This is a genomic window from Embleya sp. NPDC008237, assembly GCF_042956465.1.
GTDB lineage: Bacteria > Actinomycetota > Actinomycetes > Streptomycetales > Streptomycetaceae > Embleya.
The window spans coordinates 582422-640092 of record NZ_JBIBGL010000005.1; the positions used below are offsets into that span (position 1 = coordinate 582422).

Sequence of the window (57671 nt, forward strand, 5' to 3'; positions counted from 1 at the left end):
GTGTGGCCGGCATCCAGGACCTGGTGCTGGCCGAGGCCGCGGGCCTGACCGGTTTCACCGGATGCACGCTCACCGCGCTGCTCGCCGAACCCGACGTCCCGCCCGGTTCCGACGAGGCCGCCGCGTGGCTGGTCCAGATCGGCGACTCGCGCGCATATCGGCTGCGGGCCGGGCAGTTGGACCTGCTGACGGTCGATCACACCGAGGCGTGGCTGGGCGCGTTGTACGGCTGGTACCCGGCCGACTCGGCACAGGCCGCCGCCGCGCGCTATCGACTCAGCCGCTACGTCGGACATCCCGGTCGCCCCGAGCCCGATGTGCTGAACGTGAGCCTGCGGCCGGGTGATGTGTACCTGCTGTGCACCGACGGCGTCGCCGAACAGGTCGACTACCGCCCGCTCGGCGCCCTGTTGGCCGCTCCCGAGGCGCCCACCACGATCGTTCCCCGGCTGCTCGCGGCAACCCTGGAGGCGGGCGGCCGGGACAACGCGACCGCGATCGTGTTGTGCGTCGATCGGCGCGCGGATCACCCCGCGGAGAACTCCCCGGCCTGAACGCTCGTCGTCGCCCGCACGTTCGTACCGGGCTCGGCCCGTTCATCGCCACGCGCCCGGTACTCCGCGAGGTGGGCGACCAGGAGTGCGGTCGTTTCGCGCGGTTGCTCGACCGAGGGCAGGTGGCCGGCCCAGGGCAGTTCGACGTGCCGCGCGTTCGGCAGCGCCCCGGACAACTCCGCGGCGATCCGGCGGAAGTCCGCCAGGTCGTGCGCGCCGGAGACGACCAGGCACGGCGCGGTGATCGCGGACGGGTCGACGTCGACGTCGGGCACGCGCGGGGCGGACAGGGAGCCGGCGGCGAGCCGTTGGTCGAAGACGTCGCGCTGCATCACGCCCACCTGATAGCGGGTCAGCGCGTCCGCCGCGGGCCCCAACCGGGTGTCCACCACGAACTCCACCGCACCGGCCACGTCGCCGGCCGCCAGGAGTGCCCGCTCGCGGGCCTCGATCGCGCGCAGCGCGGGGGACGGGGTGTGGCCCGGGCGGCCGGCGCACAGCAGCACGAGCGAGTCGACCCGATCGGGTCGGCGGGCGGCGAGTTCCAGCGCCACGGTGCCGCCGTGGGACGAGCCGATCAGGGTCGCGCGGGCGATCCCGAGCGTGTCGAGCAGGTCGAGCACGTCGTCCGCGTCGCGCCGCGGGTCGGTGGTGGGCGGCGTGCGTCCGAAACCGGACAGGTCCGGCCGCACGACCCGGTACCCGGCGTCGATCAGCACCGACCATTGGGGATCCCACATCCGCCGGTCGCAGACCGACGAGTGCAGCAACACCACGACCGGCCCGGCACCGTCCCCGTCATGCGCAAGCGTCATGCCGCCGACTGTAGTGGCCTGTCCGACCCGGACGACCGGTTCTCGGCCGGCGCGCGGCTCCCTCCCGGCGGATTCCAGGCTTCGCGGTGCTCCGTGCGAGGATTTCCGAACGTGCGGTAGCCCCCACCGAGCGAAGGACGAGCGCGATGCGCGACGAGAAGATCAGCGAATACCTGGACCGCCTCGCCGACCGGGTACCGGCGCCGGGGGGCGGGGCCGCCGCCGCGCTGCACGCGGCACAGGCGGCCGCGCTGCTGGGGATGGTCGCCCGGTACACCACCGGCGACAAGTACGCCGAGCACGCCTCCTCGATCACCGAGGTGATCGCGCTCACCGACGAACTGCGGGCGGTGGCACTGCGGTTGGCCGAAGAGGACGCGGCCGCATTCACCGCGGTGACCGAGGCGTACAAGCTGCCCCGGGACACCGAGGAGGCCAAGGCCGTGCGCTCGGCCACGATCGCCGCCGCACTGGTCGGCGCGGCCAAGCCGCCGGCCGAGGTGCTCGTGGTGGCCGCCGCGTGCATCGAACTGGCCGAAAAGCTGCTGCCGATCGGCAATCCCAACGTGATCACCGACGTGGCCGCGGCGGCCGAGGCGGCGCGGGCGGCGGCGACCACCGCACGGGTGAACATCGAGATCAACCTCGGCGGGATCCGGGACGAGCAGGCCCGCATCGAACTCACCACGCAGGCCACGCGGGTGGACGGCCTCGCCACGCGCGCCGATCGGATCACCGCAGCCGTGCGCAAGGAGATCGTCCGATGACCGCGACCGTGCTCTCCGGCAGGGACCTCGCCGCTGCGATCCGCGCCGAGACGGCCACCCGGGCCGCGCTGCTCGCCGAGGCGGGCTCCCCGGTCACCCTCGCGGTCGTGGTGGCCACGGCCGACGAGTCCAGTGCGTGGTACGTGCGTTCGATCGCCGGAGCCGCCGCGAAGGTCGGCATCACGTGCGACGTGGTCGACCTGGGCGCGGACGCGACCGTGGAGGCGATCCGCGGCACGTTGGAGGCGCTCGGCGCGGACGACGGTGTGCACGGGATCATCCTGCAGACCCCGCTGCCGGCCGGCGCGTCCCTGGAGGACCTGGCCGGCGCGATCGCCTTCGGCAAGGACGTGGACGGCGCCAACCCGCTCTCGCTGGGCCGACTGGCCGCCGGACTGCCCGCGTTCGCTCCGGCCACGGCCGAGGCGGTGGTGGCGATCCTGGATCACCACGGCATCGAACTCGGCGGCCGGCACGTCGCGGTGGTCGGCCGTTCGACGGTGGTCGGCAAGCCCGCCGCGCACCTGCTCCTGGACCGCAACGCCACGGTCACCATCTGCCACTCGCGGACCAAGGACCTGGCCGGCCTGACCTCGACGGCGGACGTGCTGGTCGCCGCGGTCGGCCGGCCCGGGCTGATCACCGCCGCGCACGTCGCGCCCGGCGCGGTCGTGGTCGACGTGGGCACCAACCCCACCGCCGACGGCGGCCTGGTCGGCGACGTGGACACGACGTCCGTGGCAGCGGTGGCCGGCGCGCTCACCCCCGTGCCGGGCGGCGTGGGACCGGTGACGACGGCGCTGCTGCTGAGCCACACGGTGCGCGCGGCGGCATCGCCCTGAGCCGTGGGCGTGGGCCGTGGGCCTGTGGGGTCGTGGAGCTGTGGCCGTCGGTCGGTCGCGGCCTGTGGCCGGTGCCCTCGGACGCCGGACGGGCTGACCGACGCTCGGCTCGCCCGTTGTGCACGAGGCGGCACGGGGCGGCCGGTTCGAGGATCGACACCGGGTGCGTTCGGACGGCACGGTTGCGGTTCGGGTCGGGGTCGGCCCGGGTCGTGGTCGGCCCGGGGCGTCGAAAGGTCACCAGCGGGCGATGCGGCGGCCGTCTCGTTCGTGCCAGCGGCCCGGGAGGTCGATGATCTCGGCGCCGGCGGCGCGCAGGCGTTCGGCCGTGGCCCGGGCCCGTTCCGGATCGAGGGCGAACACCCACGGACCCGGTATCAGCACCGTCCGCACCACACCGGCGATCACGTTGGCCAGCAGGTTCTCCAACTCCGGCTGCTTCTCGCGCGAGGAGACGCCGTTGTCCAGACACACCACCGGCCGGCTCAGCCCCAGGCCCTGCGCGTACGCGGTCAGCGCGTTGCGATGGGCGGCCATCTCCCAGGGGTCACGGGGATAACACCGCAGGTAGGCGACGGGCGCGCCGACGTACGGAGGGGAGACGGTCGTCATGGCGACTGATTCCTTTCCGGCGATCGGCACGGACCCGCGGTCCCGCCTGGGCGCCAGTCAACACCGTTCGACCCGAAAGGTCTATACCAATATTGTCATCTCGGGGTAACTCCCGGGGACCGGCCGGCCGCGCCCTCCGCGCGGGCCCGTTCGCCGGCCCGAAGACGTACCGTGAACAGATGAGCACCAACGATCCGGGCGGCCCCGGTGGAGGGGGTGCCACCCCGTCCGGGCCGGTTCCGTCCCAGCGCCGTCGACGCAAGCGCTACTTCGTGATGATGGGCATCTGCCTGCTGCTGTTCCTGCTCGCCGGCACGGTGGTCTACCGCTGGTCGTTCCCGGCCGCCGCGGGCATGACCATCGTCGCGATGGCGATCCCGCCCTTCGCGGTGATCGTGGCCAACCGTCGCGAGCGCGGCGACCGCTGGTGGGACGAATAGTCCCTGCGGTCACGATGCCGTCCGGTCGTCGGTCGCGGGTCACGGGTCACGGGTCACGGGTCACGGAATCGTCCCGACGCGGTGACAACCGCGCGGACCACGAACCGCGGCAACTGCCCGGCCCGTCCCAGGTATCGACTCGCGATCGCGCGGGCGAGGGGAGGGTGGCCGAGATGCCCATCGATTCGGGTATGCAGGCGGCACGGCAGGCTCGGGCGTTCCGGAACGACGTCGACCGGCGGGCCTTCCGGGAGCGGATGTCCGCCGCCGATCGGCGGCGCCGGCGCAGCGGGCGTTCGGGCGTCGGCGGCGTGCTCCTGCTGCCGGTGGTGATCTGCGCGGTGATTTTCGCCGCGAAATACCCGGACCAGGCAAACGACTTGGTCGACCGGGCCCGGCCGGTGCTGGACCTGGTCCTCGGCCCGCTCGACGACCTGCGCTGACCCGACCGCGACACCGACGCGGAGCCGCGGTCCCGGATCGGCCGACCGGGCAAGGGCGCGCCGTACCGGCCCGGTTCGAGGAAAGCCGGACAACCGGGCAGTAGGGTCGGTGCCCGAGCCGCGGGTGCCGTGCGGCCGTCGAACGCGGAGCCGGACCGTCGGGCCTTCGGGCCGGGAGAGGACGTCGTCATGGGACCAGTCATCGCGGTCACCGGAGCGAGCGGGCAGATCGGCGGCCGGGTCGCCCGCCGGCTCGCCGAGGCCGGCACGGCGCAGCGTCTGGTGGGTCGGGATCCGTCCCGGCTGCCCGAGTTCGACGGCGCGGTGCACGCCCCGCCCGCGTCGTACGGCGACGCGGCGGCGATGCGGCGGGCCCTGGAGGGGGCGGACACGCTGTTCCTGGTCTCGGCCCGCGAGAGCGCCGATCGGGTCCGTGAGCACATCTGCGCCGTGGACGCCGCGGTCGCGGTCGGCGTCCGGCGGATCGTCTACGTGTCGTTCCAGAGCGCGGCGCCGGATGCCACGTTCACGTTCGCGCGCGACCACTGGCACACCGAGCAACACATCCGCGACACCGGGCTGCGGCACACGTTCCTGCGCGACAGTCTGTACCTGGCCGTACTGCCCGCCATGGTCGGCGCCGACGGGACCATTCGCGGCCCCGGCGGGCAGGGGCGGGTCGCGGCGGTGGCGCACGACGACATCGCGGACGCGGCGGCGGCCGTACTGCTCGGCGGCGACGCGCACGACCACCTCACCTACGACCTCACCGGTCCCGAGGCGATCACCCTCGCGGAGGCGGCGGCCGAGCTGACCCGCTTCACCGGGCGACTGATCGAGTACGTCCCGGAGTCCCGGGACCAGGCCTACGCCTCCCGCGCGCAGTACAACGCGCCGGCCTGGGAGATGGCGGGCTGGGTGACCTCGTACGAGGCGATCGCCACCGGCGAGATGGCCAAGGTCTCCACCGCGGTCCCGATGCTGACCGGCCGGCCCGCGCAGAACCTGGCCGGCTACCTGACCACCCATCCGCAGTCCTGGGAGCACCTCAAGGCGTAGGACCCGCCCCGGTGCCACCAGTGCCCGGGCCCGCCTCGGCGACTCCCCCGACCGGCCGTGCCCGGGTGCGGCCGGCTCCCGGGCCGGGTCTGCTGGGGCCATGCATCCCAAACACCCGATCATCGAGCTGACCGAGCTGCTGATGCGCGAGACGGACCTGCCGCAGGATCGTGCGAATGCCCTGGTGCAACGCATCTGGGACGCGGGCGTGGCCGAGGGCACCCGCCGGATGACGGAGGATCTCGCCGCCGCCAACCGGGAAGCCGAGGAACTGCGCCGCGCGCTCGACGACGAGTGACCGGGGCCCGGGAGGGTCCTGCTGCGGTACGCCGAAGACGTGGTGTCCCCGCTCGGGGCCGGATTGGGACACCACGCCGGTGTGCGGCGCGCGCGCCGCGCCCCCGGGACCTGTCCTCCATCCCGCGTCGGGCTCCGCGGCGTCCGGGACCGTGCGTCGGCGTGCCGGGCAACGCGCGCATGGTGCTATTCGGGTGTTCCACCGAGGCGGCGAGGTGAGCGCAGCGAGGAGCCCGAAGGGCGCATGCCGGGTGTCGGCGTCGCGGTGCTCGGCGAGGGTCGAGGACAGCCCCTCAGCGGAGGACAGCCCCTACAGCGGCAGCGTGCCCGCGAGCGGGTTGACCGTGTTCAGGTTGTTCAGACCGTCCGGGTAGACGGCGCTCGGGACGCCGGCGACCCGGCCGGTGTTCGGCGTCGGTTCCTGCGCATGGGCGGCGGAGGCGCCGCAGGACACGGCGAGGGCGGTGCAGGCCAGGGCGGCGGTGGCGAGGCGCTTGATCATGTCCCGCCCAACGAGGCCGCGTGCACTTGGTCACCGCGGCGCCCGCCGAGACGTCCCGGTTCACCTGTTCGGCGTTCGTAGTCCGCCGCGGCACCGGGAACAGGAGCACCGACCCGGAGGAGGGGTGCCGATGGCGGAGCACCGGAACCGGCCGCCCGGCGGCGTGGCCCGATGATCCACGACGGTCGGCTGCCGATGAGCCTGGCGTTCGCGTCGCTGCTGCTCACCTTCCTGGTGACGCGGACGATCACCCGACTGATCCGGGCCGGCCGCGGTCCCTTTCACAACATCGGCAGCGGCGGTGTGCACATCCATCACGTGGTGCCCGGCATCGTGCTCGCCCTGATCGGCGGCTTCCTCGCGGTCGGCAGCGGCGAATACCTGGTCGCCCGGTCGATCGCGGGCGTGCTGCTCGGGATCGGCGCGGGGCTGGTGCTGGACGAGTTCGGGATGATCGTGCACCTGTCCGACGTGTACTGGACCGAGCAGGGCCGGATCTCGATCGAGGCCACCGTGCTGGCCACCGCCGCGGTCGGCCTGGCCGCGAGCGGCTTCGTGCCCTTCGACGCGACGCCGGACGGCCACACCCTCGACGATCTGGTGGCCTGGTCGATCGTGCTGCTGCTCGATGTGGTGATGGCCGCGATCACCTTCGCCAAGGGCAAGGTCGGCACCGGCGTGATCGGCGTGTTCATCCCGATCGTCAACATCGTCGCGGGGATCCGCCTGGCCCGACCCGGCTCGCCGTGGGCCCGGCGGTACTACCACGACAAGCCCCGCAGGCTGCGTCGCGCCACCGCGCGGGCGGCCCGCCGCGATGCCCGTTGGAAGCCGATCCGCCGCCGCTTCGAGGACACCATCGCCGGCCGGCTGGTGGCCGCGCCCGCACCCCTGCCCGTGGCGCCGAACCCCGAGCCCCGGGCGCGACGCGAGGTCGACGGCGCCCGACACACCTGGCGCCGCGTGCGGGCGGGCTCCGGGTGAGTGGGTACGGCACGCGCCGGGCACCGCGCGGACGCACACCTCGCCCGCCGTCCGGGATCTCCGCTCTCCCGCCCGCACGCCGACGAACGATCGACCGCCCGGGGGCGGATCCGGTCGCCCTCGACGCTCCGCGGCCGGACGACCACGCGGATCACCGACCCGGAGTCGCCCCCGCGGCCCCGGGCCCGCCCGCCGGTCGTTGGCGTGCGGCCAGGACCGCGATGTCGTCCTCCGGCTTGTCGGTGACCATGCGCGCGATCAGCGTGTCCACCAGACGCACCAGCGGGGTCTCGGCGCTCAGTCCCACCCGGGTCAGCCGCTGGAGCGATTCGCCGATGTCCTCGCCCCGGCGCTCGATCAGGCCGTCGGTGTACATCACCAGCACCCGCTCGGGTTCGCTGCGCCGGCGCACCGAGGTGTAGCCGCCGAACCCGGTGCCCAACGGCGGTCCCACGGGGACGTCGACGAGTTCGGCCGCGTCGCCCGGGCCGACCAGCAGCGGCGGGAGGTGGCCGGCGCTGGCGAAGGTGACCGTGCCCGCCGCCGGGTCGACCAGGACCAGCAGACAGCTGGCCACCCGTTCGATACCCGCCTTGGTACTGGTGCGGTCCACCGCGGCCAGGATCTCGTGCGGCTCCAAGTCGGAGCGCGCCTGCACCCGCAGTAGCGCCCGGAACTGGCTCATCTCCACCGCGGCCTGCACGCCGTGTCCCATCACGTCGCCGACCGCGAGCAGCGTGCGGCCGCCGCTGAGCGCGACCGCGTCGTACCAGTCGCCGCCGACCTCGACGCTGCTGCCCGCGGGCCGGTAGCGCGAGGCCAGTTCGATGTCCGGGTGCGGCGCGTCCGGGGCGGCCAGCAGCGCGTGCTGGAGGGCGAGTGCGATGTCGTGCTCGTGCGCGTAGCGGCGGGCGTTGTCCACGCTGATCGCCCCGCGCCGGGCCAGGTCCCGGGCCAGCACCACGTCCTCGGTGGAGAACGCCTGCGCCACGCCGTGCCGGGCCAGGGTGACCATGCCGATGGCGCTGCCCCGGGCCACCAGCGGCAGCGCCACGATCGAGTGCAGGCCGACCGAGCGGAAGATGTCGACCCGGTCGGGGCTGGACACCTCGCGGGCCAGTTCCTCGTCGCTGACCCGGTTGACCACCACCGGGCTGCGCTCGCTCAGCGCGCGCGGCACCATCGAGCCCTGCTGGTAGTCCACGTTCTCGCCGGGCCGACGCAGGATCGCGGCCTGCTCGGCCATCCCCGGCCGATGCGACAGCGCGGCACGCCACATCCGCACCATGTCCTGCGGCGCGTGCGGGGTGCCGTTGGCGCCCTCGACCGCGAAGACGTCCACCGCGGCCACGTCGCCGAGCTCGGCGACGAAGAGTTCGGCCAGTTCCTCGCAGGTCTCCACCAGGTCGAGGGTGGTGCCGACCCGGGTCGCGGCCGCGTCCAGGAAGGCCAGCCGGCGGCGGGCCGCGTCCAGTTCCATCTGGGTGCGGCGGGACTCGGAGACTTCGAGGATGACGCCGGCCAGGCCGACCACCTCGCCCTCGTGCTCCAGGCGGTGGTAGGCGCCGTGCCACCAGCGACGGTCGCGCGGGCCCGCGTGGGTGATCCCGGTGGAGGTGGCCTCGCGGGCCACGCCGTCGCGGAGCACCGCGCGCAGGATCTCCTCCTGGGCGTCCACGTCCGGGAGCACCTGGCCGATGGTCCGGCCCAGGTGCTCCTCGGCGGAGATGCCGTTCATCCGGGCCAGGGCCGGGTTGACGTAGAGGTAGCGAAGGCCCGGGCTCATCACCGCGACCGCGGCGCGGGTGCCGTCCAGGAGACCCTGCAGCACCGCGTACGCGCCGGCCTCGCGCGGGTCGCTGCCGTTCGCCCCGACCAGGCGTGCCACCGCACCGGTCACGGCGTCGACCTCCGGCACCGTCATCGGCGGGTCCGCATACTCGTCCAGCGCCACGCCTGTCCTCTCCAGCCCCGGGTCCCGTGAGGCGCCCGGCCCCCGGAAGCCGACCTTCGGGTTCCAGTCTGGGCCACGGCAACCCGAACGCGCGAGCGGCAGGCCGCAGTGCGTTACACCATCGTGGCCAGGATCTCCTCGACCATAGCCATGGTGGTACCCGGATGCAGGAAGGCAAAGCGGGCCACCGTCTCGCCCTCCCAACCGGTGGGCGTGACGAAGCCGACCTGGCCGGCGAGCAGCCGGTGCGACCACTGCAGGTAGTCGTCGGCGCTCCACCCGGTGCGGCGGAACAGCACGGCGGACAGCTCCGGGTCGCGGATCAGTTCCAGGTGCGGGGTGGCGCGGATCAGCTCCGCGGTGTCCCGGGCCAGGGTGAGCGCCACCTCGATCGCCTCGGTGTACGCGTCGGTGCCGTGCACCGCGAGCGAGAACCACAACGGCAGGCCGCGGGCCCGCCGGGTGAGGTGGTAGGCGTAGTCGGTCGGGTTCCACTCCTCGGGCGCGTCGGTGTGCAGGACGTCGAGGTAGGACGCGTCCTGGGTGTGCACGCCGCGGGCCGGGGCCGGGTTGCGGTACACCAGCGCCGCGCAGTCGAACGGCGCGAACAGCCACTTGTGCGGGTCGACCACGAAGGAGTCGGCCAGTTCGATCCCGTCGTAGCGGGCGCGCACGCTGGGCGCGAGCAGGCCCGCGCCGCCGTAGGCACCGTCCACGTGGAACCACAGGTCGCGCTCGCGGGCGACCGCGCCGATCCCGGCCAGGTCGTCGATGATGCCCGCGTTGGTGGTGCCGGCGGTGGCGACCACGCCCACCACGTCGTCCGCGTCCGGATCGGCGGCCAGGGCGGCGCGCAGCGCCTCGCCGGTGAGGCGGTGGTCGGTGGTCTTCACCACGAGCGGTTCCATGCCGATGATGTGCAGCGTGTTGCCGATCGAGGAGTGCGCCTGGTCGCTGACCGCGATCCGCAGACGGTCCCGGGCGGTGGCGCCGGTACGTCGCCGGCCCATGTCCCGGGCGACCACGAGTGCGGACAGGTTGCCCGCCGAGCCGCCGCTGACGAAGCAGCCGCCGGCGCCCGCGGGCAGTCCGGCCAGGTCCGCGATCAGGCGCAGCACCTGGTTCTCGGCGGCCACCGCGCCGGCCGCCTCCAGCCAGGAGATGCCCTGGAGGGACGCGCACGAGACGACCATGTCGAACAGCAGCGCGGCCTTGGTCGGCGCGGCCGGGATGAAGGACAGGAAGCGCGGGCTGTCGCAGGAGATGACCGCGGGCGCGAGTTGGTCGGCGTAGATCGACATCACCTCGCCCGGGTCGTTGCCGTGCGCGCCGATCAGGCCGTCCAGCGCGCGGTCGAGCTTGTCCTTGCGCCCGGGGTGGTCCAGCGGCACCGGGTCCAGGGCGAGCCGCTCCCGCATGTAGTCGAAGACCAGGTCGGCGAGAGCGGGATCGTACCGGTGCATGCGCATGTGGGCTCGGCAATCTCTCGGCGCGTTCGGGCGAGGCACCCGCGCAGGGTTGGGTGCCGCGGGGAGGGCGTTTCCCCCGCGGGTGGCGTTCTCACGAAAGCCGGATGAGGGTGCCGGGTCGGTCTGCACCGGCAGTTCAAACCCTACGTACACGCGTGCGATCGGGCCAAGAGGTCGATCTTGCGCGCCGACGCCGATCTATTGCGTCTCCACTCCCTGCCAGGCTGTTCCGTTGCGCCTGACCAGCCTGGAAAGCACGACACAGCTCTTCGAACGCACCACGAACGGCTCTGCGGCGATCCGCTCCAGGACCCGCTCGAAGTGCTGCACGTCGGCCGCGAGCAGGTGGACCACCGCGTCCGCATCGCCGGTGACGGTGCTGGCCGAGACCACCTCGGGGAACTTCGCCAGCGCCTTGCCGATCTCGCTCGGCGAGGTGCGCCCGACGCAGTACAGCTCGACGAACGCCTCGGTGGTCCAGCCGAGCGCGGCGGGCTCGACCGACGCGGAGAAGCCGGTGATCACGCCGGCGGCGAGCAGCCGATCCACCCGCCGCTTGACCGCGGACGCGGACAGGCCGACCCGCGTGCCGATCTCGGCGTAGGTCGAGCGCGCGTCGTCGATGAGCGCGGTGATGATTCGGCTGTCCAACGGGTCCAGCGCCATCGATCGGGTCTCCTGGGTGCGGGTACGGGTCGGGCGGGTCGGGCGGGGATTCGGGGCGGCGGGGGGGCGGGCGGACGGGGCACAGTGACGGTAGCCCACCTGGGCTTGGGTGCGGGGCCGTTGTGTGGCTGCTGCGGGGCCGGCTCGGGTTGTCGGCAGTCGCGGGGAGCCGCTGGGGCCGCGGGGGTCGCTGGGGACGCTGGGGCTGCGACGCGGGCTCCGGGTTGCGACCGCCGGTGAGGTGGTCGATGCGCGGCCGTGGTCGTTGTGCGGCGGTGGTCGTTGTGCGGCCGGATCCGGGCGATGTTGTCGGCGGCGACGCGGGCGGGGTGTGTGCGGGCTTGCCTCGCCGGCGGGCCGAGGCAAAAAAGGGCAAGCGCGGATTGTGGACGTCCCCGCAGAATCTGGTGGACGGCGAACTGACCGTTCGAGGCTGCCGCGCGCCCCGGTGGGCCGGGCGGGGCGGCGGGCGGGCGACTGCAACCGGCCGGAGGTATCGCATTCGGACGGGGCGAGTTGCCTGCGGGCGGGGCGAGTTGCCTCGGCAGGGTCGGCCGACGGCGATTCAGCCGGCGGTGGGGTGACGGCGGACGGCCGAGTCGATCGGCCCGGCTCGATCGACCCGGAACGGGTGGTGGCGTGTGGCGACGAACCGTCTGGCGCGAGGGGTCCTCTTCGTGGCGTGTACGGGCAGCTCCGCACGGTCCGCCCGCGCATAGCGTGAGGTGAGCCCGGGCCGGGCCCGCGCACGCGGGCCGGCTTCGGAGTACCGACAGAGGAGACGAGAAGAATGAGTATCAAGGTCGCAGTGATCTACCACGACACCGCCGAGTGCGTTCGGGCGCTCGCCGACACGGTGGCGGCGGTCGCCTGGAACACCGGCGCCGAGGTGCGGTTGCGCAGGCTGCCCGAGCCGACGCCGGATCGGCCACCGACCGACGCGAAGGCCGATCCACCGGCGACGACGCGCGATCTGACCTGGGCCGACGTCGTGGTGCTCGGCGCCCCGGCCCGGGACGGCGACGTCGTCGCGCTGTTGCGCCGGCTCGCCGACTCCGCCACCGCGCCGGCGACCGCGCCGGCCGCGCGCGAGATGCGGGACGAATGGGAACGCCGCACCGAGCAACAGGTGTTCGGCGTATTCGTCACCGCACCCGCCCCCGGTACGTTGCACGGCGGACTGATGCGCAGCTTCGGCATCGTCTACCGGCCCGTACCCGGCGATTCGACGAGCCGACCGAAGCACTCGGTCGCCGCACCCGCCCCCGCATCCCCACCCGCCGGCGGCACGGAGGACCCGACGATGCTCTCCTTCGACCTGGCCCGGACGCAGACCCGCCGCTGCGTCGAGATCGCGGCCGCGCTCCGCGCCGAACGGACCCTGACGGTCTGAGCACGTCGAAGCGGCAGGGCGGGGGTTGCCGCGCGTGGGGGCCGGTCGAGGGGTGGCGGGAGGCGGCGTACGTGAGTCGAGCGGCAGAGCAGGGACTGCCGCACGCGGGCGACGAGTCGACCTCGCCCACGACGGGTCGTTCGTCCTCAGGCGGAGTGGTTCGGGTCGGACGGACATGGCCAACGTGGTGAGATCGCCGCGGTCGGCGGAGCGGATCGTGACGGGTTGGTCGGCTCCGCGCAGGTCGAGGGGTTCCGTCCGGTCCGTCGTTGGTGGGCATGGGGGTTGCGCATCGTCCAATTCGCGCGGGGTTCGGGATATCGGTCCGGGAAGTGGATCTTGCCGGGTGGGCCGATGGTAGGTTTTCCGCGATTGTCAGCCGGTGCGACCGGATCCGGCCGCCTCATCGGGTCTGCCGGGCGGCGGCCGTGATGCGAAACGAGTCCCGATGTCCGAGCACGGTACGCAACATGCGCACGACGCCCGCCGCACGACGGTCGCCACATCCCCTGCGCGCCCGAAGCGGCCATGGCGCCACCGGCGCCCCGAGACCGCGACCGCCGCCGAGAGCGAGACCGCGACCGCGTCCTCGGTTGCCGCAACCCGACGGAGGCAGGTCCGGGGTATCGCGGTGGTCGCCTGCGTATCGGCCGTCCTGGCCGCGACCGGCGCGTGTGGGGGTGGCAACGGGGGAAGGGCCCTTGCCCCGGCTGCGGACACACGCCCGCCCGGGTCGTCGGCACCTCCCGTCGCGCCCGGCACGCCCGCGGCGTCGGCCTCCACTCTCGCCTCACCCGGCGCCGCCCCGACGGGCTCCACGGGCCCGGCGCCGAGGCCGTGTGCGACCGTCACCGCGACCGCGAAGCCGACCCGGGGCACGCTCACCAAGGACGACCTGCGCTCGGCCTCGACCGACTCCGTGCCGCTGACCGGCGACGAGGTCTTCGGCCTCCCCGAACTCCCGTACAAATACCCGGGCGGCACGCTGACCCGGACCTGCGTGAAGATCCTCGACACCTGCGCCCCGATCGCCACCGACGAAGCCGCCGAGTTGATCGAGAAGTTGGGGTGCACCCGCGCGGTCGCGGCGCTGTACGTGGACAAGGCCAACAACGTCCAGACCACCGTCGGCGTGCTGGAGATGCCCACCGCGATCGCCGCGGCAACGCTCGCCGAGAGCAAAGCGGGCTGGTACAACCAGGTCGTACAGCCGACCGACCCGATCACCAGGACGTTCGAGGACGGCGCCGCGTACAGCTGGGTCAGCGAATCGTTGTACCGCTACTTCATCTACGAGATCACCGGTCGTGTGGACGGTACGGACCGCACGCCGGCCGAGGTCGACAAGCACGTCGCGGCGCAGAACGCCGTCTACCACCTCGTGGGCGACTCCCTGGACCGCCGCTCGGCCGCGGCGGGGTCGTAGACCCGCGGTCGTGCCCGGCCGGTCGGCACGCCGCCCGACGGCAGGCCCGAGCAAAAGCCGCCGGAAACGGTGCGGGGGGCGGTAGGCACCGGTTCCAGCGCGCTGCTTTCGTGGGGTCGTGGTGGTCGCCGAAGGATCACGCGGGTCGGGACGATCGCCGAGGGGTCACGCTCGCGCCGTTCCGCCGACCGCGTCGAATACCAAAAGGGGTCGAGCCTAGGCAACCAGCGTCGACGAGTCGGCGGTCCGGGTCGGGACCGCCGTCGTGGGGTTCGGCGTTGCGCTGCCTTGGGGTTTCGGAAAGGCGCCCGGGAAGTCGGGAAAGGTGAGGGTCTGGGCGCGCAGCAGCTCCACGGCGGCGCGCGGCGACGGGTCCTTGAGGCGCAGTTGTCGGGCGGCGCTGCTGCCCTCTTCCAACAGTCGTCGCGCGACGGTCCGGACGAAGGCGAGGTCGCCGGAGGCGACCAGGTCCGGCATCAGTTCCTCGATCAGTTGCCACACGACCACGCGCGCCGAATCGGTGGCCATCGTCGTCGGGTCGATCAAAAGGCCTTCCAGTCCCGAGCGGGCGGCCCGCCAGGTCGCGGCGCGCAACCATGCCTGGGAATGCCGTCGGGGTTGTTCGCCGTTCTCGGCCGCCCGAACGCCGCGTTGCACGAGGGCGCGGAAGAGGAGGGCGATCAGGACGGAGGTGTCCACGTCGGGACAGGCGTCGCAGATGCGCATCTCGATCGTCGGTACATGCGAGGACAGGCGCAGGTCCTGGTAGTGCATGCCGAGGTCGAGGATCACCCCCGAGCGGACCATGCCCTCCAACATGTCGTCGTACTCTCGGGCCGAGGCGAAGTCGTCCGCCGGGCCCGCCGAGGGCCACCGCTGCCAGAGCATGTTGCGCCAACTCGCGTAGCCGGTGTCGACGCCGAGCCAGTAGGGGGAACTCGCCGACAGCGCCAGGAGGGTGGGCAGGTGCGGGGAGATCCAGGACATCGCCCGTGCGGCCACGTCCCGATCCTCCACGCCGACGTGCACATGCAGACCGCACACCACCTGTTCGTCCGCCACCAACGCGTAGTCGCGCTTGATCGCGGCATAACGCTCCCCCGCGGCCTGTGGCGAGTCCGTCAGTTCCATCGACGGCGCGGTCCCCGAGGCGATCACCGCGACCCCGATCTTCTCCGCGGCCTCGGCCAAGAGCGTGCGGGAGCGGATCAAGTCGGCGCGCAGATCCGCCAGTTCGAGATGGGGTTCGCTGTTGGTCTCGATGGAGGCTTCCTTGGCTTCGCCGGTGAAACCAACCGCCGGAAGCTCGGCGAGCAGTTCCGTACCGGCCGGGGTCAACCGCCCCGTCCGTCGGTCGACGATGTGAAACTCTTCTTCGACACCCACAGTCCGAATCGACATATGTCCCCCTGAGATGTGTATCGCGTCGGTTGTCGTGCGCGGCGCGTCCGATGGCGGCGCCGGATCCATACCCGTGGAACGGGACTGCTCGAATTCGGTGCGGCAACCGGCGCCGACGGCTCGCGCAAGTCCGTGCCGACGGTCCGAGGTGCCCGAAACCCATTGACCTACAAGGCCGTTGGACAAGACTGCGACCCCGTGACCGCGATGCCAAGTCCCATTGGGTCCAGGAAGTCTTGCGCTCAGCGCGCCGGGTTCTGGGCCTCGATCGCGCACGGTCACGAATAGGGGCGACGCATCCCGTTCGTCACCCCGCGCACGGGCCCGTACACACTGTGGGGCCGATCGGTGCGCGATATGGCTATCGATCGCGGACGGCGACATCGAGGATGAGGCCGACCCACGAACAGGCTCGGGCTTGGTTCACGCTGCCGTGACCGAGACCGACCGTGCGAGCCTGCTCGTCGTGTCCCCCGTCGTCCGGCGCGGGTCCGCAGGCGGCACGGGCGTCGCGAGGACCCCGCCGGGCACGCGGGAGGCGCGAGCGGAAGGGCACGTGACCGCCCCGGCGCCCCTTCCACTCGGCCGGCTCGGCGCTCCGCTTACGAGCCCTTCGCGTCCGCCCGGCGACACTCCCCGTACGTGTCCCACCCGTGTGCCCGGCGGCGTTCCTCTTGCGTGTCCTACGAGACCGCCCGGCGCCCCTCTTCCCGCAAGTCGCCGCCGGGTGGCGGTGGTCGACCGCCGACAGCGAATCACGGAACGACGACGGCCGTCCAGGGCTCGGCACCATCCGGTCCCTCATGGTGCTGTGAGGGAACCGTGATGGGCCCTCCCCCTTGGCATCCGAGGCATTGGATCCCATGATCGACTTCGTGATCCGATACCTACGCACCCGCTCGGCCGTTGCCTTGGGCGCGGTGACCCTGGCGCTGTACGGGCCGGTGTCCGCCGCGGCGGCCGACCCCGCTCCACCGGCCGAGGCGGTGCCGGCCAAGGTGGAGTTGGTACTCGACCTGTCCGGTTCGATGAAACAGAACGACGCCGGCGGGCAGACCCGCCTGGAGGCCGCCAAGCAGGCGGTGAACCGCATCATCGACGCGGCTCCCGCCAACGCCCAGGTGGGCATCCGCGTCTACGGCGCCACGTATCCCGACACGGACAAGGCCGCCGGCTGCGCCGACACCCAACTCCTGGTACCGGTCGCGGTGATGGGCGAGGGCGCCAAGACCGCGGCCAGGCAGCGGGTCGCCGCCCTGAACGCCGTGGGCTTCACTCCCATCGGCAACGCCCTGCGCGCCGCCTCCGACGACCTCGGCACCCAGGGCGAGCGACACGTCATCCTGGTCTCCGACGGCGAGGACACCTGCGCACCTCCGCAACCCTGCGAGGTGGCCAGGGAGTTGAACGCGCGCGGCACGAAGTTGACGGTCGACACGGTCGGCTTCAACGTCTCCGGGGCGGCCCGGGAGCAACTCAAGTGCATCTCCACCGCCGGCGGTGGGGTCTACGCCGACGCGAACGACACCGACTCGCTGGTCTCCAACATGTCCAGCCTCTTTCGACGGGCCTGGACCCCCTACGACGCGTCCGGCCGACCCATCCGGGGGGCGACGACCGGCTGTGCGAACGCGCCGATGGTCGAGGACGGTCAGTACCTCGACGCCTTCGTCACCAGTCGGGACCTGTGGTACCGCATTCGCAAGAACCCGGACGAGGACCTTGCCATCGGCGCCACCGCGATCTTCTCCGAACGCATGCGCGCGGGCGACGACCGGGAGAACTCGGCCTTTCTGACCCACCTGTTCATCCGTTCGGGTCCCGCGGACCAACCCCAGAGCTGGATTCTGAAGGAGGGCGTCGCCTTGGAGGCGAACAACATCGTCACCACCGGCGCGAACGGCGGGTCGAACAGCACCGCCCGGGCCCCGGACGGAATCGGCTGCCTGCGCATCTCGCACAACGCCGAGGTCGATCCGCAGCGCCGGATCCTGCTCGAACTCCTGATCAGCCATCCCAAGCGTCCCGGTGCGGTGAACGCCGCGAACAATCCCGCACCCGAGCGCTCCGCACCCGTTGCGAGCGGCGCGCCCTCCGGGGCACCCGGCACCGACACCCGCGCCCGGGTCACCGCGTCCTCGGACGACGACGGCGGACCCGGCACCGCGGTGACCGTCGGCCTGATCGCCGGCGCCGTGTTGCTGGGCGGCGGGCTCGGGTCGTTCCTGGCCGGTTCCCGGCGTGGGCAGAGGGGGCAGGCGTGAACGGCGTCATGCGCGTACGCGGGGCACTGGCCGCGGTCGCCGCGGTCCTGGCCGTACCGGCCGTCGGCGTGGTGGCCGCCACTCCCGCGGCGGCTGCCGACGGCCCGAGCGGTTTCTCCTTCAACAGCGCCGGCGAAATCGGACCGGGGGTCCACCGCGAGAGCATGGTCGTGGGCGACTTTCTCTTCTGGCGGGTGTTCGTGCAACCCGGACAGAAGCTCTCGATCAAGGGGTCCGTCGACATTCCGACCGACTTCCCACACAAGCAGGGTCCCCGGTTCGTCCTCAACCTCTACAACCCGCTGCGCGAGGCCATTCCGCTCCTGGACAACCCGACGAACCAAATCCTGCCCGGAACCACCCACTTCGAGGCCACCTCGGGTGCGTGGACGGTGGGGGACGGCAAGAAGTACGAGAACTTCGACGGCACCAAAGGCTCGTTCAAGGAGTTCAAGGACGACAAGTACGCGCTGCGTGGCTCCTATTACATCCAGATGTCCATCTCGGGCGCCCAGGGGCCCCAGCGCGGCATCGTGGTGCCGGTGAAGCTGGAGGTGTCGGTCGAGGGCACCGTGGTCCAACGTCCCGATCAGCCGGCCGGCCCCGAGGAGGACCCTCGCCCGACGGGCGGCACGGTCCCCGAGGCACCTCCCTCGGGGGCGACGCAAACGCTCGCGAGCGGTACCGCGCCGCCGGTGGCGGGTACGGGCGGCAACTCGTCCTCGGTGGCCTCCGATTGGAGTACGCCGGCGGGCGGCGCGGTGTTCGCCCTCCTGCTCGCGGCGGGCCTCGGTTACCTGCTGCGCCGTCGGTTCGCCGGCACCGCGCCCGCACCCTCGGCCTCGCCGTGGACCGCGCACATGTCGCCGACCGCTCCGGCGCACCCACCCACCGCGGCATCCCCGTCGCCGTCCACCGGACCCACGGTGTCCGCTCCCGCGCCGCCACCCACCCGCCCGGTCGCGCAACCGCGCCCCGCACACCCCGACACGCCGCCACCCACCCGCCCGGTGGCGCAGCCTCGGCCCGAACACCCCGATCCGGCGCCACCCTCGACGACGTGGCGACCCGACCAAGCCACGTACGCCCCGGGCACGGCACCCGAATCGCACGAGGTGACCCAGGCGTTCGAAACCCCCCGCCGCCCGGAGCACCCGCCCGGCACCCCGCCGCACTCGCACTGAACCACGGGCTGCGAACCACGAGCCGGGAGCTGCGAACCGGAACCACCGGTTACGAACCACCCGCTGCGAACCACCGGCTTCGGCTACCTACTACGACCTACGCCCCACAACGACAACCCATTTCGAGCCCTCGCGCCCACGTGATGCCCCGGTGGCCAATCCACCGGGGCATCACGCGTTCCGTGCCGGCCCTTCCACGGGACGGGCGGAGCCGGTGCGCGGCCGTGGTTGCAACGTTGCTGCAACCCCCCTTCGGCGACTGGTGGAAGGGCGTCCGCTCGCGCACACTGCCGGAACGCAGGTCGGCAACCCCATGGCCGATGCCGAAGGAGACACCTGCCCTGCGTACGGCGGTTCGGCGGCGAGGAGTTGTGCCGCGCCGTCCGCGCCGATGGTCGGGCCGAACCGCGACCCGAGAATCGGGAAGGTCGATGATGGTGATGTCCCAGCGGACCACGGACTGCCGCTCCTCCGTCGGGTGCCTGCCCGAGGAACACTTGTCGGTACAGGTGCCCTCGGCACGACCGCCGCGAATACGCTCCGATTTCCCACATGCCGCCCGCATGTACGACTACTACCTCGGCGGCAAGAACAACCTCGCCGTCGATCGCGGCACCGCCGAGACCGTACTCGCCCTGGCGCCGGAAGTCCGCGCGATGGCCCTCGCCAATCGCGCTTTCCTGCGCCGTGCGGTGTCGTTCGCGACCGAGGTCGGGATCCGGCAGTTCCTGGACATCGGGGTGGGTCTCCCGACGGCCGGTGACACCTACGAGTGCGCGTTGCTCGGGACGGAGCACGCGCGGGCGGTGTACGTCGACAGGGATCCGATGGTCCTCGCGCATGCCCGGGCGCTGTCCGCCCGCCCCGGTCGGGTGTCCGTGGTCGACGGGGACCTGCGCGATCCCGGTGCCCTGTTGGAACAGGCCGCCGGGCGAGACGGGTTGGACTTCGACCGGCCGGTGGCGGTGGTCCTGACCGCGGTCCTGCACTACCTGTCGGACGCCGACGATCCCTGGTCCGCGGTGGCCGAGGTGATGGCCGCGACCAGGCCGGGCAGCGTGCTGCTGCTCTCGCACGCCGCCGCCGATCTGCGCCCGGAGGCCGCCCGCGCGACCGCAGCGACGTACCGGCAGTCGGCGACCCCGCTGTTCCCGCGCACCGCTCGGGAGGTGGGCGCGCTGTTCGCCGGGCTGACCCCGATCGAACCCGGCGTGGTTCCGGTCGCGTCCTGGCGCACGGACCGACTGCCGCGCGTCCACGCCGACCGGCAGTGGATGTACGCGGGGGTCGCCGTCAAGCCGCCACCGGCGGGTAGGTGGCAGTGTTCGAGCGGAGGGCGTGGTATGCCCACCTCCCGGCATTCGTGTCTGTAGAGGGGGCTCGGGCCGGGTCGCGGTCGGTGTACGGCCGGTGTTCGGAACGGACGCGGTAGAGCGCGTCGGCGGAGGCGTCGGCGGAGATCGACGCAGCGTCGGTAGCGCGTCGACGGAGCATCGCCGGAGCGCGGATGCTACCGGCGCATTTACCGGACCGTGGTACCCATGCCGTCCTTTCCCACGTGGCCGGCGGTTCGCGACGATGAACGCCGTTGCCCGGACGCCGTCGGATGGTCCGGAGCGACAAGGTGGTGCGGCGGGAGCCCGCGGGTACCCGGCCCAGTCGGGGTCCCGCCGGCCCGGTTCAGGAGACGCTGTCCGAGCAAGCCCCGGATGCCTCGGGGACCTCCTGCCGCGGGCCGGACCACCCGGCGCGTGGTGCGAAGTGGTCGGCGGCCGCGATCCGATCGACCCCGTGGCCGCGGTGACTCGTCCCGCGGTCACGGTGGTCTTCGGCGCGATGCCGGTGGGAGCCGCCGCCCAGGTGTCGCCGAGGGCGCGAACTCCCTTTATTACTCGGGTGTTTACCGGTCCCCGGTGCCCGTCGCGGCCTTTGTCGCACCGTCGCGGTTCGCGAGGATATGGGCATGCCGCAGAACGCTCAAGAGGCAACACGCAAACGCGAATCCACGACACCGGCGGGTCCTCGAACCCGTCGCCCCGGCCTGCTTTTGGGAGTGGAGGGATTGGAAGCGCACGACATCGGTTCCGCGCTGTTGCGTTCGATCTCCTCTCCTCCGCGGATCTTCGTCGGGTCGGCTCGCGAGCCGAACGCCCGACCGGACTTCGCCACCTTGATGGCGCTGGCCGATGCGGTCGGGGGCGAGCCGTACATCCGCGGGGGACGGTCCGCGTCCGAGACCCTGACGCTGGTCGCGATGCAGACTCATCGCTACGAATCGACCCGGCTGTTCCTGGCCGCCGGCCGCACCGTCGTCGAGCAGCGCGGCGTGTACAGCGCGGCGGTCGAGGACGCCGTCACCCGTCATCCCGGCGACTCGGACCGGGCGCACTGGGCGGCCCGACGCTTCCTGTCCACCGTCGCCGAGTGGCGTCCGCTGCCCGACGTGGTGCTGCTCACCATGGACGAACCGGAGGCGGTCGTCGAGCGGTTGCGCCATCAGGAACGAGAGCAGGCCCCCGAACCGGGCCAACTCCGGGAGAAGGTGGATCTGTTCCGGCTGCTCGCGGCGGACGACCCGGAGCGGTTCCGGATCTTCGACCGGCGCGGGATCGAGGAGACGCAGATGCCCAAGGCGGTGCGCGACTGGTTGATCCGGATGCTGCCGGAGGAGATGGTCTCGCGGTCGGCCTGAGCCGGGTGACGACGAAAGGACGCCGACCCCCGCCGGGGGTCGGCGTCCGGCTTCGCGTCTCAGTTGCCCCGGGCCGGCCGTGCGAAGCACGTCGCGTCGTCGTACGCCGAAGCAAGGCCGGGGTGCGGACCGTACGAGCCACGCGGCGCCCAGGGGCCGACGGCTCGGAAGCCGCCTCGTCGGGTACCGCCGCCTCGGCCTCGGCTGTGCGGCATGGGGGAGGAAGTCATCTGCTCGTCCTTTGCGTTCGTGATGGGATTCGGGTTCGTGGGGTTCGGGTCGAGCGTCGGCACAGCGCGTTCACAGGTTCACGCGTTCCGGGAGGATCGTCGCCGCAGCAACAGCGCGGCGAGACCGGCGCCGAGCACGATCGCCGCGGGCAGCCCGGCCCAGACCAGCGGGCCGCCGTAGGCTGCGGATTTCTCGTCCCGCCCGGACGAGTCGGTGAGCCCGGGTTCGGTCCGGATCGGGTTGCGCGTGGCCGGTGACTCGTTCGCCGGCGGGGTCGAGGATCCGGCGGGTCCGGAAGCGTGCGCGTACACCGGGCCGGGTTCCTTGCTGCCGGTCACCGACACGTCGACGGCCAGCGAGCGCAACTCCCCTTCGCCCTGGGCCGATACGGCGATGTAGTACCAGCCGGGCAGCATGTCGGCGACCTCTTGTTGCCGGTCACTGCGATTGCGGAAGCGCACCGGCCTGGTGGCGAAGGGATCCAGTCCCTTGGCGAAGATGTGCTCGGTGTCGTGCACACCCCACGAGTCCTGGGCCAGCTGCTCGCGGATGGGATTGTAGAAGTGGGTCTGTACTCCGATGATCTCCTTCCCACCGCCGACCCGGGCCTGGAAGGCAAGGCTCTGCCCCCAGTCGAGGCGGACCCGGTAGAAGGCCCACTCCCCCGGCGCGAGGGTGTCGGTGTAGTGGCCGGAACCGGGGAGGGTGGTGGCCGAGGCGAACGAGCCACCGCCGACCACCGGTCGCGCCGCGCCACCCGGCTCGGTGTATCGCGCGATGTCGGCTTCGGCGGGACCCGGGTCCAGGGCCTGCGGTTCGAGCAGCACCTGGAGTTCGAGCGGCGCCGGCGGCCCCGTACCGCGGCGGGTCACCGAGAACACCTGCCTTCCCGGTCGACCACATCCGTCGGCCCCGGTACCGGAGGCCGTCCAGCGCACGGAAGCCGTGACGACCTTGGACAGGTTTTGGTCGAGGCCGGTGTCCGAGGTGCAGAAGCCGGAACCGCGCTCGCCGATCTGCTTGACGTCGAGCGCTTCGAGGCCCTTGATCCTGCTGATCGTGGTGCCCGAGACGTAGGCGGTGTAGCCCGCGGGCACGTCCATGGCGTAGTACTTCACCTCCTTGTCGGCCAACTCGTCCAGGTAGCTCCCGGGAGCCAGCGCCGCGGCGCGGGCCGGATCCGGGCCGCCGTCGACCGCGATCCCGGTCGGCTCGTAGCCGCGCAGCGCGCGCTGTGTCACCCGGGTGAGTTCGCGTTCCAGCGAGGCCGCGTCCGGGGCGTCGGCGTAGGTGCCGCCGGAGGCGCGAGCGATGCAGGTGAGCTGGGCGCGGGTCTTGGGGTCGGCCGCAAAGCCGACGGTGTGCACCCGCATGTCCACGCCCTGGGCGGCGAGTTCCCGCGCCACCTGGCACGGTTCGGGCGGCGCGCACGTGTCCTCGCCGTCGGAGACCAGCACGATCGAGCGCGGGCCTTCCGTCGGCAGCGCCGCGGCGGCCTTGCGCAGGGCCGGCCCCATCGGCGTCCAGCCCATCGGTCGGATCTCCTGTACCGCGGCCTTGAGGTCCGGTCCGCGGGCACTGCCGACGGGTTGTACCACCGTGACGTCACGGCAGCCGTCGGCCCGGTCGGTGGTGGATCCGCTCTGCCCGGTGCCGTACACCGTCAGTCCCAGTCGGGAGCCCTCCGGCGCGGTGTCGACCAGTGTCGTGATCGCCTTCCTGGCGACATCGATCCTGGTCTCCGTCGCGGCCCGCTCGTTCATCGAACCGGAGGCGTCCAGCACCAGCATCACCGGTGCCAGTCCTTCGAGTTCGGTCGCGTGGGCGGCCGGCCCGGCGGACAGTGCCGACGCGGCACCGAGCGCGACCGTGAGGACCGCGGCCGCGCAAGCCGGAAGTGCTCTGGATCTCATGTCCGGGAATGTAGATCGAGTTGCAGTAGCAAACAAGAGATTCGCTAGTAGAAATCTTCGCGCGCCTGCCGATGCCCTGTTTGCTCTAATTATGCGCTTACAGGAGGTATGACCGGCCCACTTGTGCCCCTACAACCCCCGCCCGCCCCGTGCAGGTCCACCGCCGGGCGATCGCACCGTCATTGCAGTTGCAAACATCCGGTCGGTGACCGCGACGGCGCGTTCCGGTCACGGCATCGCGCACATTCACTGTGCACATCGAAACTCGTATTCGCCCGTCCGGCCCTTTGCCAGTGCAATGTGTAACCGGAAAACCGAATCGGTGGCCGCTTGCGCTCTTGTACTCTTGCCGCAGGAATCCGATGCGACCGGACCGGTCTCCGGAGCCGGAACAAGGGCGAATAATCGGCGCGTTCGAGATATCACCCACCCAAGGTGCAGTGGCGTCCACCTGCGTGCGGCCGCCCGGACGGCGGGCACGTTCGAGTCGCGTGAAATCCGCATGCGATAAAAAGCCGATCCAAGAGTTGAGGCTGGAGGTGCGATGAGCAAGCCGACGGTTACCAATCCGTGGATTACCGCCACCGTCACCGAATCGCCCGAGGTCTTGGCCCCGCAACCGGCCCCGCCGCCCACGATGTTGCCGACTCGGCCTCGGCCCGGAGCGGTACTGCCGCCGCACGACGGTGGTCTGCCGATTCGGCACCTTCACCCGAACGAACAGGCGCCGTGGTGGTGGCTGGGCTGTCACGGCGGTGCCGGAGTCGGCATGTTGAGCGCCACGTTCCCCGACGGTCGGGACGCGGATCGGCACTGGCCGGTCCCCGGTGACGGCACCTCGGCGAGCGTCCTGCTCGTCGCCCGCACCAACGTCCCGGGTCTGCGGGCGGCCCAGACGGCCGCCCGGCAGTGGGCCTCGGGAGGCGTGCCGCAGGTCCGGTTGCTGGGCCTGGTGGCGGTCGCCGACGCGCCCGGCACCCTGCCCAAACCGTTGCGCGATCTGGTGAAGCTGGTGGCCGGGGCGTTTCCCCGCACCTGGGCCGTCCCCTGGATCGAACCGTGGAGATTCGGGGAGACCCCTCCGGTCGCCGAACTCCCGAAACCGCTGGCCCGACTGGCCGGAGATCTAAGCCACGTTGTTGCGAGAAACCGAGGCCCCTGGTGATAGCTACTGTGTTCACTGCGATTCACGGAATACAGGGTTGGGCAACCGACGGAGAGTCCAAGCCTCCATCGCCACCGCCCGGCCCCTCCATGCCGAAGCCGAAGACTTTCACGCCGGACAACGGTCTCACCGACGGCATCGCAAAGGTCGCCGGTGTGGTGTCCTACGGAATCCTCGCCTTCTCGTTCCTCGTCGCCCTGGTATGCACGGGCATGATCTGGAAGGCGCACAAGGACGGCGGGCAGGCGTCCTTCGTCGGACTCGGCATGGCCATGCTCACGGTGATCGTTTCCGGCAGTCTGGCCACCATCTTCAACTGGGTGACCTGAGCCGCGAATCCGTCCTCCTTTCACCGTGATTCGCGGCCCCATCCGGAGTAGAGCGCATGGCCTGGTTGAGAAAGGAACAGTCGGCATCGAGCGGATACGACGATGAAGGCAGCCGTTTCACACAGCCCGGCTTCATCGCATCCGCACTTGTCATCCTGTTCGTCGTCCTCAGTGCCGTCTATCTCGCCGTGGCGGGCAACGACGGAAAGACCCGATCCGCCCCGCCTTCCACGGCGCCCAACCTCGCCCCGGTGACCCTGGCTCCCGTCCCGGACTCCGTGTCCGCCGAAACGAACGAGTGTCCCTTCACGCCGGTGACGGATGTGACCCGCCCGACGCAACCCCCTCGGGACGTCGCCTGGCAGTCGTTCCGCACGGTACTGCTGCCGGCCTCTTCGACGGCCGGGCCCATGGTCACCCAGGGCGACGTGGCCCGCTGCTACCAACAGACCCCCACCGGCGCCCTGTTGGCGGTCGCGCAGATCACCACCCGGTACGCCTTGGCGGAGAACTGGCTCCGAGTGGTCGCCGAGCAGGTTCTGCCCGGGCCGAGTGCGGACGCCTATTCGCTTCCGCGCATCGAACGGGAGTTGACCCGTGGCGCCCCGCGACCACCGGAGCCCGGGAGCATGTCGCAGATCGCCGGTTTCAAGTTCGTCACCTACAGCTTCCAATCCGCTTCCCTGGAAATCGCGCGCCGCACGCCGGACGGCAAGTTGCAGGCGTTCGTGCACACGGTCGTCTGGACGCACGGCGACTGGAAGTTGGAGCTCCAGCCGGACGGCGCCGACGCGCCGATAGGAAGAAACCTGATCTCGCTGGAGGGGTTCGTTCCCTGGGGGGGCTCTTAAAACGTGGAGCGGAAAACATGGCGGATCACGCGGCCTCGGGCCGCCCACCGCCCGACCGGACGCAGGGCATTCTTGATCGCGGCGCGGGCAGCCGTGCTCCTCGGCTTCGTGCTGTCCTTCCTCGTCCTGCAAAGCGGCCACCCCAGCATGGCCGTGGACAAATATGACAAATCTTGCGTCTGGTTTCCGGACAATGCCGCAGGATCGAAGTGGACCTTCTACTGCCCGGGCGAAGATTCCTCCGCCAAGGACGAAACCGGCTCGTGGAACGGTTTCCAGCTCATCGGCGGCGACTCGGCCAAGGCGAAGGAAGACCTGGATAAATGGCGCAAGAACGAACTCAACCTCACCGGTAAGGCGTTGGAGGCGGCCGGCGGTCTCGGCAACGAGCCCAAAACGCTGGAGGAGCCCCAGAACCGATCCTTCATGCTGGACGGTGCCGAGAAAGCCCAGAGCCCGTGCGTCCTGATGGACGGAAAGCACGGCGGGGCCAACGAGAAGCGCGAGGTCAAGTGCGTCGAGGTACGGCAAATGCTGGAGAAGAAGCAGCACCCGTGCACAATGGCACCGCCCCAATCCCGCCCGCTGTGCATCCAGCAACACCTGTCCTGGTCCGACTACGCGAAGCCGGCCGCCGGTGACCTGCCGTCGTGCGACACCACCTCGAAGACCTCGGTCTGCCCCGACAACAACGTGGTCGCGCAGAACGCGAAAGGTGAGGACAGCAAGTTCCTGAACGAACCCATCACGTTCATTCGGGATCAGAGCAAGAACGCGGTGCGCACGACGTTGTTGTGGTGGATCAAGGCACCGGATCCCTTGATCAGCGAAACCGACAAGACGGACTGCGACGACGGCACCGGCAAGTACACGGACCGCACGAAACCGTATCCGTGCAGCAGGAACACCACCGACTTCCTGACCCGGCACACGAACCCGTTCACCTACTTCCTCGCGCTGGCCTGCGTCATATTCGCCGGCTTCAAACTCGCCTACACGCGCGACGCAAGCTCGGTGAAGGACGTCATCAAGGGCACGATCACTCTCGTCCTGGTCACCGGCAGTGCGATCTTCCTGGTCAATGTCGCCGTCCGGGCCTGTCAGGGATTCACCGATTGGATCGTCGTCCGAGGACTCAGTCCGGAGACCAACGGCGCGGCCAACACGGACCGCGCACTCCAGGAGGCCGCGGACAGATTCGCGCAGAGTCTGGAGGGGTTCGATTCCATCGTGCTCTTCCTGCTGGCCGCGTTGATCATCATCTCGTCCAACATGGTCCAGTACTTCTACATGACGGCCCGCCTGTTCTTCGTGATCGTGCTGACCGGGACACTCCCACTGACCGCCGCGGCCACCTCGACCGCGGCCGGCAGAAATCTGTTCCAGCGGCACATCTCGTATCTGATCGCGTTCATCTTCGTGAAGCCCGCATCGATGATCATCTTCGTCGCGGGCGCCCGACTCTGGGCACCGCCGGGATACCAGGGTCTGGACTACAGCGATCAGTTCCGCGGCTTGTTCGTGCTCGCACTGGTCACCTTGGTCGGTCCCGCGACCGTCCGGGTCGTCTTCGCCATGACCGGCCCGGCGGCCGGATCCAACGCGGCGAACATCGGTGCGGCGGGCGCCGTCCTGACAGTCGGCGCGAGGAGCGTCGGAGCCGCATCGAACCTGGTGCGACACCGGAACCAAGGGGGCAACAACTGATGAGTAACGTCACCAGCCACGACGTTCGCACGTATGGAAACTGGCAGAAGCCGATCTCGCCCGGGCTGGGTCGCCTCGGCTTCATCGGCACCGTGGCCGGCATCGGTGGTCTGCTGCTGGTCATCCTGGTGATGATGATCTCGTTCGTCGCCGCCCTCGTCGTGGGCGTGCTCATCGCCCTCGCCCTGCTGCCGATGGTCATGCGCGACAAGCACGGTCGCAACGGTTTCCAATGGGCCGCCGCCCGGGTCTCGTGGAGCGCGGGCAAGGCCCAGGGAGCCCACCTGTACCGATCGGGCCCGCTCGGTCGGCTCCTGCTCGGCACCTGCAAGTTGCCCGGCCTCGCCGCCGCCTCCAAGCTCTTCGAGGCGCACGACGCGTACGGCCGACCGTTCGCCCTCGTCACCATCCCCGCGACCAATCACCACACCGTCGTCCTCACCTGCAGCGCCGACGGCGCCTCCCTCGTCGATCCCGACCAGGTGGACACGTGGGTCGCCTACTGGGGCCTGTGGTTGTCCCAGATCGGCCACGAGCCGGGTCTGGTGGCTGCCTCGGTCACGATCGAGGCCGCACCCGACACGGGTGAGCGACTGCGCGGCGAAATCGACGGCAACGTGGTGGCCGAGGCGCCTTCGCTCGCCAAGCAGGTGCTGGAGGAAGTGAGCGAGGCGTACGGACAGGGATCGGCCCAGATGTCGACGCGGGTGGCACTCACCTACTCGGGGGCCGCGCGAGGAGCACGGGCACGTCGCAACGCCGAGGAAATGGCGGTCGATCTGGGCATGCGGCTCCCCGGACTGTGCAGCAGCCTGCAGATGACCGGGGCCGGACCGGCCCGGCCGATGACGGGTCGGGAGCTGACCGAACTGGTCCGGGTCGCCTACGACCCGAGCGTGGCCACCTTCATCGATCAGGCCCGTTCCGAGCGTACGAGCGATCTGCGCTGGGACGACGCCGGCCCGACGGCCACCGAGGAATCGTGGGGCCACTACCGGCACGACAGCGCCTTCTCGGTCACGTGGGCGATGTCGGAGGCGCCGCGCGGCGAGGTGTACTCGAGTGTGCTGACCCGACTGGTGTCCCCGCACCCGGACATCATGCGCAAGCGGGTGACCCTGCTGTATCGACCGCACGATCCCGCGACGTCGGCTCGACTGGTGGAACGCGACCGCAAGGACGCCATGTTCAAGGCGAAGCAGTCCAAGGTCGCCAATGCCCGCGACTCGATCGCGGTCCAGGCCGCCGAGCAGGCCGCCCGCGAAGAGGCCACCGGCGCGGGACTCGTGCGGTTCGCCATGCTGATCACCGCCACCGTCAACGACGCCGCCGACATCAAGCTCGCGGCGTCCGCGGTGGACAACCTCACTGCCTCGTCCCGGATTCTCGTGCGCCGCGTCTACGGCTCACAGGCCTCCGCGTTCGCGGCGGCGCTCCCGTTGGGGCTGGTCCTGCCCAACCACCTCAAGCTCCCGCAGGTTCTGCGTGAAGCGGCGTAACCCGTCGGATCCCCGGAACACGCGCTTCGGACAAGGGAGTCGAGCCCGTTGACGAACAACACTTCGGTCGATCACAACACCACCTTCGGCGCGTCGGCGCCCTTCGCGGCACCGCCCGCGCCCGACAAGCCGCGCAAACGTTGGGGACGCAAGGCGAAGCAGTCCGCCGACGCCGCCGGCAAGCAGCCTCGGCCGCAGATTCGACGGCCGGGGCCCAGGGGTTTTCGCGGTTGGGGTCAGGGCGCACCCGCGTACGTCGAGACCCCGCCGGAGTGGCGGGGCACGACGGTGCAGGTCTGCGGCCTCTGGCCGTTCGGCGCGGGCTCGGGCACGCCCGGCGTCGGCGTACCACTGGGCCGGTCCCTGGCCGGTGGCGCCACGGTGTGCTGCGACCCGATCAGTTGGTTCACGCGTGCCAACCTGTTGCTGAACCCCAGTGAATTCGTGCTCGGCAAGCCGGGACTGGGCAAGTCCACGATCGTGCGCAGGCAGGCTCTGGGGCTCGCCGGGTACGGCGTCAATCCGGTCGTCTTCGGTGACCTCAAGCCCGACTACGTGGATCTGATCGAAGCCCTCGACGGTCAGGTCATCACGCTGGGACGCGGGCGCGGCTATCTCAACGTGCTCGACCCCGGAGAGGTGACCGAGGCAGCCGCACGGCTCCCGCTCAAAGCACGGCAGGCCCTGCTGGCGGAGGCGCACGGCAGGCGGTTGAACGCGGTGGCCTCGCTGGTCACCGTCCTGCGCGGGCACCCGCCGACGGACCGCGAGGAGAGCATCCTCAACGCCGCGCTGACGGTCCTGCACGACCGACACGACGGCGTCCCGGTCATGGCGGACCTGGTGCGGTTGTTGCGGGACGCGCCCGACCCGGTCCGTGCGGTGGCACTGGATCGCGGTAATCTCGCCCGCTACCGGGACATCACCGAGGGCCTGGAGGCGTCCCTGGTCGGTCTGCTCGGCGGCGGGCGGCTGGGCGAACTCTTCGCGCACCCCACCACCGAGGCCATGCACCACGACCGCCCGGTGTGCTTCGACGTCAGCAGCATCGACGACTCCGAGGGCCAACTTCAGGCCGCGGCCCTGCTGGCCTGCTGGAGCTACGGGTTCGGCGCCATCTCGGTCGCCCAGGCCCTGGCCGACGCCGGACTGGAGCCGCAGCGGCACTACTTCGTGATCCTGGACGAGTTGTGGCGTGTCCTGCGCGCCGGACGCGGGCTGGTCGACCGGGTCGACGCGTTGACCCGACTCAACCGCCAACGCGGCGTCGGCATGGCGATGATCACGCACACCATGTCGGACCTGCTGGCGCTACCCGCCGAAGAGGACCGGATGAAGGCCAAGGGCTTCGTCGAGCGGGCCGGCATGGTCATCTGCGGCGGTCTGCCGGCCGCGGAGATGCCGCAGTTGACCGAGGTCGTGAGCATGACCGAGTCCGAGCAGCAGATCATCACCGACTGGTCCACTCCCCCCTCCTGGGACAGCGAGATGGGCACCGACTCGGCTCCTCCCGGGCGTGGGAAGTTCATGGTCAAGGTGGGCGGGCGCCCCGGTATACCCGTGCAGGTCGAGCTCACGCCGTCCGAGCTGCGCATCAACGACACGAACCGCAAATGGACGACGTGACATGACGAGGCGAGATACGGGCTTCGGTCGAACGCGGGCGGGCGCGGTCCCGGGTCGGATTCTGCTGGTCGTCGCGGCCGTGATTCTTTTTCTCCTGACCGGCGGAACTCCCGCAGGAGCGGACGAATCGGATTATCCACCGGCCAACTGCCTCCAGATACCTCGCGATCTCCAGGGCGTCGTCTTCAAGGTCTATTGTCCGGGCAAGGCAGCGCGCGAATATTCCAACGACGTGAGCGGCTGCGACGGAGGCCCCAGCAGTCCTTCGTATGTCAATCGGGACGGCGTTCCGGACCTGACGAACTTCTGCAAATACAATGTTCGCAAAGAACTGAAGGACTGGCTGCTCAACGACAAGCACAAGACCGCCGGACACGTGGATCCGAGCAACATTCGGGACAACCCGTGCGATGCCCTCCCCGAGAAATACAAAACCGGCTGCCCGGACATCCGCAAGTCCAAGTTCCAGGACCTGTCCACCCATCCCTGCATGCTGAAGAACGCATCGGGGGCCGACTACCTGGAGCCCGAACAGCAGAGCAAGTGTCTGGGCGACAACTCGTGGTTCCAGAACGGAATCAAATCACCACCCCGTGGCGACAAGAATTCGTACAACACCCAGGACTACTCGGGTCCGTCCGAGGTGATGGACCCGCTCATGGAGGGCGCCGGCTGGGTGGCCTGGGCCTGCCTGGTGGGCTGCTTCTTCAGCGCGTTCTGGTGTCTTTTCCAATTCGTCGGCGCGCGCCGCAGCGGCGGGGAGATGGCGCACGGGGTGGTCTATGTGTTCATCGGCACCCTGATCGTCGGCAGCGCATCCAGCATCACTCAGTTCGTCCTCATCTAGGGATGTTCCGGCGCCGGCAGGCCCCACGAATGCCAGAAAGGAGGTTCTCCACGTGAGTTCCACCAACAAAAAGCGCGGCCCCAATCCGTACGGCGACATGTACATGATCCTCGCCGTCGTGGGCGTGCTCATGGCCGTCACCGGGGCGATGTGGGTCGGCGCCATGGCCACCCGCGCCGAGACCGACCTCAAGCCACCGCCACCACCCGTCATCCTGCTCGGACTGGTGCTGGACAAGTACACCTGGCCGGGAACCGGCGCCACCGTCATCGCCGTCGCGCTGTGCGTGGTCATGGCCGCGGCGGCCGGCGGCGCGACCTACCTCGTGATCGTCTACCAACGCGGCCTGCTCGACATCGATCGGGCGATTCCCTACCTGGCCAAGCCCCGTGATCTCCGGGCCTCCACCACCAAGGGCGTGCGGGCGAAGGCGGACGAGTTCGGTCTGGATCCGACCGAAGTGCCCGGACTGTACATCGGCAAGACCGTGCGCCACGGCGTCGACGTGTGGGGCTCGTGGGAGGACATGCACGTCGACATCTGGGGGCCGCGTACCGGAAAGACGACCTCGAGGGCGATTCCCAACATCGTCGCGGCGCCCGGTGCGGTGGTCGTCACCTCCAACAAGCGTGACATCGTCGACGCGACCCGCGGCTCGCGGGCCCGGCGCGGCAAGGTGTGGGTGTTCGACCCGCAGAACCAGGCCGGCGCCAAACCCACGTGGTACTGGGATCCGCTGTCCTACGTGGGCAGCAGCATCACGCTGGCGGTCAAGATGGCGGGCCGGTTCTCGTCCATCAACCGACCCGCCCACTCGCGCAGCGACGCGTACTTCGAACCGGCGGCGGAAGACCTGATCGCGCATCTGTTGCTGGCCGCGTCCATCAGCGGGAAGCCCATCTCGCAGATCTTCACCTGGCTCACCCGCCCCACCGACGACACCCCCGAGCGCATTCTGCGCGAGCACGGCCACATCCCCTCGGCGGACGCGGTGGACTCGGTGATCACCGCGCCGGATCGGCAACGGGCCGGTGTCTACGGCACGGCCGCGCAGATCGTCTCCTTCCTCGTCGCGCCGACGGTGACCGCGTGGATCGAACCGGGGAACGACCCGAACCGTCCGGCCTTCGACTACAAGGCGTTCGTCCGCGGTGGCGACACGCTCTACATGCTGTCCGAAGAGACGAACAAGATGGCCGCGCCCCTGGTGACGGCCTTCACCGCGGCGATCGCCGAGGAGGCCGAGAACACCGGACGGGACTGTCCGGGCGGCCGGTTGCCGATCCCGATGCTCTTCGTGCTGGACGAGGCGGCGAACGTCTGCCCGTGGAAGGCACTGCCGGACAAGTACTCGCACTTCGGTTCACGCGGCATCGTGATGATGACCATGCTCCAGTCCTGGGCCCAGGGGGCTGCGGCATGGGGTGACGGAGGGATGGCGAAACTGTGGGGCGCGGCCAACGTGCGCGTCTACGGAGGCGGCGTCCTGGACACCAAATTCCTCGGCGACCTCTCCGCCGCCTCCGGCATCTTCGAGCCGGGCACCACCAGTTACACCCGCAAGTCGACCGACTTCTTCGAGAGCAACGTGAACAAGGCGTCGCGCACCGAGGCCGTGCTCGACGTGGCGGACCTGACGTCGATGCCGCGCGGTCGTGCCTTCGTGCAATTCAGCGGGACGAAACCGGCGCTGATCCGCACGATTCCCTGGTGGGAAACCGAGTACGCCGAGGAGATTCGGCAGTCGATCGCCGCGTACGACCCGAGCGCCCAGGCGCCGATGGCACTCAAGAAGGTCTCATGAGCGATCCTCGCGAACACGAACCGCTCGTCCACCGGGGCGATGTGGGCGAACCGGCGCCGACCGCGCCCGCGCCCCGGACCGAGCCGGCTCCCGAGCCGGAGCCGGAGAAGCTGTTCTTCCCGTCGGTGGACGTGTTCGTCGCCGAGTACCTGGCACCGTTGTTGCGGCGTCGGCTCAACCGGTCGTTGGCCGTGTGGTGCCCGAGTTGGTGGGCTCACCCGGAGGCCGTCGCCCGGTTGACCAGCCTGTGGCGGGCCTTCGAATACCTGCGCCGGGACCCGGCTCTGGGCGTTTCGATCTGGTGGACCCACCATGCCGACCCGCACCTGCGCGCCCTGATGGATCCCGACGTCGGCCCGTTCGCGGTATGCGACCCCAGGGACGGTCACTCGAGCAGCCCGTTGCCACCACTGCCGCTGACGCCCGTTCCGCCGGGGCTGCTGGATCACCCCGGATTCCGGGTCGAGGAATCGATCTTCGAGAACATGCGGGAGAACGCGGCCGACGCCGGCGAGCGGGAACGGCCGACCGGTTATCCCAAGGACAAGGTTTTGAACAAGAACATGGGTTTCTGATCCAGGAGGAGAGGCGGCGGCCATGGCCGACGAAACCGGTGTCGACGACATCGCGGGAGCGTTCTACAAGCTCATCGGGGAGACGATGCAAAGGGCGGAGCAGACGCTCGACGTGATCGGTGCCCAGGTGCAGCTCGGCGATTTCCTGCCGGGACTTGATATCGCCGCCAAGGTGGCCAAGGGAGTGGCGACCGGACGGTAGTCGGTGAGTCGGTAGGTCGGCGTCTAGGCACAGGGGCGGGGAAAGGCGATGCGGAAAAAGAAATCGTGGCTCGGGCTGCTGCTGCTCGTGCCTTTCGGCGGGTTCCTGATCTTCGTCGTCGCGATGACGGCTCTCATCGCCGCCACCAATCCGCTCAACCTGCTGAAGAATGGACTGACCAACGTCGCCTTCAACGTGAACGCCGTTCCCGCCCAATACAGGTCGTTCGTGGCGGAGACCGGAAAACTGTGCCCCGAGGTGACCCCCACGGTCGTCGCCGCGCAGATCCATCAGGAGAGCGGCTGGAGACCGGACGCCGGGAGTCCGAAGGGCGCGTACGGTCTGAGTCAGTTCATACCAAGTACGTGGAAGACGTTTGGCGGAGGAGCCCCGCAGTCCGATCCGAGAGCCAACATCCTGGCTCAGGAGCGCTACGACTGCCATCTCGCCGGCGAGGTCCGGAAGATGCAGGCGGGCAAGTACGGCACGTGCGTGATGGAGATGCACGGGAAGGTCTACACCAAGCCCGGGCCGAAGGCCGGTGAGATGCGCGGCGAGGTCTTCGACCTGATGCTCGCGTCGTACAACGCGGGCCCTGGTGCGGTCTGTTACTACCGGGGTATTCCGCCGTGGGAGGAAACCCAGGGATACGTCCCCGGGATCAAGAACCTCATGAGCACGTATTCGGCGCCACAGGCCGTGAGCGCCGTCTACACGGGCAACGACAAGACTCTCGGCGGACGTGCCGTCAACCTCGCCAGAGGATCCATCGGCAAGTATCCGTACTCCTGGGGCGGCGGGACCTTCACCGGACCGAGCGAGGGCTTCGCCCAAGGCGCCGGAATCGTGGGCTTCGACTGCTCCGGCTTCGTGCGCTATCTCTTCCACCAGGCCTCCGGCGGAGCGTTGAAGCTGCCGCGCACCGCGGGCGAACAGGCCCGCGTGGGCCAACGGATCCTCTCCTCGGCCGGCCCGCCGAGCAAGGCCGAGGAGGCCAAGATGCAGCCGGGCGATGTCATCTTCTTCACCAGCCCGGGCGGCTCCATCGGAACCGGAGCCACCCACCACACCGCTCTGTACGTCGGAAACGGGATGACCATCAATGCGCTCAAGACCGGCACCGTCATCAGGGAGGACCCCTTCTCCCAGTTTTCCCGGCGGGACGTGTGGACGGTCCAGCGCTATGCCGTCCACACGACCGCTCAGGCCTGAGATGCGCGGCCCCCTCGCGATGCTCGCGTCGCTGACGATCGCCGCCACACTCGCCGGATGCGGCCTGGGCGACGGTGGGGGCCGGGAGAACGCTCGACCCACGGGACAGCCGGCCCCCACCCGAGGACCCGTCACGACGGCCGAGGCGACCCCGACCTACCCGCAACCCTCGACTCCCAGCTCGCCGTTGCCGGCACTGGTCGGGCGGACGGGCACGCCGGCCGCCTCGCTGCCGGCGCCCGACCAGGTCGACGGGCGCAACGCGACCGCCGTCGCCCGCGCCGTGGTGACGACGATGTGGACGGTGGACACCGCCATCGACGCGACCCGGTGGGACGCCGCCCAGCGCGCCGCGCCGTTCCTGACGCCGCGGTACGCGGAGAATCTGCGGATGAGTCCGCAGGTCGCCGCGCCGGGAGAAACCTGGTCGACCTGGGCCGAGCACAAATCCGTCACCGCCGTGGTCGCCGCACCCGCCGACGACCTGGGCAAGCCGGAGGACTCGGAGACCTCGGCCTTCCACGCGTTCAGCCTGACCGTCACGCCCACGGGTCGGGACGGCTGGCGCGGACCGGCCGTGACCACCACCGTGTTCGTCTCCTTGGAGCGCGCATCGGCCGCTCAGCCGTGGCGGGTGTCCTCGGTCCGGGCCATCGACTGAAACCGGGTGGAATGCCCGCCCGCGGTGCGCCCGTGCACAGCGGTCGCGCGTCGTCGGTATCGGCTTGCCCAGTCGAGGCCCGCGAAGGTTGTCGGCCCGAAATCGACCGCCTAGCGTCGGCAGGGAATTCGACGGCGCTCCGGCGCCGATCTCGGACATCAAGCACAGCGCAGGAGTACACCTTGGCCTCTCGGCGTTTCCTGAGACGCCGCCGGGCGCTGTCGACGCTCGCCTCGATGCTTGTGACCCTCGGCGCGGCAACCGGCTGCACGGCGATGGGCGGTGGGCAATCCCCGGCCGGGGAGCGCAATCCCCTGGCGGCGCCGCCGGTCGCCGCCTCCGCGCTGTCGGTGCCGCCGACCTTCGACGGCAAGCGGGGTTGGCGCAACGAGGTGACCAACCGCGCCTACGCGCTCGCGCCGCGCGCGGGCTTCCTGCTCGATGTGTACGCCGGAAGCGACGAGTTCGGGGCACAGCCGGAGTCCTCGGCGAGCGGCGCGCCCGGCGGCGCCGAGAACGCGCCGGCCCCGGTGTCCGCGGCGGACCCCACGGCCGCGAAGCAGAAGCCGAACGGAACAGTCCTGATCGCCCGCGGCGCGGACAAGGGCGCCGTGGTCTGGTCGTCCGCCCCGCTGCGGAAGTTGTCGATCGAACGGGCTCCGCAGCTGCGGGTGATCAACACCGCCCAAGGCGAGTTCGCGGTCCTGGTGCGCTTCGGCGTGGTTCCCGGAAGCGGCCTCGTCCGCTCTCGGCGGCTCACCGTGGTGGACACGTTCCCGGTCGCCTCCTCGGGCAACACCGTGCCGCCGACGCAACATCTGGAGCGCGAGACCCCCGGCGAATTCGGCGGTTCGGGCATCTCGATCGACGACGGCGGGGTGCTCTTCCTGGGTGATCGGGTGGAAGACACCGCGGAGGACTACATCGAGGTCGGACCGGCGACGTTGTGGAATCCGACGACCGGTGCGAGCAGCACCGTGCCGGCGGGAGAGTCCCGGCGGTCGGAGGTGTGCGAGCAGGACGCCGTCGACGGTTGCACCGTGCGGGACGTGCCCGTCTCCACCATCGCGGCCGGGGTGCTGACCGCCGAGACACCGGCCCGCCCCTGGGGCCGATTCGCGCTCGTCGGCGGTTGGAGCAGTTCCCGGATCGGTCCCGACGGGCGCACCCGCGGCACGCTGTTGGGCACCCTGCCGGGGGCGATGCTCGTCGCCTGGGCCGGTCCGGACGGCCAACCCACGCTGTACGCCGTGCACGATCCCGCGTCGGGCGCGGTCCAGTTCTCCGGACGATGTCCCGCCCCCGGCGGTGGGGACTTCGACCCGCAGGGGCTGCGTTCGCTCTTCGACGCCTCTCCCGGCGGGCGCTACGTCGTGGCGGGTTCGTTGGCGCTCGACCTGTCCGCACGCACCCTGGCCTGCCTGGCCGGCGACCACGACCATCGTGGCGTCGAACTCGGCGCGGTGGGTGACGACGGCGTCGCCTTCGGCTCGTTGCTCGCCGACGGCCGGGTCCCTCGGGAAGGTGAGGAGGAGACGGCCGCCAGGGAGCCCGCCCTCGTGCGTGTGGCCACGCGCAGGATCGATCCGCTTCCTGCGGGAACCGCGATCCCGGACCGGCTCACCGCCTCGGGCGCGGGGTTGTTCACGCTGTCCGTCCCAAGCGAGGAGGACACCACCGCGGCGGCGGAGATCGCGATGTATCCGGCCGCACCGGGTTCGCCCGCGAGCGCCGCGCCATCGAGGTGAACCCCTTCCCCATCCACCGCGCCCGTGGCCGGTTGTCCCACCGGGGACCGGTCGGCACGTCTTTCGCAACATCCGAAGAACGCGTCGACGTTCACGCCGGCCGGCTTCGGCCGCGTACTCGCCACCCAAGGATCGTGGACCGGTCCGTGTTCCAGGGAGAAGCCCCATGTCCCAGCGCTCCGCGCCCGACTCGCCGGCCCCGTCGTCGGCCGAGGAACCCGATCCCGAGCGGCGCTCCGGCGCGCCGCACGGAAGCCGGCTGTCCCGCATACCCGGCCTGTCCCGCCTGCGCCTGAACCGCAACCGTCCGACCGCGATCGTCGCGATCGGCGCGGCCGTCTCCGTCGTCGCCGCCTCGGTGGTCGTCGGCATCGGCGCGGCGGGGGCCGACTCCGACCTCTCGGACGTCGGCGCATGGCTGCCCAGCGGCGGAAAGAATCTGGTCGTCCACGTCAACGGCCTGACCGGGCGCGTGGATGCCCGGATCACCCTGCCGGGCGGCCAGGACCCCACCACCTTGCAGGTGAGCACGGACGGCAAGACCGTCCTGGTCCTCAATCAGCGGACCGGGCAGCTCAACCAGATCGACCCCCGCCAACTCACCGTTGCCCAGAGCTCACCCGACGGAACTCCCAACCAGGACATCGCCACCGGCGGCGGGAACGCGTGGCGCATCACCCCCGGCAAGGGGGAGGTGCAGCGCATCGACCCGCGACCCACCACCGACGCGGCCAACGCACTCGGCTCGTTCGCCACGATCGGTCCACCGATCGTGTTCCAGGACGCCCAGGGGGCGCCGATCCCGCTGGGTCGGACCCAGGCGGACTCCGACGGCACGCTGTGGGTGCCGCTGTCGGCCACCGGCGAGGTGGTACCGGTGCGCGGCTCCGACCGGGGGGCGCCGATCAAGGTCGCCGAGCCCGGGCATCAGCTCTTGTTGACCCTGGTCAAGGCCGCGCCTCCGTCGAACGAGGGCGGGCAGAAGTCCGGCGCGGACCGGGTGTTGGTCACCGACGTGAGCGCCGGCAAGGCCATGACACTGTCCCAGACCGCCGTCGCGAGCACCTTCAAGCTGCCGACGGACGCGACCAAGGGCGCACCGGACAAATTCCTGGTGCCGGGTGTCAACGAGGGGGCGATCGTGCCCTTCCTGGCTTCGGACACCGGTTCGTTGATCCTCGTGGACATCAACAGCGGCTCCGTCCAGGCGACGCCGATCCAGACCGGGAAGCACACCTACGGAAGCCCGTCGGTACTGGGCGCGAAGGTCTACGTGCCGGACCACGACACGGGCGCGCTGCTCGTCTACAACACGGTCCAGGCCAAATTCGAGGAGCCGATCAAGGTCACCGGCGTCAAGGGGAAGCTGGAGACGTACGTCAACAACGGCCTCCTCTGGGTCAACGACCAGAACAACGCGGAGGCGGCCGTCGTCGACGTGCAGGGTCGCATCCACCGGATCGGCAAGGACGGCGAACCGGGTGCGGACGGGGTGCCGGGCGACCAGTCGACCCCGACCCCGAGCAAGGCACCGGGAACCGGTGCGACCACTGCCCCACCGACCACCGCTCCGCCCACGCAACCGCCGTCCGAGGACCAGCAGTTGCCGGGCGGCGGCGAGGCGCCCCCGCAGGACGTGCCGGACGACGATCCGGTCCCGCCGTTCCCGGGTGACGACGCGCCGAAGCCCGTCCCCCGACCGTCGGCGACCGGCGACCCGCAGGCACCCGTGCCGCTGCCCACGGACACCGCGCCGAACGATCCGATCGAGGTGCCCAAGCCGCCGTCCTCGCGGCCGACCACGCCGGGCACGGGCACGCCCACCGCGTCGGCGACCGGGAGCGCGCCGGCCACGAGCGGGCCGACCGGTACCGCGAGCCCGACCGACACCGGCAAACCCCCCGTCAGCACGACGCCGTCCACACCGGCGTCCACACCGCCGTCCACCACCCCGCCCGAGATGAAGGCCCCGGGCACGCCCAAGGCCACGTCGAGCCAGGGCAAGATCACGCTGACCTTCACGCCCTCGGACGGCGCCAAGCCCACCCGCTACACGCTGGGCAATGTGACGGCCGGACTCTCCGTCACCCCCGATTCGATCGGTCCCGGTGGCACCATGAAGTTCACCGTCTCCGGTGGTGAGTGCGGCAAGGAGTACAAGTTCTACGTCAGCGCCGAATACGCCGGCCGAAAGACGATGAACTCGGGTTGGTCCCAGCCCATCCAACCGTGCGTCAAGCCGCCGCAGCCGGCCGGCGTCTCGGTCGCCCTGGCGACCGGGGGCCACGGGGCGACGTTGAAGTGGACCGTGCCCAAGGGCACCGATGCCAAGACGACCTATCAGGTCAAGGTAGGCACCCGGGCTCCGGTGACGGTCTCCACGACCACGTATGTCGTCAAGGACCTCAAGAACAGCAACAAATATCCGGTCACCATCACCGCGAAGAACGCCGCCGGCAGCGGCTCCGCCACCACCACGATCAACCTGACCCCGCCGCCGCGCACGTACAAGGTCGGCCCCAACCGCAGCAACTCGATCGGCATCGGCATCCACGCCGGTCCGCGGATCGACGCCGCCACCCGCAGGGGTGAGATCGGCGCCAACTACACCGGCAACATCACCGTGCAGTGCCAGGTGAAGGGCGAGAACGTGACTCGCACCGCCACCAACGTGCGCAGCGCCATCTGGGACCGGGTCGTCTACACCGGCCCGGGCAAGGACGCCACGGGTTACGTCAGCGACCTGTACATCCGAACCCCCCGGGCCGACCAGGGCACGTTCTCGCCTCCGCTCTGGGAGTGCGAGTAGTCCCGCGGCTTCACCCATCGTGTGTTCACTCGCGGGTGGCGGGCCTCATCCTCCCGCCACCCGCCGTTCCACCCGTCTGGAGCACCGTGACCCAGCAGCTCGCCACCTCGGTGAACGGCAACCCGCCGGCCGAGGCCACCCGCTTCCACACCGGCGACGCCCTGCGGTTGTTCCGCGAGTGCTTCCGCGCGCTCGGGGACAACATCGAACGGGTCGTCGTCGGCAAGCGCGATGTCGTGGACCTCGCACTGACCGCCCTGTTCGCCGAGGGCCACCTGCTCGTGGAGGACGTGCCCGGCACCGGGAAGACCACCCTGGCCCGGGCCATTTCCGCCTCCATCGACGCGTCGTGGCATCGCATCCAGTTCACCCCGGACCTGTTGCCGTCCGACATCACCGGTGTGTCGATGTTCCGCCAGACGACGAACACCTTCGAATTCCTGCCCGGTCCGGTCTTCGCCCACGTGGTGATCGGCGACGAGATCAACCGTGCCTCGCCCAAGACCCAGTCGGCGATGCTCGAAGTGATGGAGGAGGGCCGGATCACCGTCGACGGGATCACCCACGAGGTCCCGCGTCCGTTCATCGTCATCGCGACGCAGAACCCGGTGGACATGTCCGGGACCTACCCGTTGCCCGAGGCACAGTTGGACCGCTTCCTGATGCGCGTCACGCTCGGCTATCCCGACCTCGCCTCCGAGGTCGCGGTCGCCTCGGGCGCGGGCGGCGGGGCGACGGTCGAGGGTCTTCCGGTGATCGCCACGGCGCGCCACATCGAGGAGTTCGTCCAGGTCGCCCGCCACCACGTGAGCGCGGCCGGGCCGGTCGTCGACTACGCCGTGCGCCTTGCCCGCGCCACCCGCGAGAGCGCGCACACCAGGCTGGGCGCCGGCCCGCGCGGCAGTGTCGCCCTGGTCCGGGCGGCGCGCGTCCGCGCGGCCTCGCAGGAGCGCGGCCACATCCTGCCCGAGGACGTCAAGGTGCTGGCCCGCCCGATCCTGACGCACCGTCTGCTCCTCGCCCCGGACGCCGAACTCGGCGGTGTCACGGCCGCCGACGTGCTCGACGAGATCCTGGATCGGGTGCCGGCCCCGCAGCCGACCGCCACGAAGGGCCACGCTTGATGCTCTCCACCGGCGGTCGCGGAATGCTCGCGGTGGGTGCGGCCCTGTGTGGAGTGGGCTGGGGACTGGGATACGGCGAGGCCCGGGTGCTCGGGATCGCCGCGCTGGCCGCCGTGGCGCTCGCCCTGGCCTGGACGGCGCCTCGGCCCTCGGTCCGGGCCCGGCGTACGGTCGTACCCGTCAAGGTCGCGCGCGGCGATGCCGCGCACGCGGTCGTGGTGCTCGTCAACACCGGGACCCGGCCACTGCGCGGCCTGCGTGCCCAGGACCACGTCGCCGGCGAGGCGGTCTATCCGGCCACGCTGCCGGTGGTGCCCCCGGGGGCGGAGGTCAGTGCCCGCTACCCGTTGCCCACCCACGTTCGCGGGCCGGTCGCGGTCGGTCCCATGTCGTTGGTGCGCAGCGACCCGTTCGGCCTGAGCCGGCGAACCCGCGAACACGGCTCGGTCGAGACCCTGTTGGTCCGCCCGCGCACCGTCCCGTTGCCGGTGCTGCCCGCCGGCCGCACCCACCATCTGGAAGGGCCCACTTCGGACACGGCCGAGGACGGGACGCTGACCTTCCACTCGCTGCGCGAGTACACCCTCGGCGACGATCTGCGGCGCGTGCACTGGCGCTCCACCGCGCGTACCGGGGTGATGATGGTCCGGCGGATGATCGACGTGAGCCTGCCCTCGACCACGATCGTGCTGGACACCGCGCCCGGCTCGTACACCGGCAGGCCGCCGTGGTCGACGGCGACCGAGACGTTCGAGACGGCGGTCGAGGTGGCCGCGTCGGTGGCCGCCGCCGTGGCCGGGAAGAACTTCCCTTTGCGCGTGTTCACCGGCGCCGGGCCACTGACCAACGAGCGTGATCGCGAACCCGGTTCGGGCCGGCTGCTCGATCTGTTCGCGGTGGTCGAGGCCGACGCGTCGCACTCGTTGCGGGACACGTTCGACATCCTGGAGCGAGGTCGCGACAGTGACACGCTCGTGGTGGTCACCGGCGTCGAGTCGGCCTCCGCGCTGGAGGCGCTGGGACGGGTCACCCGCCGCTTCGACCGGGTGATCCTGGTTCGGGTCGCCGCACCCGGTGGCCCGCCGCCGCCCGCCCTGCCCTTGCCCACGCAGGTGACCAGGCTGCTGGTCACCGACCTGGAGGAACTGGCCCGCGCGTGGCACCGCGAGGCGATGCGATGAGCGGCCCCGGCATTCACCGTCGCGGGTGGTCGTTGGTCGCCACCACCCTGGCCGCACTGTGCGTGGGCCTGGCATTCCGGCGGGTCTTCGAAACCCGCGAGGTGTTGCTCGTCACGGGCCTGTCCGCGATCGTGCCCACCCTCGTGGTGACCGCCTGCTCCGGTGGCCCGAAGCGCTTCGTGACGGATGCGGAACGGGCCCGCGCGACCAGACCGTTGTGGCCCTCGGTGGTCCTGTCCGCGCTGGCCTGGCTGCTCGTCGTGTCCGGGACGCTCTTCCGCGATCGTGCGGTGGGATACGTGGTGCCCACCCCCGGCGGGGTGCGCGACATCGGCGCCGCCGTCGTCAACGCGCCCAAGTCGATCCTGACCACCGTGCTGCCCGCTCCCCCCGACGGCGAACTGCTCGTCCTGGTGTCGGTGTGCGTGTGGGTCGCGGCCTTCGCGTCGGCCGAACTCGCGCTACGCACCGCCACCGTGTCCCTGCCCGCCCTGCCCGCGCTGCTCGCCGTCGTGGTCCCGGTCGTGCTGGGCGTCGGCGGGCCCGGTTCCAATGTCGCGGTGATGGTCGCCCTGATCGGTGCCATCGGATTGTTGCTGCTGATCCGGGCGCCCCAATGGCGACCCGCGATGGGTACGGCGCTGGTCGGTGCGCCGATCGTGGTCGCGCTGGCGTGCGTGGCCGGCCTGCTCGGTCCCGATCTGCCCGGTACGCGTGACCGGCGTCCTCCCGATCTGCGCGACCTGGTCGAGCCGCCGCCTCCGCAACGGTTGACCGGCATCAGTCCGCTGGATCGCATCTCCGCGTGGCTGATGTCCCCCGACCAGCCGATGTTCAGCGTGGACGGTCCCAGCGCGCCAGACCGCTACTGGCGTCTGACGGTGCTCGATCGCTACGACGGGTCGAGCTGGTATCCGGTGCGGGACCTGCGGGCCACCGCCGGCCGGGTGCCGGACTCGCCCGACGGCCGGCCGGCCGTCCTGACCTCGGTGGTCGACCACGTGACCCTGCGCGACCTGGGCGACATCTGGCTGCCCACGAGCGATCGTCCCACCGGGGTGGACGCACCGAATCTGCGGTTGCGGGTCGATCCCGACAGCGGCGTGATCGCGAGTGGTTCGGGCCTGCGCTCGGGCACGCGGTATCGGATCGACGCGCGCCTTCCCGCGCTGGATCCGGACCGCCTGCAGTACCTGCCGGCGGCACACGATCCGGCGAACACGGTCCTGCCCGAAAGTGACGCGGTGGGACGACCGATCCCGGCCCTGGAGGCGCTCCGGGCGAAGGCCGTCCTGGCCACCTCGGGCAGCACGTTTCCGTATCAGCAGGCACTGCGCCTGGCCCAGTGGTTGCGCGCCAACCACCGCTACGACATCTCGGCGGTCCCCGGACACTCGTACCGCAACCTCCAGTTCTTCCTGGAGACCTCCAAGGAGGGCACGTCGGAGCAATTCGCCACCGCCTTCGCGGTGATGGCGCGTACGCTCAACCTGCCCGCCCGAGTGGTCGTCGGCTTCTCGGCCGGGCGCGAGGGCGCGAACGGGGTCCGCGAGGTGCGCAGCGGTGACGTACTCGCATGGCCGGAGGTCGAGTTCGAGGGCGTCGGCTGGGTGCCCTTCTTCCCCACCCCTGGGCAGGCCACGGACACCGGTGCGCGCAAGCAGGCCCCGGAACAGAAGGCGCCCGCGAACAGCACGCCGGCCAAGCCGATCACCCGAGCGGAGAAGGATCGCGAGATCGCCGGTCAGTCCCGGTCCGGGCCCGCGCCCGAGCCGGAGACTCCGCGATCCGCGCACCGGGCGCGCACCCGCTGGGAGTTGTACGCCGCGGCGGGCCTGGGCGTGGGCGTCGTGGGATACCTGGTGTCGGCCTGGCTCGGCCCGGTCCTGGCCCGGCGGCGCCGTCGCCGGGGAGGACCGCGTGAACAGGTCATCGGTGCCTGGCGACAGATCGGCGACGACCTGGTGGGCGCCGGGATGCGCACGAGTGCATCGCTGACGGTCGGCGATATCGCCGAATACGGGGCGACCCGACTGCCGAGCGAGGCGGCCGATCGGCTGCCCGAACTCGCCGCCCTGGTCAACGACATCGCCTATGGCGATCGCACGATCGACCAGGCGGACGCGGATGCCGCGTGGCGGGATCGGGCGATCGTGGCCGGCGCCGTCCGGCGGCTCGACGGGCGACCCCGCGCCCACGTCAGGGCCGGTCACAGGATGCGCCCGAGTTCGGTGGCGCTGGTATTCCGATCGCCCGACAGGGGACGAGAGTGAGCTCAGACGTGACCATCGACCGACGCGGCACCTCGAACTCGGCGGACCCGACCCGGGACGACCCGTCCGGCGGCGGACCCGCGTTGCACGAACCGAGGTGGTGGCCGTACGTCCGCGACATCGCGCCGACACCGCCGGCGGACGCGGACGCGGGGCCGGGGTCGGCGGGGCTCGCGACCGCAGGTGGCGTCACGGCTGCGGAAGCAGAGGCGGAGTTGGCGGGACTCGCGCCCGCGGGTGGCGTCACGACCGGGGAAGTGGACGCGAGCCATACGCAGTTCCTGCCCGCGGTCGAGGCGATCGCCGGCGAGCGGCGGCAGTCGGTGCCCGACGCGGAGAACGCCGCGTCGATCCCGGCCCCTCCCACTCCTCCCGCGCCGGTTCGCAATCCGCCTCCGGCGCGCGAGCCGGAGCCCGAACGCGAGGAGCCCTCGTCACCGGCGGAAGAACCCTCCACGCGCGAGGAGGAGACGACGTACGCGCCGCTGGCGCGGGCAATGGACCCCAAGGCCGAGCAGCACCACCCGATGCCCGCCGCCGGGGCGTCGCCGACCGCCGCGACGGAACCGGCCGCCGCCACCGAACCGGAGGCCGCCACCGAACCGGACGGCGGCACCGGGACGGAATCCCGCGCCCCTGTCGAGGCGCCGGCGAAGCCGGAACCGGCCGAGGAGTTCGGCTGGGACTTCCGCCAGGTCTCGACCGAGTCGGCGGACTGGTTCCCCGCGCCCAAACGCCGTCCGCGCTGGGTCGTGTTCGTGATCGCCGGCCTGGTCGTGATGGTGATCGCCTCGGCCTGCATCCTGGTCCTCGCCGGCCGCGAGGAGCAGCCCGTGGCGCAACCCACCACCGCGGCCCCGGTGCCCGCGACCGTGATGGCACCGGACGCGGCCGCGCCGTACCGCCCCCAGGGGGTCTCGGTGAAGTCGTTCGAGGGACGGCTGTTGGTCTTCTGGAAACCTCCGCAACGTACCGACCTGATCGTCGGGTATCTCGTCGTCGCGCAGAGCCGGGACGGTGCGGTGCAAAAGACCGAGGTGCCGCGGGCCGGCGAATTGACCGCGGTGTTGGCCGGCGCGCCGGTCGGCCCGAACTCGTGCGTGGTGGTCACGACACTCGTCAGCGGTACGCCGAGCATGATGATGTCCCGCTCCGACCCGGTGTGCCCGCGAGCCTCGGCGACCCGATCCGAGCCGCCGGCGACCGCCGATTCCGCCGACCCGAGCGAACCGGGAGCCTCTGGTGAGTGACAACGCCGCCGTCCCCGCCTGGCCCGTCGTCCTGATCACGTTGAGCGCGGACCGAACCCTGGAGATCGACGGGGTGTACGTCCCGGTCGATCCCGGCCGCGACCCCAGGGACGTGGCCCTGGCGGTCGCCGCGGAAACCGCGCGCAGCCTCGGCCGCGCGGTACGGGTACAGGCCGTCGAGCCGGACGGCACGACCTTCCCGCTGATCGTCGACCCGCAGGGCAACGTCGCCCAGGCCGGGGATCCGGTGCCCGCCAAGCCCGCTCGACGCGGCCGGGGCCTGCGCCGCGGACGATCCGACGCATCGCCGAGGCCGGACCGTCCGCACACGGGCTCGCAGCGGCCCGGCGAGGTCCGGGCCCGCCCGGCGCACTCGCCGACATACGAACAACCCGCACACTCGCCGACGTCCGAACAACCGGGACACTCGGCGACGTACGAGCGGCCGGCGCACTCGCCGACGTACGAACAGCCGGGACACTCGCCCGCCTACGAACCGCCGACACCTTCGCCGGCGTCCGAACAACCCGCGCCTTCGCCGACGTCCGAACAACCGGCGGACGAACCGCAGACACCGCCCGATCCGCCGGCCGACGACGAGCGGCCGGCCGCGCCCTCGCCGACGGCCGCGCAGGCGCACGCTCTGGCGGTGATGGCGCGCGCGCTGGAGCGGGGCGAGCCCGACCGGGCACTGATCGTCGCCAAGACCATGGCGAGGGCAGCCTCGCAGTCGGGTGACATCGGCACCGTCGTGGCCACACAGGAAATCTACGCCTACGTCGCCGTGTTGGCCGACCGACTGGAACTGGCGGCCCGGCTCTACGCCGACGCACTCGCCCTGTGCGACTCGCACCCGGTGGATCGAGACGGCTGGCGGGACCGGTTGGCCGAGAACGCCGACCGGTGTCGGGCGCACGCGGATCTCGATCGCGGGGCACGGGCTTGACCGCCCCGCGCCCCGCGTCGGCTCAGGATCGCGTCGCGGTGTGCCGCTCGGTCGGCGCGTCGATCGCGCCCAGTGCGCCCGTCTTCAGGGCGAGCCACAGGTCGACCTGGGTGGCGGGGCAACCGATCAGCCCCGTGCCCAGGCGCTCCTCGATCCGGACCAGGCGCTTGCGCACTCCCGGGGCGGAGATCGCCAGGGCCGCGGCGGTCGGCTCGATGCGCGCGTCGCAGTCCAGCCAGGTGCGCAGGGTCTCCACGTCGTGGGACCGCGACCCGAGCGGGCCGACCCGTTCCCGGGCCCAGACCCGAACCCGGGGCATGGCCAGCAGATCCTCGACGGTCACCGCCTCGTCGGCATGGTCGGCCTCCTCGGCCGCACCGGCCTGCGCCGCGCCGGGCGTGCCGGCGGCGTCCTGCCCGGATCCGGGGTGCAGCGCCAGGATCCGCAGCGCCAGGGACAGTTCGGCGCGCACGGCCAGCGCATCCAGATCCACGTCCAGGAGCGCGGCCACGGTCTTCAAACGCGCGATCAGGGTGTTGCGGTGCACGTGCAGCCTGCGGGAGGCCCGTCCCCCCAGACGCAGCCAGGTCTCCAGGGTGGTGGTCAACTCGTCGGCCCCCGGATCGGCGCGCCGGGTCGGCCGATACGTGCGCAACGGCGCGAGCCGCCGCCGCGCCCAGGCCGCGCCGGCGCGGCCGATCAACTCCTCCGGTGTCGCGTGTTCGCCGAAGGCGACCACCCGATCGGTACCCACCGGAGCTCGCGACAGCGCCTGCGCGGCCTGCTCGTACGCCACCGAGGTGCATTCGAGTGCGAACGCGTCGCCGACTCCGACGAGGACGTCGACGAACTCCCGGGCCAGTCGATCGGCCACCCGATGAGCCGCCTCGGGTCGCTGCTCCCCGGCGTCGCGACACTCCGACGTCGTGGGCGCCCTCCCCTCCACGGGGATGAGCAACACCAGGCAATCGGACCACGTCAGGTCCGGCGCCCATCGGATGCCGGCGCCGGCCAGCCCTTGCACCGCGCGCTCGATGCCCCGGCGTCGCTCTTCGGGGAACCGGACCACGAGCACGCTCACCACGTCGGGAAGCGGGGAGCCCATGGCCAGCGCGACGTCCCTGGCCGTCGCGGTATGACCGGCGCTCAGCAGTCGCAGCACCGCCTGCCGGCTGCGCGCGCCCGCCTCGGCGATCCGGGCGCGCTCGGCGGCCGTTCGCTCCGCGTTCCAGGCCCAACCGAGAACGGGCACCGCATCGGCGAGCAGGCCTTCGGTGTGGTCGAGGGCGGCGGCGCGGCCGACGATGTGCAGTGTCCCCTCGGGTGCGTCCCGCTCGCCCATCGGTCCCAGGGCGATGGTGTGGCCGGTCTCGCCGCGTTCGCCCACGTCGCGCGTCGCGGGCCGGCCGGTGGGCCCGAACGCCTCGTGCCGCACGGCCCCTTCGCGGTCCACGATGCGCATGTGCGCGCCGGTGCGATGGGCGAGCCAGCGCAGCAGATCGCGGGTCCCGTTCGGGCCGGCCGCCAGCCGTTGTGCGGTGAGCAGGTCGCGAACGCGTCGCTCCGCCGCGTGCTCGCCGTCGGCGTCCGGGTGAAACGGGTCGCCGTACAGATCCTGGCGGGCGTCGACGAGCGGGGTGGCCCGCTCGGGACGCCCCTCGGCGAGGCCGGGACGACTCGTCCGGCTCCGGTGGAGGACCTGGCCCTTCTCCACATACGTCGCGCTCATTACCGCCCCCGTTCGTCCGGCCGATCACGGAGCGGGCATGCGTCGGGTGGACCGTCCGGGACCGAGGTGTCGCCCGAAGCATGACCCGCGCCGGATAAGGCACATTGCTCGGATTTTCAACCGCCCGGCGGAACTCGGATAAGGTCGAGTGCGTTATCCGGCTCGGGTATACCTGCGGGTAACATAGGCGTGCCTATTTCCACCTGCACGACCGCATGGAATTCACCGTGAGCAAATTCCGTCGAGACTGTTTCGTAATGTCCCCCGGGCGCCGAAGGGCTGCGCCGACATGCCGCCCGGCCCGGCCCGGACGAGGCTCCTCGCACGACCGCATCCCGGGTGTCGCCCAAGGAAGCACGGGCCGGGCGACCGGTCGCCCGCCCGCGCCCACCTCCCGGGACGCGGTGCGTCGGGCGTCGTTCTCCGCCGGTCACGGACCGCGCATATCACGTCACGCGCGCACGCTCTCGGCATGCTCTCGGATATGCAATTCCACTCACACACCGTGCCGTCGCGAATGCGCCGCGGAAATAGTCGGCCGGCTGCGGTCGATATCGATGATTCCGCGCGGGCGCCGCCGCCGAGGACGCGGGCTACCGGTGCGTATACCCGAGACGGTTCAGCGACTCGACCTTGCCGCACACCGATACCCGGCGAGAATCTACCCCCCGGACTCCGTCATCGGACGGGTCGCCGCATTCCACCCAGTTCGGGGAGCCTTTCAGTGCAACGAAGCCCTATCGGTTCGCTCGCCGCCGGCCTGGGGGTGGGCACCCTGGCACTCGTCGGGCCGATCCTGGTCGCCGGATCCGCACACGCGGCCGACGACGCCAAGAACACCTGCGGGTCGGCCCGCGTCGAATGGTCGATCGACGGCGGAAAGACGTGGTCCTCGGCGGGTCTGCTGGGCGCGCTCGCCACCAAGGTGAACGTGCGCATCGTGGGCGAGGTACCCAAGTCGTGCTCGTACAAGGTCTCGCTCGCCGCCTACAGCGCGGACGGGCCCACCTGGAAGACCTCGGGCACCCAGCGCTATCTCGGCTCCAAGACCGTGACCCTCGGTCGTGACCACAAGAGCGCCGCACTCGACATCTCCAAGCACGCGCCGCCCTGCTTCGGCCAGATCGACCTGTACGGCAACGACAAGGTCTTCGACGGCAAGGCCAATCCGCTGCCGCACTATCCCGACGCCAAGTATCCGCTCGACCTGATCGCCGGTTGGAACGGCGGCAAGGCGTGCGCCCCACCGACGACCAAGCCGCCCACGACCAAGCCGCCCACCTCGACGCCACCGACCAGCGCACCGCCGACGAGCGCCGCTCCCACGACGGCGCCGCCCACGAGCGCCGCTCCCACCACCGCACCGCCGAGCACCGCAGCGCCGACCACCGCGCCGCCGACGACCACGCCCGAGGCCACGCCGTCGGACGAGCAACGGCCGCCCGCCCCCGCCGCGAACGTACCCGGCCTGGCCCGGACCGGCGCGAGCAGCGGCCTGGGCCGAATCGCCGGCGCCTCCGCGGCCATCCTGGTCACCGGCGTGTGCGCCCTGCTGCTACTGCGCCGTCGACCGAACAACTCCCGCTGATCCAGAGCCCTTGCGTCCCGCCGCGGCAGCGTCGGGTTCCGCCGGCGGGGGCGGGTCCGACCCGGGCCCGGCCCCGCCGCGTCGGTCTCGGGGCTGCCGCGGCGGGACGAAAGGCCGGACACGGCCTGGTCCGGCAGGGCGCGACGGCACGACGACCGAGCGCCGACCCGGTTGCGGGTCGGCGCTCGGTCGTCGTCGGATCCGGACGTGTGGCGTCCGGTGCGTTCGAAAATGGCTCGGCTCCGTCAAGGCGGCCCGGGTGGACACGGCGCGACTCATCCACCCGGGCCGCCATGGTGGGTACGGATCCGGGCGGGGATGGAACCCCGGTTCCGTACCGGTACCGGCGCGGCGGATCGGTCGGCGATGGCCGGGAGGGTGCGCGTCCCCCGCGCCATTGAGGGGGACGGCCCGGCCGCCGACCGATCCGCAGCGCTCAGTTCCCTCGGCCCGCGGGGACGGACGTCGGGTGGTCGGACGGCTCGGTCAGCAGTCGGGGCAGGCAGTGCGCGCCCCGCGTGGTTCGCGTCCCGGCGTGGCGATAACCGTCTCTGGTACCGCCGCCGCGGCCTCTGCCGGGCGACGAAGTGGAGCAAGTCATCTCAGTTCCCTTCCATTCCTGAATGACGGCGAGAATCGTTCCAGGAGGAATCCGTGTCGCGATCCGCGAGGCCGGCGCCGCCGAAGACGGTCGGGCCCCTCGGTGCGACAAGCGTGCGCCATGTGCGGGTCTCGGCCAAGTCCGCACAGGACGCGGGAATCTGACGTGAAGGCCAAGCCGATCTGGCGCTTGACCGTGACCGCCCGAGGTCAGCTCGCCTCCTCGTGGCGCCGGGAGGGCTCGGGGTTCGAGTCCGCGGCATGGCGAATCGATTCGTCCGCTCGTACGAAGCGGTCCTGGAGTCCACGGCCGGCGGACACGAACGCGTCCATCGCCGCGGTCAGCAGCGGGTTGCGGTTGGCGGTGCGATACAGCGCGGACACCCGGCGATGCGAGGGCGTGTGCGCCAGCGGCACGCCGACCACGCCCTCCCGGGCCTGATAGGCCAGGCCCGGGACGATGGCGACGCCGGCTCCGGCGGCGACCAGACCCTGGACGACGTCGTAGTCGTTGCTGCGGAAGGCGACCCTGGGCGCGAACCGATGTGCGGCACACACCCGGAACAGGCTCGTGGCGCCGGCCGTCCCCGCCCGAGTGGCCACCCAGCGCTCCTCGGCCAGTTCGCCGACGTCGACCCCGTCCTCGCGCAGCGCGGGGTGTCCCTTCGGCAGCAACAGGGCCAGGGTCTCCTCCACGAGCGGGAGAACCGTCAGCTCCTTCGGCCACACCCGCGGCACCAGGTCGTAGGCGAAGACCAGGGCCAGGTCCAGGTCGCCGCTTTGCACCTGCGGCAGCAGGTCGTCCGGTTCGGCCTCGTCCAACAGGATCTCGGCGGTGGGATGCAGCCGGGTCAACTCGGCCACGGCGTAGGGCACCATGCGTTCACCCGCGGTGGGGAACGTACCCAGACTCAGTCGGCCGCTGCGGCCTTGCACCACGTCGCGAATGTCGCGCTCCAGGCTGTCCAACACCGCGATCGCGTCGCGTGCTCGATCGGCGATCGTGAAGGCGGTCCCGGTCGGCCGGATGCCGTGCGCCTCCCGTTCGAACAGCGGGGTGCCCACGGCGCGTTCCAATGCGGCGATCTGCTGGGAGACCGCCGAGGCGGTGTATCCGGTGCGGCGCGCGGCGCGCGCGAACGATCCGGTGCGTACCACTTCGACGAGCGTGCGCAAGTGCAAGGGGTTGAGCATCAGGATTCCTTGGCCTCGCTCGAACGAGGTCTCGGGCTGTCGCCTCTAGGAACCGGCGGTGCGTGCCACGACGCTGTTGGAGCACGGTGGCCGTATCGATCGTCGGGATTGAAGGAGCGCTTCGACATGTCGGATGTCCTGTCGCTGATGGATCAATGGGGGCCGGAGAAGGTCGTCTCCGTGTCACACACCCGAACCGGGATGAAGGGCGTTCTGGTGATCGACAACACCGCCCGTGGCATGGGTAAGGGCGGTACCCGGATGTCCCCGACCGTGAGTACCACCGAAGTGGCCCGACTGGCCCGGGTGATGACGTGGAAGTGGGCGGCGGTCGACCTCTTCTATGGCGGCGCCAAGGCCGGGATCGTCTACGATCCGGCCGGCCCGGACAAGGAGGCGGTGCTGCGGGCGTTCGCCCGAGCACTTTCGAACGAGGTGCCCAGCGAATACGTGTTCGGCCTGGACATGGGGTTGACCGAGGACGACGCCGCCATCGTCCAGGACGAACTGGGCGATCGGGGAACGGCCGTCGGCACCGATGCGGTACTGGGCGGAGTCCCCTACGACCGGCTCGGGATCACCGGGTTCGGGGTGGCCGAGGTCGCCGACGCGTTGCTCACCCGTGTCGGCCTGCCGCTCCGGGGCGCGCGGGTCGCGGTCCAGGGGCTGGGCGCGGTCGGCTCGGCCGCGATCCGCCGCTTCGCCGAACTCGGTGCGACGGTGGTCGCGGTCTCCTCCGTGCACGGCGCGTTGTACGACCCGCACGGCTTGGACGTGACCCGGCTGCTGAGCCTGCACGCGGACAGCGGCGATCTCGCGATCAAGGAGTACTCGGGTGGGACCGTGCACCCCCTGGGGTTCGAACTGTCGGTGCCGACCGAGGTGTTGGTACCGGCGGCGATCCAGGACGTGATCGACGAGGCGACGGCCGGCACGATCACCCCCCGACTGATCGTGGAGGGCGCCAACCTGCCCACCTCCGCGGCCGCCCAGCGTGTGCTCGCCGATCGGGGCATCGTGGTGGTACCCGACTTCATCGCGAACGCGGGCGGCGTGGTGGCCGCCGGATTCGCCATGGACGCGCGCTACTCGGCGTTTCGCCCCGATCCGGAGTCGATCCGCGCGACGGTGTCGACCAAGCTGCGGGAGAACGCCGTGCTCGTGCACGAGGCGGCCGCGCGTCGAGGGATCACCTCGCACGAGGCCGCGCTCTCGTTGGCCCAGGATCGGGTGCACGCGGCAATGCGACTCAAGGGACGGGTGCCGCGCTGACCGCGGTGTCCCCGCGCGGACGTCGTGATCGCAGGCGATCATCGACCCGCGACCCCCTTCGCATGGCTGCACCGCGGTGGACTCGGACGCTCGATCGGGCTCAGGTGTACAGGTCCAGGGACAGCGGCATCTGGCAGAAGGTCTCGATCTCCTCCTGGAGTTCGCGCACCCGCGTCTCGCGCGCCCGCATCGGACGGCGCAGCCGTACGTGCACCACCATCAACAGGGAGAGAAGTCCGTGCACCCGCCAGGCCGAGTCCAGTCGCAGCACCGGACGCAGCGCCTCGGTGGTCGCCTCGATCTCGTCCAGGCTCGCGTAGGCCAGGGCGATGGCGACCCGGGCGAGCATCTCGTCCGAACGCGAGTAGCCGGTGGGGGCCGCCGCCTCGTACTCGCTCAGGGCGCTCTCCGCGGCTTCGATCGCCCGACGTTCCGCGCCGGGGATGAAGGCCCGGGTCAGCGCCTCATAGGTACTCTGCCTGGCCGGATCGAAGTGCAACAGGCCACCGACCTCGTCCAGTTCGTCCCGCCGGGACAACTCCCGGGCATCGGCGGCGGCGCGCAGTGCGGCCGACGCGGCGAGCGCGTCGCCCAACGTGGCCTGGGTCAGCGCGACGAGGGAATGCACCCACACCGACGCCGTGCCCACTGCCGGGTCGTGCACGGAGGCGCCCAGTCGGGCGTAGCGCAGCGCCTCGTGCACCCATCCGGCGCGATAGGCGATCAGTGACTGGACTCCGCGCAGCCACACTTCGGCACTGGGGTCGCGCGCGTCCACGACCGCGCTCAACACTCCCGCCTGGGTCGTCGCCAACGCCTCGCGGGTATCCCCCAGGTCGTGCCGGGACCACCCGTGGATGCCGAGCGCGAGTGCCTTCGTCAACGGGTCGACCGGCGAATCGTCCGGATCCGCGCCCCGAGGCTCGGCCGTGGCACATCGGCGTACGGCGACCAGTTTCTCGTAGAGATCCGGGAGGGCGGTGTGCGGATACACCGCCGCCAGCCGTCGGACGGCCGCCGCCGTCCGCGCCGGGGACAGGAACTCGATCGCGTCCGTGAGCTCGTCGAGGGCGTCGACCTTGTTCGGGAGTTTCATGCGTTTTCTCTCCGCCGATGCGAGATCGTGCCTTACCTGCCGCCAGCATGCGGCCCTCGGGCGCGCGCGCAAAGGTCGTTGCGGTTACCCGAACTCGGTAAACCCGAAAGTAACCGGGGTGCCACCGACCGCATCGAATCGAAAGTCACCGCGACGATTATTTTATCCTCGAAATGTTGCGCCCGTCGACAACTGCCGCTGTTCGTGCCAGGCCCCCGAATGTATGCTGCAAATCAGTTCCGCATCCCCCTTTCCGGTAGGCGCCCGGATCGAGCGATGGGGCGGTGGCATTCGGTCGTGATCCCGGTCGATTCCGTAAGCGCTTTCCAACTGCGTGTCACCGCCGTGTCGCTTGTGCGTCGATTCCTGATATTGAGGAGCCCCCCATGACAACTGGCCTCGTACCCGACCGGCCCGTCATCACCGTCGAGATCTCGGCGGACCAATCCGTACGCGTGGCCGGTGAAACCGTTCCGGTTCCGCCGGGGGGCGATCCGCGCGGAACCGCACTCGCGGTCGTCGCGGAGCAGGCGCGCCTGCTCGGGCATCCGGTGCGGGTGCACGCGGTGGAGGCGGACGGCACGATCTTTCCGTTGAACGTGTACGCGGACCGGTCCATCGCCGAGGCGGGCGCGCCGATACCGGCGGCGCCGCAACGGCGCGGCCTGTTCGGCCGGCGTCACCAGACTCCGGAGGTCGCGGCGCCGGCGCCCGCCCCCGTACCCCTTCGGTCGCCGACACCGCCCGCCCCGGTCGCGCAGCCCTCCACGGCCGGATCCGCCTCGATGGCGCCTCGGCCGACCTGGGCCCCGCCGGGTGCCGTCGGCGAGCCCGACCGGCTGCCCGACGGGCTGCCCGCGCCCCGGCGGGAGCAGCGGCTGGTGCTGGACCTGATTCGCGGCGCGGTGCAGGCGGGGGACGGCGCCCGGGCGTTGGCGATGGCCGCCGATCTGGACGCGGGCGCGGCCACGACAGCCGATCCGGCGGAGCGACTGGCCATGCGCGAAGTGCACGGATACGTCGCGCTGGTCATGGGACGGCCCGAGTTGGCGGTGCGGTTGTACGCCGAGGCGGTCGCGTTCGGTGACGCATTGGCCGAGCCCGGCGAGTGGCCGGCGCGGATGGCCGCGAATGCGCACTTCTCCTGGTTGCGCGTCCCCGACTCGGCCGTGGCGGACGCGGTGGGCGCATTGGTGGTGGACGCCTACGCGGCCGGTGGGATCGCGGATTCTCCCGGTGCGCGGGCGGCCCGCAGGCGCATGGCGCAGGCGCGGGCCTGCGCCTGATCGCACGGCGACTCGACCCGATTCCGCGGCCCCGCCCCGGCGGGGCCGCGCCGGGCCGGTCAGCGCCGCGTGAGTGCCGGCGGCGCGAGCGGAGTCCCGCTCCCGCCCACCTGTGGCCCGTCCCCCCACAGGTCGTACAGGTCGTCGGGGAGCAGCGGCGCCCGGTATGCCGCGCGCAGCACGTCGGCGGCCACCGGTCCCGCCTCCTCGGCCAACCGAACGAACCAGTCGAAGCCGGCCGGATACGCCCACAGGTACGAGCGCAGCAGCGGGTTGGCGCCCCGGTCGCAGATCAGATCGGCGATCTGCTCGTCGGTCCAGAACGGCACCCGGGCCCGGGCATGGGCCGCGCACGTGGCCACGCCCACGCCCCGGTTGATCGCCAGATGCAGTTCGCTGCGCACCAGTTGCAGGTAGTGGTCCAGCCGCACCCGCGCGATCAACACCGCGTCGTCGGGGGCCACGAACAACGGGAGTGCCTGGGCGAGCCCCTCCAGAACCACCTGCGTGGGTCCGTGTACGGACAGGACGCGCACCCAGGGCACGTCCTCGCTGGTGCATCGATGGGCGAAACTCGCTGCCTGGAGCCCGTGACCCAGCACCTCGTGCAGCGCGAACTGTCGGGCGCCGACCCGGGTGAAGCGCGCGTTGCGCGGGTTGAGCCGCAGCCGGACGTGGCGTCCCGCGCCGTCGAGCCAATAGGCCCAGTAGGCGTCGACGTCGACGCATTCGATGGTCAGCTCGTAGGACGCCTCGGACTCGGTCACCTTGCGCACGGCCGGTTCGAAGTCGGCGGTCGCCGCGCGTATCTCGGCCGGCGCCGAGTCGGCCGGCAACGGCTCCTCGGCGATCCGCAGCTCCCGATCGGTGGCGTCGTGCCAACCGATCCCCAGCTCCCCGAGCAGCTCCCGGGCGATGGTCGCGCGCTCGCCGACGTAGTCCCCCGACCAGCCTACGGCGGCGCAGCCCTGGGTCGCTCGGACGTACTCGTCGAGATCCCGCCGCTCCCCCAACTGGGCGCCCAGATATGCCAGATCGGCGTTCACCCGGGTGGCCAGACACGGTGCGTCGGCCACCGCGGGCGTCGCCGCGAGGTCGCTCAGCCGAGCGTGCACCGCCAGCCGATCGCAGGCGGCGGCCACCGGCTCGGCCTCGGGAAAGAAGTCGAAGTCGATGATCGGGGCACCAC

48 protein-coding genes and 1 pseudogene (2 of these 49 running past the window's edge) are annotated in these 57671 nt (G+C 71.1%); 36 read left to right on the top strand and 13 right to left on the bottom strand.

Annotated features, from left to right (window positions below; translation table 11 throughout):
* Positions 1–554: the 3' portion of a PP2C family protein-serine/threonine phosphatase gene (locus tag ACFZBU_RS16275; RefSeq protein WP_391584214.1), read on the top strand. 289 nt of this gene lie to the left of the window's left edge; the window shows 554 of its 843 coding nt (coding positions 290–843); the start codon falls outside the window, past its left edge; its stop codon occupies positions 552–554.
* On the opposite strand, the gene ACFZBU_RS16280 is transcribed toward ACFZBU_RS16275, so the two are convergent.
* A complete protein-coding gene (locus ACFZBU_RS16280; RefSeq protein WP_391584215.1) occupies positions 527–1369 on the bottom strand; it encodes an alpha/beta fold hydrolase in 843 nt (280 codons plus the stop codon). The genes ACFZBU_RS16275 and ACFZBU_RS16280 overlap by 28 nt on opposite strands.
* 146 nt (positions 1370–1515) lie before the next feature.
* Here ACFZBU_RS16280 and ACFZBU_RS16285 point away from each other — a divergent pair, with 146 nt between their 5' ends.
* Together ACFZBU_RS16285 and ACFZBU_RS16290 are read left to right on the top strand one after the other, a co-directional pair.
* Positions 1516–2136 carry a cyclodeaminase/cyclohydrolase family protein gene (locus ACFZBU_RS16285; protein WP_391584216.1) on the top strand — a complete coding sequence of 207 codons (621 nt, stop codon included), beginning with the start codon at positions 1516–1518 and terminating at the stop codon, positions 2134–2136.
* A complete protein-coding gene (locus ACFZBU_RS16290) occupies positions 2133–2978 on the top strand; it encodes a bifunctional 5,10-methylenetetrahydrofolate dehydrogenase/5,10-methenyltetrahydrofolate cyclohydrolase (protein ID WP_391584217.1) in 846 nt (281 codons plus the stop codon). Before ACFZBU_RS16285 ends, ACFZBU_RS16290 begins: the two co-directional genes overlap by 4 nt.
* A gap of 237 nt (positions 2979–3215) precedes the next feature.
* Here the strand turns inward: ACFZBU_RS16290 and ACFZBU_RS16295 are convergent, their stop codons facing one another.
* Positions 3216–3590, bottom strand: a complete 375-nt coding sequence (locus tag ACFZBU_RS16295; RefSeq protein ID WP_391584218.1) for a hypothetical protein — start codon at positions 3588–3590, stop codon at positions 3216–3218.
* 179 nt (positions 3591–3769) lie between these two features.
* Here ACFZBU_RS16295 and ACFZBU_RS16300 point away from each other — a divergent pair, with 179 nt between their 5' ends.
* From ACFZBU_RS16300 to ACFZBU_RS16315, 4 genes are all read left to right on the top strand, one after another.
* Positions 3770–4030, top strand: a complete 261-nt coding sequence (locus ACFZBU_RS16300) for a DUF3099 domain-containing protein (RefSeq protein WP_391584219.1) — start codon at positions 3770–3772, stop codon at positions 4028–4030.
* A 173-nt stretch (positions 4031–4203) separates the two neighbouring features.
* Entirely contained in the window at positions 4204–4473 is a 270-nt protein-coding gene (locus ACFZBU_RS16305; RefSeq protein WP_391584220.1) for a hypothetical protein, read from the top strand.
* Positions 4474–4662: 189 nt separating this feature from the next.
* Positions 4663–5532, top strand: coding sequence for an NAD(P)H-binding protein (locus ACFZBU_RS16310; protein WP_391584221.1), 870 nt, complete (start codon positions 4663–4665; stop codon positions 5530–5532).
* Between the two features lie 100 nt (positions 5533–5632).
* Positions 5633–5830, top strand: coding sequence for a hypothetical protein (locus ACFZBU_RS16315; protein ID WP_391584222.1), 198 nt, complete (start codon positions 5633–5635; stop codon positions 5828–5830).
* 309 nt (positions 5831–6139) lie between these two features.
* Here ACFZBU_RS16315 and ACFZBU_RS16320 read toward each other — a convergent pair whose 3' ends face one another.
* The gene (locus ACFZBU_RS16320; protein WP_391584223.1) at positions 6140–6331 is read right to left on the bottom strand and encodes a hypothetical protein; all 192 of its coding nucleotides are present in this window, start codon (positions 6329–6331) and stop codon (positions 6140–6142) included.
* Positions 6332–6502: 171 nt separating this feature from the next.
* Here ACFZBU_RS16320 and ACFZBU_RS16325 point away from each other — a divergent pair, with 171 nt between their 5' ends.
* Positions 6503–7315 (top strand): hypothetical protein, encoded by an 813-nt coding sequence (locus tag ACFZBU_RS16325; protein WP_391584224.1) that lies wholly within the window; start codon positions 6503–6505, stop codon positions 7313–7315.
* A 151-nt stretch (positions 7316–7466) separates the two neighbouring features.
* Here the strand turns inward: ACFZBU_RS16325 and ACFZBU_RS16330 are convergent, their stop codons facing one another.
* From ACFZBU_RS16330 to ACFZBU_RS16340, 3 genes are all read right to left on the bottom strand, one after another.
* Positions 7467–9269, bottom strand: coding sequence for a SpoIIE family protein phosphatase (locus ACFZBU_RS16330; RefSeq protein ID WP_391584225.1), 1803 nt, complete (start codon positions 9267–9269; stop codon positions 7467–7469).
* 113 nt (positions 9270–9382) lie between these two features.
* Positions 9383–10738, bottom strand: a complete 1356-nt coding sequence (locus ACFZBU_RS16335) for a pyridoxal phosphate-dependent decarboxylase family protein (RefSeq protein WP_391584226.1) — start codon at positions 10736–10738, stop codon at positions 9383–9385.
* A 198-nt stretch (positions 10739–10936) separates the two neighbouring features.
* On the bottom strand, positions 10937–11404 hold the full coding sequence (locus ACFZBU_RS16340) for an Lrp/AsnC family transcriptional regulator (protein WP_391584227.1): 468 nt from the start codon (positions 11402–11404) through the stop codon (positions 10937–10939).
* Between the two features lie 790 nt (positions 11405–12194).
* Between ACFZBU_RS16340 and ACFZBU_RS16345 the strand changes: the two genes are divergently transcribed.
* Positions 12195–12797 (top strand): flavodoxin family protein, encoded by a 603-nt coding sequence (locus ACFZBU_RS16345; RefSeq protein ID WP_391584228.1) that lies wholly within the window; start codon positions 12195–12197, stop codon positions 12795–12797.
* A 159-nt stretch (positions 12798–12956) separates the two neighbouring features.
* On the opposite strand, the pseudogene ACFZBU_RS16350 reads toward ACFZBU_RS16345, so the two are convergent.
* Positions 12957–13049: pseudogene (locus ACFZBU_RS16350) on the bottom strand (MerR family transcriptional regulator); the annotation flags it as partial.
* Positions 13050–13716: 667 nt separating this feature from the next.
* Between ACFZBU_RS16350 and ACFZBU_RS16355 the strand changes: the two are divergent.
* Positions 13717–14223 (top strand): hypothetical protein, encoded by a 507-nt coding sequence (locus ACFZBU_RS16355; RefSeq protein WP_391584229.1) that lies wholly within the window; start codon positions 13717–13719, stop codon positions 14221–14223.
* 216 nt (positions 14224–14439) lie between these two features.
* Here ACFZBU_RS16355 and ACFZBU_RS16360 read toward each other — a convergent pair whose 3' ends face one another.
* Entirely contained in the window at positions 14440–16008 is a 1569-nt protein-coding gene (locus ACFZBU_RS16360) for a glutamate--cysteine ligase (protein WP_391584230.1), read from the bottom strand.
* Between the two features lie 479 nt (positions 16009–16487).
* Here ACFZBU_RS16360 and ACFZBU_RS16365 point away from each other — a divergent pair, with 479 nt between their 5' ends.
* The 4 genes from ACFZBU_RS16365 to ACFZBU_RS16380 all read left to right on the top strand — a co-directional run bounded on the left by ACFZBU_RS16365 (position 16488) and on the right by ACFZBU_RS16380 (position 21764).
* Positions 16488–17888, top strand: a complete 1401-nt coding sequence (locus ACFZBU_RS16365; protein ID WP_391584231.1) for a VWA domain-containing protein — start codon at positions 16488–16490, stop codon at positions 17886–17888.
* Complete coding sequence (locus ACFZBU_RS16370) at positions 17885–19072, top strand: hypothetical protein (RefSeq protein WP_391584232.1); 1188 nt, start codon at positions 17885–17887, stop codon at positions 19070–19072. The genes ACFZBU_RS16365 and ACFZBU_RS16370 overlap by 4 nt, the downstream gene beginning before the upstream one ends.
* A 509-nt stretch (positions 19073–19581) precedes the next feature.
* Positions 19582–20445 (top strand): SAM-dependent methyltransferase, encoded by an 864-nt coding sequence (locus ACFZBU_RS16375; protein WP_391584358.1) that lies wholly within the window; start codon positions 19582–19584, stop codon positions 20443–20445.
* Between the two features lie 689 nt (positions 20446–21134).
* A complete protein-coding gene (locus tag ACFZBU_RS16380) occupies positions 21135–21764 on the top strand; it encodes a hypothetical protein (RefSeq protein WP_391584233.1) in 630 nt (209 codons plus the stop codon).
* Between the two features lie 308 nt (positions 21765–22072).
* Here ACFZBU_RS16380 and ACFZBU_RS16385 read toward each other — a convergent pair whose 3' ends face one another.
* A complete protein-coding gene (locus tag ACFZBU_RS16385; RefSeq protein WP_391584234.1) occupies positions 22073–23908 on the bottom strand; it encodes a VWA domain-containing protein in 1836 nt (611 codons plus the stop codon).
* A gap of 544 nt (positions 23909–24452) precedes the next feature.
* On the opposite strand from ACFZBU_RS16385, the gene ACFZBU_RS16390 reads away from it, so the two are divergent.
* The 19 genes from ACFZBU_RS16390 to ACFZBU_RS16480 all read left to right on the top strand — a co-directional run bounded on the left by ACFZBU_RS16390 (position 24453) and on the right by ACFZBU_RS16480 (position 47717).
* A complete protein-coding gene (locus ACFZBU_RS16390; protein ID WP_391584235.1) occupies positions 24453–25073 on the top strand; it encodes a DUF6668 family protein in 621 nt (206 codons plus the stop codon).
* Positions 25074–25162: 89 nt separating this feature from the next.
* A complete protein-coding gene (locus tag ACFZBU_RS16395) occupies positions 25163–25402 on the top strand; it encodes a hypothetical protein (RefSeq protein ID WP_391584236.1) in 240 nt (79 codons plus the stop codon).
* A gap of 56 nt (positions 25403–25458) precedes the next feature.
* Positions 25459–26253 carry a hypothetical protein gene (locus tag ACFZBU_RS16400; protein WP_391584237.1) on the top strand — a complete coding sequence of 265 codons (795 nt, stop codon included), beginning with the start codon at positions 25459–25461 and terminating at the stop codon, positions 26251–26253.
* A gap of 72 nt (positions 26254–26325) precedes the next feature.
* The gene (locus ACFZBU_RS16405; protein ID WP_391584238.1) at positions 26326–27960 is read left to right on the top strand and encodes a hypothetical protein; all 1635 of its coding nucleotides are present in this window, start codon (positions 26326–26328) and stop codon (positions 27958–27960) included.
* The gene (locus tag ACFZBU_RS16410) at positions 27960–29459 is read left to right on the top strand and encodes an SCO6880 family protein (protein WP_391584239.1); all 1500 of its coding nucleotides are present in this window, start codon (positions 27960–27962) and stop codon (positions 29457–29459) included. The genes ACFZBU_RS16405 and ACFZBU_RS16410 overlap by 1 nt, the downstream gene beginning before the upstream one ends.
* A 48-nt stretch (positions 29460–29507) precedes the next feature.
* Positions 29508–31085: an ATP/GTP-binding protein gene (locus ACFZBU_RS16415; RefSeq protein WP_391584240.1), complete on the top strand. Its 1578-nt coding sequence runs from the start codon at positions 29508–29510 to the stop codon at positions 31083–31085.
* A 1-nt stretch (position 31086) separates the two neighbouring features.
* Complete coding sequence (locus ACFZBU_RS16420; protein ID WP_391584241.1) at positions 31087–31932, top strand: hypothetical protein; 846 nt, start codon at positions 31087–31089, stop codon at positions 31930–31932.
* 52 nt (positions 31933–31984) lie between these two features.
* Complete coding sequence (locus ACFZBU_RS16425) at positions 31985–33736, top strand: type IV secretory system conjugative DNA transfer family protein (protein WP_391584242.1); 1752 nt, start codon at positions 31985–31987, stop codon at positions 33734–33736.
* Positions 33733–34311 (top strand): DUF4913 domain-containing protein, encoded by a 579-nt coding sequence (locus ACFZBU_RS16430; RefSeq protein ID WP_391584243.1) that lies wholly within the window; start codon positions 33733–33735, stop codon positions 34309–34311. The genes ACFZBU_RS16425 and ACFZBU_RS16430 overlap by 4 nt, the downstream gene beginning before the upstream one ends.
* Before the next feature lie 22 nt (positions 34312–34333).
* Positions 34334–34513: a hypothetical protein gene (locus tag ACFZBU_RS16435; protein ID WP_391584244.1), complete on the top strand. Its 180-nt coding sequence runs from the start codon at positions 34334–34336 to the stop codon at positions 34511–34513.
* A 48-nt stretch (positions 34514–34561) separates the two neighbouring features.
* Complete coding sequence (locus ACFZBU_RS16440; RefSeq protein ID WP_391584245.1) at positions 34562–35725, top strand: NlpC/P60 family protein; 1164 nt, start codon at positions 34562–34564, stop codon at positions 35723–35725.
* 1 nt (position 35726) lies between these two features.
* Positions 35727–36386: a hypothetical protein gene (locus ACFZBU_RS16445; RefSeq protein ID WP_391584246.1), complete on the top strand. Its 660-nt coding sequence runs from the start codon at positions 35727–35729 to the stop codon at positions 36384–36386.
* Between the two features lie 236 nt (positions 36387–36622).
* Positions 36623–38134: a hypothetical protein gene (locus ACFZBU_RS16450; protein WP_391584247.1), complete on the top strand. Its 1512-nt coding sequence runs from the start codon at positions 36623–36625 to the stop codon at positions 38132–38134.
* 166 nt (positions 38135–38300) lie between these two features.
* Entirely contained in the window at positions 38301–40943 is a 2643-nt protein-coding gene (locus ACFZBU_RS16455; RefSeq protein WP_391584248.1) for a fibronectin type III domain-containing protein, read from the top strand.
* 86 nt (positions 40944–41029) lie between these two features.
* Positions 41030–42067 (top strand): AAA family ATPase, encoded by a 1038-nt coding sequence (locus tag ACFZBU_RS16460; protein ID WP_391584249.1) that lies wholly within the window; start codon positions 41030–41032, stop codon positions 42065–42067.
* Positions 42067–43248, top strand: coding sequence for a DUF58 domain-containing protein (locus ACFZBU_RS16465; RefSeq protein WP_391584359.1), 1182 nt, complete (start codon positions 42067–42069; stop codon positions 43246–43248). Before ACFZBU_RS16460 ends, ACFZBU_RS16465 begins: the two co-directional genes overlap by 1 nt.
* A complete protein-coding gene (locus ACFZBU_RS16470; protein ID WP_391584250.1) occupies positions 43245–45521 on the top strand; it encodes a transglutaminaseTgpA domain-containing protein in 2277 nt (758 codons plus the stop codon). Before ACFZBU_RS16465 ends, ACFZBU_RS16470 begins: the two co-directional genes overlap by 4 nt.
* A gap of 8 nt (positions 45522–45529) precedes the next feature.
* Positions 45530–46771: a hypothetical protein gene (locus ACFZBU_RS16475; RefSeq protein ID WP_391584251.1), complete on the top strand. Its 1242-nt coding sequence runs from the start codon at positions 45530–45532 to the stop codon at positions 46769–46771.
* Complete coding sequence (locus ACFZBU_RS16480) at positions 46764–47717, top strand: hypothetical protein (RefSeq protein ID WP_391584252.1); 954 nt, start codon at positions 46764–46766, stop codon at positions 47715–47717. The genes ACFZBU_RS16475 and ACFZBU_RS16480 overlap by 8 nt, the downstream gene beginning before the upstream one ends.
* A 22-nt stretch (positions 47718–47739) precedes the next feature.
* On the opposite strand, the gene ACFZBU_RS16485 is transcribed toward ACFZBU_RS16480, so the two are convergent.
* Complete coding sequence (locus ACFZBU_RS16485) at positions 47740–49446, bottom strand: helix-turn-helix domain-containing protein (RefSeq protein WP_391584253.1); 1707 nt, start codon at positions 49444–49446, stop codon at positions 47740–47742.
* Between the two features lie 724 nt (positions 49447–50170).
* Between ACFZBU_RS16485 and ACFZBU_RS16490 the strand changes: the two genes are divergently transcribed.
* Positions 50171–51034 (top strand): hypothetical protein, encoded by an 864-nt coding sequence (locus ACFZBU_RS16490; RefSeq protein WP_391584254.1) that lies wholly within the window; start codon positions 50171–50173, stop codon positions 51032–51034.
* Between the two features lie 810 nt (positions 51035–51844).
* On the opposite strand, the gene ACFZBU_RS16495 is transcribed toward ACFZBU_RS16490, so the two are convergent.
* Positions 51845–52828 (bottom strand): LysR family transcriptional regulator, encoded by a 984-nt coding sequence (locus ACFZBU_RS16495; protein ID WP_391584255.1) that lies wholly within the window; start codon positions 52826–52828, stop codon positions 51845–51847.
* 126 nt (positions 52829–52954) lie between these two features.
* Here ACFZBU_RS16495 and ACFZBU_RS16500 point away from each other — a divergent pair, with 126 nt between their 5' ends.
* Positions 52955–54100, top strand: coding sequence for a Glu/Leu/Phe/Val dehydrogenase (locus ACFZBU_RS16500; RefSeq protein ID WP_391584256.1), 1146 nt, complete (start codon positions 52955–52957; stop codon positions 54098–54100).
* A 100-nt stretch (positions 54101–54200) separates the two neighbouring features.
* Here ACFZBU_RS16500 and ACFZBU_RS16505 read toward each other — a convergent pair whose 3' ends face one another.
* The gene (locus ACFZBU_RS16505; RefSeq protein WP_391584257.1) at positions 54201–55196 is read right to left on the bottom strand and encodes a hypothetical protein; all 996 of its coding nucleotides are present in this window, start codon (positions 55194–55196) and stop codon (positions 54201–54203) included.
* 386 nt (positions 55197–55582) lie between these two features.
* Between ACFZBU_RS16505 and ACFZBU_RS16510 the strand changes: the two genes are divergently transcribed.
* Positions 55583–56482, top strand: coding sequence for a hypothetical protein (locus ACFZBU_RS16510; protein ID WP_391584258.1), 900 nt, complete (start codon positions 55583–55585; stop codon positions 56480–56482).
* Positions 56483–56541: 59 nt separating this feature from the next.
* Here the strand turns inward: ACFZBU_RS16510 and ACFZBU_RS16515 are convergent, their stop codons facing one another.
* On the bottom strand, positions 56542–57671 hold the 3' portion of the coding sequence (locus ACFZBU_RS16515) for a hypothetical protein (protein ID WP_391584259.1). It continues 64 nt past the right edge of the window; 1130 of the gene's 1194 nt are visible here — the last part of the coding sequence; its start codon lies off the right edge, out of view; it ends in the stop codon at positions 56542–56544.

Excerpts from the sequence above, each read along its gene's own strand:
- ACFZBU_RS16280 (WP_391584215.1), bottom strand. The coding sequence starts at position 1,369 with ATGACGCTTGCGCATGACGGGGACGGTGCCGGGCCGGTCGTGGTGTTG.
- ACFZBU_RS16285 (WP_391584216.1), top strand. The coding sequence starts at position 1,516 with ATGCGCGACGAGAAGATCAGCGAATACCTGGACCGCCTCGCCGACCGG.
- ACFZBU_RS16290 (WP_391584217.1), top strand. The coding sequence starts at position 2,133 with ATGACCGCGACCGTGCTCTCCGGCAGGGACCTCGCCGCTGCGATCCGC.
- ACFZBU_RS16295 (WP_391584218.1), bottom strand. The coding sequence starts at position 3,590 with ATGACGACCGTCTCCCCTCCGTACGTCGGCGCGCCCGTCGCCTACCTG.
- ACFZBU_RS16300 (WP_391584219.1), top strand. The coding sequence starts at position 3,770 with ATGAGCACCAACGATCCGGGCGGCCCCGGTGGAGGGGGTGCCACCCCG.
- ACFZBU_RS16305 (WP_391584220.1), top strand. The coding sequence starts at position 4,204 with ATGCCCATCGATTCGGGTATGCAGGCGGCACGGCAGGCTCGGGCGTTC.
- ACFZBU_RS16310 (WP_391584221.1), top strand. The coding sequence starts at position 4,663 with ATGGGACCAGTCATCGCGGTCACCGGAGCGAGCGGGCAGATCGGCGGC.
- ACFZBU_RS16315 (WP_391584222.1), top strand. The coding sequence starts at position 5,633 with ATGCATCCCAAACACCCGATCATCGAGCTGACCGAGCTGCTGATGCGC.
- ACFZBU_RS16320 (WP_391584223.1), bottom strand. The coding sequence starts at position 6,331 with ATGATCAAGCGCCTCGCCACCGCCGCCCTGGCCTGCACCGCCCTCGCC.
- ACFZBU_RS16325 (WP_391584224.1), top strand. The coding sequence starts at position 6,503 with ATGATCCACGACGGTCGGCTGCCGATGAGCCTGGCGTTCGCGTCGCTG.
- ACFZBU_RS16335 (WP_391584226.1), bottom strand. The coding sequence starts at position 10,738 with ATGCGCATGCACCGGTACGATCCCGCTCTCGCCGACCTGGTCTTCGAC.
- ACFZBU_RS16340 (WP_391584227.1), bottom strand. The coding sequence starts at position 11,404 with ATGGCGCTGGACCCGTTGGACAGCCGAATCATCACCGCGCTCATCGAC.
- ACFZBU_RS16345 (WP_391584228.1), top strand. The coding sequence starts at position 12,195 with ATGAGTATCAAGGTCGCAGTGATCTACCACGACACCGCCGAGTGCGTT.
- ACFZBU_RS16360 (WP_391584230.1), bottom strand. The coding sequence starts at position 16,008 with ATGTCGCCGTCCGCGATCGATAGCCATATCGCGCACCGATCGGCCCCA.
- ACFZBU_RS16365 (WP_391584231.1), top strand. The coding sequence starts at position 16,488 with ATGATCGACTTCGTGATCCGATACCTACGCACCCGCTCGGCCGTTGCC.
- ACFZBU_RS16385 (WP_391584234.1), bottom strand. The coding sequence starts at position 23,908 with ATGAGATCCAGAGCACTTCCGGCTTGCGCGGCCGCGGTCCTCACGGTC.
- ACFZBU_RS16390 (WP_391584235.1), top strand. The coding sequence starts at position 24,453 with ATGAGCAAGCCGACGGTTACCAATCCGTGGATTACCGCCACCGTCACC.
- ACFZBU_RS16395 (WP_391584236.1), top strand. The coding sequence starts at position 25,163 with ATGCCGAAGCCGAAGACTTTCACGCCGGACAACGGTCTCACCGACGGC.
- ACFZBU_RS16400 (WP_391584237.1), top strand. The coding sequence starts at position 25,459 with ATGGCCTGGTTGAGAAAGGAACAGTCGGCATCGAGCGGATACGACGAT.
- ACFZBU_RS16410 (WP_391584239.1), top strand. The coding sequence starts at position 27,960 with ATGAGTAACGTCACCAGCCACGACGTTCGCACGTATGGAAACTGGCAG.
- ACFZBU_RS16420 (WP_391584241.1), top strand. The coding sequence starts at position 31,087 with ATGACGAGGCGAGATACGGGCTTCGGTCGAACGCGGGCGGGCGCGGTC.
- ACFZBU_RS16430 (WP_391584243.1), top strand. The coding sequence starts at position 33,733 with ATGAGCGATCCTCGCGAACACGAACCGCTCGTCCACCGGGGCGATGTG.
- ACFZBU_RS16435 (WP_391584244.1), top strand. The coding sequence starts at position 34,334 with ATGGCCGACGAAACCGGTGTCGACGACATCGCGGGAGCGTTCTACAAG.
- ACFZBU_RS16440 (WP_391584245.1), top strand. The coding sequence starts at position 34,562 with ATGCGGAAAAAGAAATCGTGGCTCGGGCTGCTGCTGCTCGTGCCTTTC.
- ACFZBU_RS16445 (WP_391584246.1), top strand. The coding sequence starts at position 35,727 with ATGCGCGGCCCCCTCGCGATGCTCGCGTCGCTGACGATCGCCGCCACA.
- ACFZBU_RS16450 (WP_391584247.1), top strand. The coding sequence starts at position 36,623 with ATGCTTGTGACCCTCGGCGCGGCAACCGGCTGCACGGCGATGGGCGGT.
- ACFZBU_RS16455 (WP_391584248.1), top strand. The coding sequence starts at position 38,301 with ATGTCCCAGCGCTCCGCGCCCGACTCGCCGGCCCCGTCGTCGGCCGAG.
- ACFZBU_RS16465 (WP_391584359.1), top strand. The coding sequence starts at position 42,067 with ATGCTCTCCACCGGCGGTCGCGGAATGCTCGCGGTGGGTGCGGCCCTG.
- ACFZBU_RS16470 (WP_391584250.1), top strand. The coding sequence starts at position 43,245 with ATGAGCGGCCCCGGCATTCACCGTCGCGGGTGGTCGTTGGTCGCCACC.
- ACFZBU_RS16485 (WP_391584253.1), bottom strand. The coding sequence starts at position 49,446 with ATGAGCGCGACGTATGTGGAGAAGGGCCAGGTCCTCCACCGGAGCCGG.
- ACFZBU_RS16495 (WP_391584255.1), bottom strand. The coding sequence starts at position 52,828 with ATGCTCAACCCCTTGCACTTGCGCACGCTCGTCGAAGTGGTACGCACC.
- ACFZBU_RS16500 (WP_391584256.1), top strand. The coding sequence starts at position 52,955 with ATGTCGGATGTCCTGTCGCTGATGGATCAATGGGGGCCGGAGAAGGTC.
- ACFZBU_RS16505 (WP_391584257.1), bottom strand. The coding sequence starts at position 55,196 with ATGAAACTCCCGAACAAGGTCGACGCCCTCGACGAGCTCACGGACGCG.
- ACFZBU_RS16510 (WP_391584258.1), top strand. The coding sequence starts at position 55,583 with ATGACAACTGGCCTCGTACCCGACCGGCCCGTCATCACCGTCGAGATC.